The 47,446-nt window shown below is 66.6% G+C and carries 37 protein-coding genes; 24 read left to right on the top strand and 13 right to left on the bottom strand.

All coding sequences use genetic code 11. The annotated features are described in order from the left end of the window. Nucleotides 1-53 precede the first annotated feature (53 nt). The 6 genes from CH339_RS17495 to CH339_RS17520 form a co-directional block, all read right to left on the bottom strand. Complete coding sequence (locus CH339_RS17495; RefSeq protein ID WP_111435670.1) at nt 54-452, bottom strand: sulfur globule protein CV1; 399 nt, start codon at nt 450-452, stop codon at nt 54-56. Nucleotides 453-557: 105 nt separating this feature from the next. Continuing rightward, a complete protein-coding gene (locus tag CH339_RS17500; RefSeq protein WP_146610224.1) occupies nt 558-1,268 on the bottom strand; it encodes a hypothetical protein in 711 nt (236 codons plus the stop codon). Nucleotides 1,269-1,282: 14 nt separating this feature from the next. Beyond that, the gene (locus tag CH339_RS17505) at nt 1,283-2,626 is read right to left on the bottom strand and encodes a hypothetical protein (RefSeq protein ID WP_146610225.1); all 1,344 of its coding nucleotides are present in this window, start codon (nt 2,624-2,626) and stop codon (nt 1,283-1,285) included. Further along, the gene (locus CH339_RS17510) at nt 2,616-6,692 is read right to left on the bottom strand and encodes an efflux RND transporter permease subunit (protein WP_111435673.1); all 4,077 of its coding nucleotides are present in this window, start codon (nt 6,690-6,692) and stop codon (nt 2,616-2,618) included. The genes CH339_RS17505 and CH339_RS17510 overlap by 11 nt, the downstream gene beginning before the upstream one ends. Before the next feature lie 62 nt (nt 6,693-6,754). Then, complete coding sequence (locus tag CH339_RS17515) at nt 6,755-7,924, bottom strand: efflux RND transporter periplasmic adaptor subunit (RefSeq protein WP_111435674.1); 1,170 nt, start codon at nt 7,922-7,924, stop codon at nt 6,755-6,757. After that, a complete protein-coding gene (locus CH339_RS17520; protein WP_111435675.1) occupies nt 7,924-8,319 on the bottom strand; it encodes an SCP-2 sterol transfer family protein in 396 nt (131 codons plus the stop codon). The genes CH339_RS17515 and CH339_RS17520 overlap by 1 nt, the downstream gene beginning before the upstream one ends. Before the next feature lie 349 nt (nt 8,320-8,668). Between CH339_RS17520 and CH339_RS17525 the strand changes: the two genes are divergently transcribed. The 7 genes from CH339_RS17525 to CH339_RS17555 all read left to right on the top strand — a co-directional run bounded on the left by CH339_RS17525 (nt 8,669) and on the right by CH339_RS17555 (nt 17,777). Continuing rightward, nucleotides 8,669-10,057 (top strand): sigma-54 interaction domain-containing protein, encoded by a 1,389-nt coding sequence (locus CH339_RS17525; protein WP_111435676.1) that lies wholly within the window; start codon nt 8,669-8,671, stop codon nt 10,055-10,057. Nucleotides 10,058-10,331: 274 nt separating this feature from the next. After that, on the top strand, nt 10,332-11,051 hold the full coding sequence (locus tag CH339_RS17530) for a tellurite resistance TerB family protein (protein ID WP_111435677.1): 720 nt from the start codon (nt 10,332-10,334) through the stop codon (nt 11,049-11,051). Nucleotides 11,052-11,161: 110 nt separating this feature from the next. After that, complete coding sequence (locus CH339_RS17535) at nt 11,162-12,985, top strand: sensor histidine kinase (RefSeq protein WP_111435678.1); 1,824 nt, start codon at nt 11,162-11,164, stop codon at nt 12,983-12,985. A gap of 24 nt (nt 12,986-13,009) precedes the next feature. Next, nucleotides 13,010-14,365 carry a sigma-54-dependent transcriptional regulator gene (locus CH339_RS17540; RefSeq protein ID WP_111435679.1) on the top strand — a complete coding sequence of 452 codons (1,356 nt, stop codon included), beginning with the start codon at nt 13,010-13,012 and terminating at the stop codon, nt 14,363-14,365. 221 nt (nt 14,366-14,586) lie between these two features. Beyond that, nucleotides 14,587-15,585: a TRAP transporter substrate-binding protein gene (locus CH339_RS17545; protein WP_111435680.1), complete on the top strand. Its 999-nt coding sequence runs from the start codon at nt 14,587-14,589 to the stop codon at nt 15,583-15,585. Between the two features lie 150 nt (nt 15,586-15,735). Then, nucleotides 15,736-16,377 carry a TRAP transporter small permease gene (locus tag CH339_RS17550; protein ID WP_245408164.1) on the top strand — a complete coding sequence of 214 codons (642 nt, stop codon included), beginning with the start codon at nt 15,736-15,738 and terminating at the stop codon, nt 16,375-16,377. Beyond that, nucleotides 16,374-17,777 carry a TRAP transporter large permease gene (locus CH339_RS17555; RefSeq protein ID WP_111435681.1) on the top strand — a complete coding sequence of 468 codons (1,404 nt, stop codon included), beginning with the start codon at nt 16,374-16,376 and terminating at the stop codon, nt 17,775-17,777. The genes CH339_RS17550 and CH339_RS17555 overlap by 4 nt, the downstream gene beginning before the upstream one ends. 345 nt (nt 17,778-18,122) lie before the next feature. Here the strand turns inward: CH339_RS17555 and CH339_RS17560 are convergent, their stop codons facing one another. Then, nucleotides 18,123-18,878, bottom strand: coding sequence for an SDR family oxidoreductase (locus CH339_RS17560; RefSeq protein WP_111435682.1), 756 nt, complete (start codon nt 18,876-18,878; stop codon nt 18,123-18,125). A gap of 286 nt (nt 18,879-19,164) precedes the next feature. Here CH339_RS17560 and CH339_RS17565 point away from each other — a divergent pair, with 286 nt between their 5' ends. Continuing rightward, a complete protein-coding gene (locus CH339_RS17565) occupies nt 19,165-20,340 on the top strand; it encodes a pyridoxal phosphate-dependent aminotransferase (protein WP_111435683.1) in 1,176 nt (391 codons plus the stop codon). A 19-nt stretch (nt 20,341-20,359) separates the two neighbouring features. Here the strand turns inward: CH339_RS17565 and CH339_RS17570 are convergent, their stop codons facing one another. Beyond that, entirely contained in the window at nt 20,360-20,794 is a 435-nt protein-coding gene (locus tag CH339_RS17570) for an AprI/Inh family metalloprotease inhibitor (protein ID WP_111435684.1), read from the bottom strand. Nucleotides 20,795-21,065: 271 nt separating this feature from the next. Here CH339_RS17570 and CH339_RS17575 point away from each other — a divergent pair, with 271 nt between their 5' ends. The 3 genes from CH339_RS17575 to CH339_RS17585 all read left to right on the top strand — a co-directional run bounded on the left by CH339_RS17575 (nt 21,066) and on the right by CH339_RS17585 (nt 24,704). Next, nucleotides 21,066-23,783 carry a bifunctional acetate--CoA ligase family protein/GNAT family N-acetyltransferase gene (locus CH339_RS17575; protein ID WP_111435685.1) on the top strand — a complete coding sequence of 906 codons (2,718 nt, stop codon included), beginning with the start codon at nt 21,066-21,068 and terminating at the stop codon, nt 23,781-23,783. 137 nt (nt 23,784-23,920) lie between these two features. Next, nucleotides 23,921-24,349, top strand: a complete 429-nt coding sequence (locus CH339_RS17580) for a MerR family transcriptional regulator (protein WP_111435686.1) — start codon at nt 23,921-23,923, stop codon at nt 24,347-24,349. After that, on the top strand, nt 24,285-24,704 hold the full coding sequence (locus CH339_RS17585) for a carboxymuconolactone decarboxylase family protein (protein WP_111435687.1): 420 nt from the start codon (nt 24,285-24,287) through the stop codon (nt 24,702-24,704). Before CH339_RS17580 ends, CH339_RS17585 begins: the two co-directional genes overlap by 65 nt. Before the next feature lie 28 nt (nt 24,705-24,732). Here the strand turns inward: CH339_RS17585 and CH339_RS17590 are convergent, their stop codons facing one another. From CH339_RS17590 to CH339_RS17605, 4 genes are all read right to left on the bottom strand, one after another. Further along, a complete protein-coding gene (locus tag CH339_RS17590) occupies nt 24,733-25,647 on the bottom strand; it encodes a DMT family transporter (RefSeq protein ID WP_111435688.1) in 915 nt (304 codons plus the stop codon). Nucleotides 25,648-25,728: 81 nt separating this feature from the next. Beyond that, the gene (locus CH339_RS17595; RefSeq protein WP_111435689.1) at nt 25,729-26,208 is read right to left on the bottom strand and encodes a MarR family winged helix-turn-helix transcriptional regulator; all 480 of its coding nucleotides are present in this window, start codon (nt 26,206-26,208) and stop codon (nt 25,729-25,731) included. Between the two features lie 149 nt (nt 26,209-26,357). Next, complete coding sequence (locus CH339_RS17600) at nt 26,358-27,776, bottom strand: FAD-binding oxidoreductase (RefSeq protein WP_111435690.1); 1,419 nt, start codon at nt 27,774-27,776, stop codon at nt 26,358-26,360. 239 nt (nt 27,777-28,015) lie between these two features. Further along, a complete protein-coding gene (locus tag CH339_RS17605; RefSeq protein WP_111435691.1) occupies nt 28,016-28,819 on the bottom strand; it encodes an ABC transporter ATP-binding protein in 804 nt (267 codons plus the stop codon). Nucleotides 28,820-28,965: 146 nt separating this feature from the next. On the opposite strand from CH339_RS17605, the gene CH339_RS17610 reads away from it, so the two are divergent. From CH339_RS17610 to argE, 9 genes are all read left to right on the top strand, one after another. After that, entirely contained in the window at nt 28,966-29,757 is a 792-nt protein-coding gene (locus CH339_RS17610) for a creatininase family protein (RefSeq protein ID WP_111435692.1), read from the top strand. Between the two features lie 65 nt (nt 29,758-29,822). Continuing rightward, nucleotides 29,823-31,538 (top strand): adenylate/guanylate cyclase domain-containing protein, encoded by a 1,716-nt coding sequence (locus tag CH339_RS17615; protein WP_111435693.1) that lies wholly within the window; start codon nt 29,823-29,825, stop codon nt 31,536-31,538. A gap of 151 nt (nt 31,539-31,689) precedes the next feature. Beyond that, complete coding sequence (locus CH339_RS17620) at nt 31,690-33,285, top strand: ABC transporter substrate-binding protein (RefSeq protein WP_111435694.1); 1,596 nt, start codon at nt 31,690-31,692, stop codon at nt 33,283-33,285. Between the two features lie 170 nt (nt 33,286-33,455). Continuing rightward, a complete protein-coding gene (locus CH339_RS17625; RefSeq protein ID WP_111435695.1) occupies nt 33,456-34,466 on the top strand; it encodes an ABC transporter permease subunit in 1,011 nt (336 codons plus the stop codon). Nucleotides 34,467-34,470: 4 nt separating this feature from the next. Further along, entirely contained in the window at nt 34,471-35,382 is a 912-nt protein-coding gene (locus tag CH339_RS17630) for an ABC transporter permease subunit (protein WP_111435696.1), read from the top strand. Beyond that, a complete protein-coding gene (locus CH339_RS17635; RefSeq protein WP_111435697.1) occupies nt 35,382-36,050 on the top strand; it encodes a hypothetical protein in 669 nt (222 codons plus the stop codon). Before CH339_RS17630 ends, CH339_RS17635 begins: the two co-directional genes overlap by 1 nt. Before the next feature lie 129 nt (nt 36,051-36,179). Further along, nucleotides 36,180-37,154 carry an ABC transporter ATP-binding protein gene (locus tag CH339_RS17640; protein WP_111435698.1) on the top strand — a complete coding sequence of 325 codons (975 nt, stop codon included), beginning with the start codon at nt 36,180-36,182 and terminating at the stop codon, nt 37,152-37,154. After that, nucleotides 37,151-38,122, top strand: coding sequence for a dipeptide ABC transporter ATP-binding protein (locus tag CH339_RS17645; protein WP_111435699.1), 972 nt, complete (start codon nt 37,151-37,153; stop codon nt 38,120-38,122). Before CH339_RS17640 ends, CH339_RS17645 begins: the two co-directional genes overlap by 4 nt. 19 nt (nt 38,123-38,141) lie before the next feature. Next, entirely contained in the window at nt 38,142-39,299 is a 1,158-nt protein-coding gene (gene argE, locus CH339_RS17650) for an acetylornithine deacetylase (RefSeq protein WP_201240934.1), read from the top strand. Nucleotides 39,300-39,309: 10 nt separating this feature from the next. Here the strand turns inward: argE and CH339_RS17655 are convergent, their stop codons facing one another. After that, nucleotides 39,310-39,987, bottom strand: a complete 678-nt coding sequence (locus CH339_RS17655; protein WP_170138569.1) for an AAA family ATPase — start codon at nt 39,985-39,987, stop codon at nt 39,310-39,312. A gap of 281 nt (nt 39,988-40,268) precedes the next feature. On the opposite strand from CH339_RS17655, the gene CH339_RS17660 reads away from it, so the two are divergent. From CH339_RS17660 to CH339_RS17675, 4 genes are all read left to right on the top strand, one after another. After that, complete coding sequence (locus CH339_RS17660; RefSeq protein ID WP_111435701.1) at nt 40,269-41,813, top strand: CYTH and CHAD domain-containing protein; 1,545 nt, start codon at nt 40,269-40,271, stop codon at nt 41,811-41,813. A gap of 144 nt (nt 41,814-41,957) precedes the next feature. Continuing rightward, nucleotides 41,958-44,213 carry a heavy metal translocating P-type ATPase gene (locus tag CH339_RS17665; RefSeq protein ID WP_111435702.1) on the top strand — a complete coding sequence of 752 codons (2,256 nt, stop codon included), beginning with the start codon at nt 41,958-41,960 and terminating at the stop codon, nt 44,211-44,213. Nucleotides 44,214-44,439: 226 nt separating this feature from the next. Further along, nucleotides 44,440-46,344 carry a 2-oxoacid:acceptor oxidoreductase subunit alpha gene (locus CH339_RS17670; RefSeq protein ID WP_111435703.1) on the top strand — a complete coding sequence of 635 codons (1,905 nt, stop codon included), beginning with the start codon at nt 44,440-44,442 and terminating at the stop codon, nt 46,342-46,344. Beyond that, a complete protein-coding gene (locus CH339_RS17675; protein WP_111435704.1) occupies nt 46,341-47,342 on the top strand; it encodes a 2-oxoacid:ferredoxin oxidoreductase subunit beta in 1,002 nt (333 codons plus the stop codon). The genes CH339_RS17670 and CH339_RS17675 overlap by 4 nt, the downstream gene beginning before the upstream one ends. Nucleotides 47,343-47,446 lie beyond the last annotated feature (104 nt).

The following is a 47,446-nucleotide window of genomic DNA, read 5'->3' on the forward strand; positions in this document are numbered from 1 at the left end:
GCCGAGGCGCCGGTTGCCTATACGAGGCCGGGATCCGCTCGCGCCGGACCGCCTTACTGGTTCTGGCCCGACTGCTGCTGCGGCTGCTGCTGCTGCGGCGGCTGCTGCTGCATCTGCGGGGGATAGCCGTACGGGGCGCCATAGGCCGGGGGCGCATAGCCGTAGCCATAGGGGGCACCGTAATAGCCGGGATAGCCGCCGCCGCCCCAGCCGCCGGGATAGCCGCCCCAGCCGCCCGGATAGCCGCCCCAGGGGCCGCCGCCATAGCCGGGATGGCCGTAGCCGTAGCCGTTGCCGCGACCGGAAAAGTTCATGGAGAAATTCCCGTCGCCGGTGCCGTTGCCCCAGCCCGGGCCCCAGCCCCACCAGGCGGCGGCGTCGTTGGTGGTGACGGCGGTGCCGACGAGGCCGAGGAAGCCGGCCAGTGCAGTTGCGGTAAGCAACTTTTTCATATCTACTCTCCTCACGGTTTCTCCCTCCCTTGATCTTTAGCCTCGAGACGAGGGAGTTCTCCCGAGACTTTCGGGCGTCATGCCCGTTTGGGTTATGCGTTCCCGCTACATCCCGAAGGGCCCGAGCCCGCCAAGGCCCGGCAACCCGGTCGCATAGGGTGTGTAGAAGGGCGCCAGAGAGCCGGAATACGGACTTGCGTAGTAGCCGGGGGACTGCCATCCCCCGGGTGCTGCCAAGCCCAATCCCGGCAGATATCCGCCGGTGAGCGGAATGCCGTATCCAAGCCCGGCAAGCGCGCCGGTTCCCGGATAAAGACTGGAATAGGGATTTGCGAACGTGCCCGTCAGGGGCGCGCCCGCGAGACCCGTGCCATAGCCGTAGCCCGAAAGGGCCGGATCGCCGGTGGTTGCCTGCTGGCCGGTGGCGTCCGGCCGGTAGTCCGGAACGGCATAGGGTGTCGGATAGGCCGGTGCGGCGGAATAGGGCGTCGTGCCATAGGCCGGCGCGCCCGCGTAGGGCTGCCCGGAATAGGGCTGGGTCGGATAGGTACCCTGGCCGTAAGCCGCTGTGGTCTGTCCGTTGTCGGCCGGCGGATAGGCCGGGTTCAGGGTGGCGGCCGCCGGGGCTCCATAGTACGGCGCGGCGTATTGCGGGGCGGCATAGGCGCTGCGCCCGGAGAACGGATTGCCACCGGCCGCGGCCGCCGGCGGGACGGGCGCCGCCCAGGGGTTGGTCGCCACCTGGGCGAAGGCGAAGTCCGCCGGCCCGAAAAGGGCCATCGCCGTAATCGCCAGTATGGTGGGGGTGCGCGTCACCGTCTCAAGCCTTTCTACCGGTAGGTCCAGCCGGGCGTGCCGGCGCTTGCCAGATGCGGCCGGTGGATCGGCCAGCGGTCGCGGGTCTCTATCGGCGCGTAGTCGCCAAGGTATGGGTTGGTCGCTGCGGTCTGCGTCGTCGGCGCCGCGCGCCAGGTGGATGCCTGCTGCGTCCTGTTGCCGGTCTCCCAGGCAAAGCCGCCGACCGGCGCGTAATCCGCGTGGCGGGCATTGGCCGCGAACGGGTTGGGGCTGGCGAGGGACGCAAGGCTCGGCGCGCGGTCGGTCGCCCACATGCTGCCGTCGGAGCGCGGGCGCGGTGCGCTCGGCTGCGTGGCCGGCCGCGTCGGCGCATAGGCCGGCGGCGCGCCATAGGGCGCAGCGGGACCTGTGTTCATGCCTTGCGGCCGGTACCCGAACGGATTGCCGCCCTGCGGATAGGGCGCCCATTGGCCGCCCCACTGCGGCGCCGGATAGGCCCCCGGATAGGGCTGTTGCGGCTGCCCGCCCTGCCAGTGCTGCGGATAGGGATTGGGCTGGCCGGGGACGCCGTAGGACGGCGCGCCGTAGCCCGGTGCTGAATAGTTGGGGGCGACATAGCCCGGCGCGGCGGCCTGACCTGCGCCGTAAGCTCCGCCGGTGTTCGGATAGGCGGGGGTGCCGTAGGGTTGCGGCGCCGGATAGGCCGGCTGCGGATAGCCTGCTGCGCCGTAGGTTGGCGTGCCATAGCCGGTCGCGCCGTAGGTCGGGGCGGCATAGGCGGGGGCCGGCGGCGCGGGCGGCTGTTGTCCGTAGGCGGGTTGTTGGCGATAGCCGGGTAGCTGCCGGCCGTATGCGGGCGCCGGTTGCGGATAGGCGGGCGCCGTCGGCTGTGTGGCCGGAGCCGCGCCGGGTTGCCAGGCGCCTGTCCGGTTGCCGGAGGCGACCGGCGGATAGGCTGGGTTGGTGCCGGTCGGCGGATAGGTGGCAAGATTCGGCGCGGCATCCTCGTTCGGCCATGTCGGTTGGCCCTGGCTTGCCGGAGCGGCCGGCGACACGCCCGCATTCCGGCGGCCGAGCTGCTCCGGATCGAAGCCGATCGGCGGATAGTCGGTGTACTGGCCGGCCGTGCCCGATGCCTGGGCGAGGGTCGCGCCGCGCCGCGGGTCGGGCAGGCCATAGCGGGCGCCGAGCCGCGGCGTCATGGACGTCCGCCGGGCCTGCGGTGCCGGCGCGTCATAGCGCGTGGAGGCGACATGTGGCCGGGCCGAGGGGGGGCGGTCGAAGGCCGTTGCCTGCCGGTCGATCAGGGAAAAACCGAGGACGGCGATGGCGGCGGTGCCGAAAAGGAGGGTCGATCTCAAGCGATCAGGATACATCTTCGTCCTCCCTGGCGGTCGACTTGGCGTCAGCCTTCTTCGCCGCCGGCTTTTTCGGCGTCCTGGCGGTCGTCTTTTTCGGCTTGGCGCCTGCCTTCGCTGCGGTGCGGGCCGTGGTGCGCTTGGAGACGGCGCGGCGGGCGGGCCGCTTGGCAGCGGCGGCGGGCCTTGCCGGTACGGGATCGGCGACGACCGTTTCGGTTTCGGCGACGGCGGGCCCGGTCGTGGTTTCGGCGCTCTGCGGTCCGGTTGCCACCGGCGGGTCCGCTGCCGGGGTCTGCATCGGCGGGACGGCGGGCTCGGAAACGCTTTGCTGCGGTGCTGCGGGCGCTGTTGCCTGCGGGGCCGGAGCGACATAGGGCTGGGCGACGGGCTGCGGCGCCGGGGCTGCGGACGCAACAACTGTTGGCGCAGGGGCTGCGGCGGCAGGGGCCGGTGCCTGGGGCGCGGGCGTTGCTGCTGCGGGCGCCGGAGCCGGGTTGGCCGGCGTGAAGGGCGACGCCGGCTTTTCCTTGCGGGCGAACAGTCCCTTGCCGGCTTCCTTGATGGCGAGCCAGGCGAAATAGGGCATGGCGCGAAGGGCATAGAACGCCATGGTCACCGAGAGCTTTGCCGTCTGCACCGCGTTGCTCTCGGCGATGCGGGCAAAGAAGCCCCGGCGTTCCGGCTCGGCGGCGCCCGGACCGGCGTTTGCGCGGGCGTTTTCGGCAGCCTCTTCGGCGTTAAGGGGCACGGCTGCGGCGGAGGCGGCGGCCTCGCCGAAGCCGTTGCCGCTGGAATATTCCACGCTCTGGACGATCGCCTGGCGGGTGCGCACGCAGGCGAGCGGGATCACCACCAGCGTCAACAGCGTCGACACCATGCCGCCGAACATCAGCGAGATCGCCATGCCCTGGAAGATCGGGTCGGTGATGATGACCGAGGAGCCGGCAACGAGCGCGAGCGCGGTGATCATGATCGGCCGCGTCCTGGTGCGGCAGGCCTGCACCACGGCGTCGGTCACCGGCACGTCGTTCTCCACGGCCTGACGCGAGAAGTCGACGAGCAGGATGGAGTTGCGCACGATGATGCCGGCAAGCGCGATGAAGCCGATCATGGAGGTGGCGGTGAATTCCGCGCCGAGCAGCCAGTGTCCGGGGACGATGCCGATGAGGGTCAGCGGGATCGGCGCCATAATGATGCCGGGCAGGCGGAAATTGCCGAACTCCCAGACGACCAGCATGTAGATGAGGACCATGGCGGCGCCGAAGGCGATGCCCATGTCGCGGAACGTTTCGTAGGTGACGGTCCATTCGCCGGTCCACTCGAAGGCCGACCTGAAGCCGTCCGTCGGCGGGCCGACCCAGGCGGCAGCAAGGGTGCCGCCGTCCGGCGGGGTGTAGTCGGCAAGCAGGTCGCCGACAGCGAACATGCCGTAGATCGGCGCGCCGAGGCGGCCGGCGACGTCGCCGGTGACGTATTCCAGCGGCCTCAGATCCTTGTGGTAGACGGTCTTGTCCTGGGGCACGGCGGTGAAGCGGCCGAGCTCCGACAGCGGCACGAAGGCGCCGCCGGCGGTGCGGATCGGCAGTTCGCCAAGGGCAGAGATCTGGCTGCGGACGTTGAGCGGCGCCTGCAGGACGATGTAGCGGGGCTCCAGCTCGTGGCCGAGCTTGGCGTCGCCCAGCTTGTAGCCGCCGAGCGCCATGCCGAGCTGACGGTTGATGTCCTTGATCGAGACGCCTTCGCGCAGGGCCTTCTGGCGGTCGATCTCGAACAGCCAGCGCTCGTGCGGGTCGTCCAGATAGTTGTCGACGTCGACGACGCTTGGCGCCTCTTCGAAGATCCTCGTCAGGTCCTTGGCGACCTTTACGCGGATTTCCTCGGTCTGGCCGTAGACTTCGGCGACGAGGGTCTGGAGGACCGGCGGTCCCGGCGGCATTTCGACGATGGCGATGCGGGCGCCGAGCTTTTCGGCGATCGGCGTCAGGATGTTGCGGGTCTCGGCGGCGATCTGGTGGCTGGAGCGGGCGCGGTCGCCCTTATCGAGGAGCTGCACCTGGATGTCGGCCTGCCAGGGCCGCTGGCGCAGATAGTAGTGGCGCACCAGGCCGTTGAAGTTGAAGGGCGAGGCGGTGCCGGCATAGCTCTGGACGGCGGTGACCTCGTCGATCTTCAGGACCTCGTCGACGAGCCTCTGGGTGACGTTGGCGGTCTCGGCCAGCGCCGTGCCGTCGGGCATGTTCACGACGACGTTGAATTCCGGCTTGTTGTCGAAGGGCAGCATCTTCACCGCCACGTCGGTGGTGTAGAAGAGGACGCAGGAGAGCGCGAAGACGAGCCAGATGCCGATCCGCAGCATGCGGCCCTTGGCCGGGCTCTCGATGAACGGGGTCAGGATGCGGCGGTAGAAGCGGCCGAGCGCCTCGCTCTGGCGGTGCTCGGATTCCTGCGCCTTGTGGAGCCTCGCCAGCGACGGGCGGATGCGGTAGGCGAGCCAGGGCGTGAACAGGAAGGCGGCGATCAGCGAGAACAGCATGGCGACGGAGCCGAGCGCCGGGATCGGCTCCATATAGGGGCCCATCATGCCGGAGACGAAGCCCATGGGCAGCAGCGCGGCGATGACCGTGAAGGTGGCGAGGATGGTCGGGTTGCCGACCTCACGTACCGCGTCGATCGTCGTCGGGGTGTCGACCTCGCCCTTCAGGAGCCAGCGGCGGTAGATGTTCTCCACGACGACGATGGCGTCGTCGACCAGAATGCCGATGGAAAAGATCAGCGCGAACAGCGACACCCGGTCGATGGTGTAGCCGAGGATCCAGGCGGAGAAGACGGTGATCAAAATCACCACCGGGATGACGATGAGGACGACGAGCGCCGCGCGGATGCCGAGGAACAGCCAGATCAAGAGGGTGACCGCGCCGGTCGCCACGAACAGCTTGACGATCAGCTCGTTGACCTTGTCGTTGGCGGTCTCGCCGTAATTGCGGGTAACGGCGATCTCCACATTGCCCGGAATGATCCGGCCCTTGAGCTGCTCGACCTTGTCGAGCACGGCGTCGGCGACGGTGACGCCGTTGCTGCCGGGCTTCTTGGCGATGGCGATGGTCACGGCCGGGGCACCGTCGGGGACGCTGGCGCGGGACGGCTGGCCGCTCTCGGTCCAGGCCGGGCCGGTGAAATACTGGACGCTGTTGGTCGCCTCGCCGGCGCCTTCGGTGACCTTGGCGACATCGCGCAAATACACCGGGCTGCCGTTGTAGGTGCCGACGATGATGTGTTCCAGGTCGGAGGCGTGCTTGAGGAAGGCGCCGGAATAGACGTTGAAGCTGGTGCCGTCGATCTCACTGTAGCCGACGCGCTTCTTCTCGTTGGCCGAGGTGATGGCGCCGGCAACCTGGTCGATGCTGATGCCGAAGCCGGACAGACGTTCGGGCTGGATCTCGACCCGCATCTCTTCGGCCCGGCCGCCGACGATGAAGCTCTGGGAGGTGTTCGGCACTTCCTTCAGGCGTTGCACCAGTTCCAGGGAGACGAGGCGGAGCGCGGCGTCGTCGAGGCTTTCCGACCACAGGGTCAACGCCACCACCGGCACGTCGTCGACGCCCTTCGGCTTGACCAGGGGTTCGGAGACGCCCGGCGGGATCTTGTCGAGATTGGAGAACAGCTTGTCGTAGAGCTTGACCAGCGAGGGTTCCATCTTCTCGCCGACGTCGAACTCGACCGTCACCATGCCCTGGCCGCGCTGGGAGGCGGAATAGACGTGCTTGACGCCGGGGATCTCGCTCATCATCCGCTCCAGCGGATCGATGGCAAGGCTCGTCACCTGGGCCGCCGAGGCGCCTTCATACTGGATGAAGATGTCGACCATCGGCACGGAAATCTGCGGGTCTTCCTGGCGCGGCGTGAAGGTGAGGCCGAGGATGCCGGCGGCCAGGCAGCAGACCAGGAACAGCGGCGACAGCGGCGAATGGATGAAGGTGCGCGCCATCGTGCCGGCAAGGCCGGGAGCGTGGACATGCTCGCCCTTGCCGTTCTTGCCGTTTCGGGCGCTGCATCCGGTCGTGGTGTCGTTCGTGTCAGCCATTGTCGGCGACCCTGTTTCCATCCCGTTTGATCGCGGCGGTTGGCCCGCCTGCGCTTGAGTGATCAGTTGTTCGTCTCGGCGCGGGCATTCGGCCTGCGCCCGGTGCTCGCCGTCGGGTTGACGACCACTTCCTCGCCGCCCTTCAGGCCGGACAGGATGGTCACCCGGTCGTCGCCGGCATCGCCGCCGACGCGCACCATCTTCAGCGTTGGTTCACCGTCGCCGCCGCGCACGAAGACGCCGAACAGGCTGCCCCGTTGGATCAGCGCGGAGCGCGGCACGGTCGGCAGCGAGGTGGCGTTGACGGAGCCGTTCGGCAGCCGCAGTTCGGCATAGACGCCGGGGGCGGCCGGAATGCCGCGCGGCAGGTCGAACTTCACCGTCACGGTGTGGCGCGACTGGTCGGCGACCGGAAAGATCTGGGCGACGCGGGCGTTGACCTCGATGCCGCCGCCGACGTCGAGCCGAGCCGGCACGAACATGTTCTGGTAGAGATTGCCGACCAGCTTGACCGGCACCTCGGCCTGGATCCGCAGGTAATCCACATAGGCGAATTTCAGCAGCGGCTGGCCGGGCTGGACCGTGTCGCCCTCCTCGATCATGCGGGCGACGATGGTGCCGGGGAACGGCGCCACGACGCGGGCGTCGCGGATCTTGGTGTCGATCTCTTCAAGCTGGGCCCGGGCCTGCATGATCTGGCTCTGGGCCTGCTCCATGCCGCTTTGCTGGCTGTGCAGGTCGGCATAGCGCTCCACCCAGGGATTGCTGGCACCAACGCCGCTGGAAAACGGCCGGGCGAAGAAATTATCGAACATCTGCGGCATCGCCATGCCGGTGGAGCGCGACATGCCGCGGTTGATCTGCGGCGAGATCAGTTCGCGGTTGTACTGCACCTGGGCCTGGCGGAGCGCGGCCTCGGCCGCCTGCAGGCTGGCGACGGCGGAGCGCCGGCGAGCCTGCAGGTCGGCGTCGTCGATCTGCACCATCAGGGCATTCTGCTGGAAGGCGTCGCCCTCGCGGCCGGCAAGCAGGCGGACCTGGCCCGGCACCATCGCCGACAGCACCACTTCCTTGTAGGGGATGACCGAGCCGCCGATCAGCGACGTGCTGCCGACCTCGGAGACGTCGGCGGTGACGTAGCGTTCCTGTGCGGCGGCGGGCAAGGCCGCGGGCGCGGCGACAACCGTCGCACACACCGCCAGCACCAGTTTTTGCGGCAGGGTCAGGGTCATCAGACGCGCGCCATCACTGAAAAGCTTTTCATGAACGGACCGGCCATGCGCGGGTCCTTGACCATCGCGGCGTAGTCGCCGACGGCGAATTGCAGCTTCTTGGAGGTGTAGGCCATGCCGAGGCCCATCATCCCCGGCGGCTTGGTCATCCAGCCCTGCCAGGTGGCGGCGTCGGCGCGCAGGTCCCAGTTCAGCGGCTGGCCGGCATAGGCGCCGGCGCCGGTGGCGACGCCGTTTTCCACGACCAGGACGCCGCGCGGGGCGTCCTCGCCCTTGAAGCCGTAGCCGATGTTGGAATTGAACCCGATCTTGGCCAGTTCGCCGGACAGATCCGGCTCCGCGTTCCACGCATTCTGGAAACCCGCCATCCACTCGGCGGAAAACAAGTCAGCCATCTCAATCCTCCCTCTTGAAAGCGGCTTATGGCATGCCCGTTGTTCGTCACATGCTTATTTTAGAAATATCTAAGCAAAGAAGTTAGCTAGTGGCAAGTCATTGAAAATACTAATGCTTTTATGTTGCGTCCGGCAGCGCGCTGCAGCAGATTCTGCAACAGGAGGCGGTTGCGATTAATCAATCGAACTTCTTTGAATTGACACCGGAAATTGCGATGGTGTCTTTTTCGTAGTGTTGCGTTGAATAGAATATGTTGCATATGATGCAACGCGGACGCGCCACAGAAGCGCGCCGATTTGGAGGGACCCGGACCGTCAAAAACGGTCCGAAACAAGGGAAGGGCAGTCCATGAGGGAGATCGACGATCTCGTTCCTCTGCTCGAAGCTATCGTATCCTATATCGACGAGGGGGTTCTGCTCACCGACCGTGACGGGACCGTTCTCTACCAGAACCCTGCGGCAGCCGAACTGCTGGTGGCGCCCGGGGCCGGACCGCTGCAGTCGCTCGCCGACATCCGCGGCGTCGATCTGAAGGATGCGCTGGACAGAGTCCTGGAACGGGCGCCGGCGCAGCCGGAAAACGCCATCACACCCAATCTCATACAGTTCGATATGCGTATCAAAGTGCGCGACGAGATGCGGGATCTGGAGTTCCATTGCTGCCGCGCCTGCGACACCTACGGCAATCTCAGGCTCGTCATCCTGCGCGACAAGACCGATGAGCGGCGCCTGGAGACGCTGCTGTCGCGCTCCAGCGGCGACCTCGTCACCAAGGATCCGACGATGATGGAGATCCTGGAGCGGGTCGAGCGGGTGGCGCCGATGCAGGCGCCGGTGCTGATCCAGGGCGAGACCGGGACCGGCAAGACCCATATTGCGCGGCTGCTGCACCGCCTGTCGAACCGTTCGCGGCGGCCCTTCGTGGAGTTCAACTGCGCCTCGACGCCGGTACCCCTGATCGAGGCGGAACTGTTCGGCCATGCCCGCGGCGCGTTCGGCGAGATCAACGGCGAGCGGGCCGGCAAGCTGAAGGCGGCGGACACCGGTACGCTGTTCCTCGACGAGGTCTCGGCGCTGCCGGCCCATCTCCAGACCAAGCTCCTGAAGGCGCTGCAGGACGGTGCGTTCGAGCCGGTCGGATCCGATACGCCGGTCACAGCCGATGTGCGGATGATCACCGCCTCCAACCGCAACCTGCGCGGCCTTGTGGAGGCCGGCGAGTTCCGCGCCGACCTCTATTACCGGCTGGCGGTGTTTCCGATCACGGTGCCGCCGATCCGCGAGCGGCCGGGCGATATCCCGCTGCTCCTTGCCCATTTCTGCGACAAGCTGGCCGAACGCGGCTATCCGCGCGACTTCAGCTACTCGCCGGAGGCGCGGCGGCTTCTCATCGACTATCCCTGGCCGGGCAACGTCAGGGAAATGGAGACGGCGATCGAGCACGCGCTGATCTGCTGCGTCGACAACGTCATCGTTCCGGAAAGCCTGCCGCACGACATCCGCAACTTCGATCACCTGCCGGTGGTGAGCGTGAAGCCGGCGGTGCGCCCGTCCGAGGCGGACGAAAAGGTGCAGATCCAGACGGCGCTGGCGCGCGCCGGCGGGAACAAGTCGCTGGCCGCGAAATATCTCGGCATCGACCGCACCACGCTGTGGCGCAAGATGCGCCGGCTGCGGATTTCGGAACGTGCGCAGATCGCCGCACCGGAGGATGCGCGGGAGATGCGGACCAATTGACGCCGGAATACTTAGGGGAAAAGAAAACGGCGCCGTTGGGGGGTGAGAGATGGCGCCGCAGTTCGATCTCTGAGTTGTTGTTCTTATCGCAGCATTAGGATGGTTGCATCTTTCCAAGCCGTTAACGCGGTGCGATTCGACCTGCGACAGCTTTCCTGGGCAAGATTCCGGCCGGCCGGGAAACGGTCCGCCGCGTCGGGTCCGGGGTCTTGTTTGCGGGGGACACAACACCCACCTCGCTTGGCGAACGAACGCGCCATGCGAGGGAGAGATAATGTTCGACGCCAAGAAGCTTCTCGATCAATTCATGGGCACCGGGATCCCCGGCGGCGGCACCGTCGGCGACCGGGTCGGCCAGGTGCAGGACTATTCCCGGGAAAATCCGCTGAAGTCCGGCCTGGCGGCCGGCGGGCTTGCCGGGCTTCTGCTCGGCACGGAGACCGGCCGCTCGCTCACCGGCAGCGCGGCGACGGTCGGCGGCCTCGCACTCCTCGGCGGCCTTGCCTACAAGGCCTATCAGAACTGGCAGGGCACCGGCTCGGTGACGGGCGCGGCGCAGCCCCGGGTGACCGGGCCGGCCGAGCCTGGCCCCTTCGATGCGCCGAAGAAGAACCCGTTCGCGGCCTCGGAGGCCGAGCAGCAGGAGGCCGGGCTCGCCATGGTCACGGCGATGATCGCGGCGGCGAAGTCCGACGGCCATATCGACGCCACCGAGCAGCAGCGCATCTTCGACAAGCTCGACAAGCTCGACAAGCTCGATCTCGACGTCGAGGCCAAGGCCTTCGTCATGGACGAGCTGCGTTCGCCGCTCGATATCGACAAGATCGTCGCCAAGGCGCGCACGCCCGAACTCGCCATGCAGATCTACACCGCCTCGCGGGTCGCCATCGACCTCGACCACCCGGCGGAGAAATCCTATCTCGACCAGCTCGTCCAGCGGCTCGGCATCGACCGCGGCTTCGTCAACGAGGTGGAAGCGGCGATCACCGCCTGACGCGTCACGGATGGCGGCGCCCGGCCTCGTCATCCCGCCACATCGCTTCGTCACGCATCCGTCACAGGGCGCATTCCAATCGCTGCGTGTGATCGGCTAAAGTCCCGCCCATGAAGCGTGTGCGTCGCGGACTGCCCTTCGGCTTCGGTGCAACCGGGGCCGTCGTTGCCGCCGGCCTTGTGGCCACTGCCATCGTTGCGACCCTGACCGGCCTCGGCGCGGAGCGGCTGTTCCTGCGCGAGCAGGCGGCGCGGGCGCGCGATGCGCTCGACTTCCACGCCGTCAGCCTGGAAGGCTTCCTCGACAAGTACCGTATCCTGCCGCCGCTGATCGCGCGGCATCCGGATGTGGTCGCCCATTTCGACGCCGGCACCGAGAAGGACGGCCCTGCGGCGCTGCGCATCGCTGTGACGGCGACCGCGATGACCGGCGCCGACGAGGTGCTGTTCATCGACACGGATGGAACGGTGCTGGTCGCCAGCAAGCCGGTGGCCGACAAGAACCTCGCCAATGCGCCCTATTTCCGCGCGGCGATGGAGGGCCGGCTCGGGCGGTTCCTCTCCTTCGACGCGGCGACCGAGCGCGGCTCCTATCTCTTTGCCGCGCCGGTGCGCAAGGACGATGCGGTGATCGGCGTCGTCGTCGCCAAGGTGTCGCTGGAGGACGTGGAGCAGGCCTGGGCGCTTTCCAAGGACCCGGTGGTCGCCACCGATCTTTCCGGCCGGATCGTGCTGTCGAACCGGGAGGACTGGCGCGGCCGGTCGCTGTTCGGCGCGCGCGGGCGCGCCCTTGCCCGCGCGACCGCCGACGCCGCGCCGGTGGTGCGCTCCCCCAAGAGCCATGACGGCGAGTTCGCCTTCGTCAACCTGCCGGACGAGGTCGGTGGCGGCGCGCACCGTTACCTGGAGGAAACGGCGTTCCTGCCGCTCTACGACTGGACGCTCAGGGTCTATTCCGATACAGCGCTCGCCCGCGCCCAGATGAGCAATCTGGTGCTGACCGTGCTGCTTGCCGGCCTGATCGCGACGGCCGGTGCGGGCTATCTGGTCGACCGGCGCGGCCGGCTCTCGCGGCAGATGCGGCGCGAGCGTGCGGCGGCGCTGCGCCTTGAGCGGCGGGTCCGCGACCGCACGCGGGAACTGACGCTGGCGAATGCCCGGCTTGCCAGCGAGGTCCGTGAGCGCGAGGCAACGGAGGAGGAGTTGCGCCGCACCCAGTCGGAGCTGGTGCAGGCGGCAAAGCTCGCCGCGCTCGGCCAGATGTCGGCGGCGCTCAGCCATGAATTCAACCAGCCGCTCGCCGCGATCCGCTCCTATGCCGACAACGCCGCCCTGCTGATCGAGCGCGATCGCAAGCCGGAGGCGGCGGGGAACCTGTCGCGCATCGCCGCCCTCGTCGACAGGATGGCCGGCCTGTCGCGGCACCTCAAGACTTTCGCGCGCAAGCCGGAGGCGACGACACGGCCGATTTCCGTGGCGCCGGCGCTGTCGGAAACGCTGATGCTGCTCGGTCCGCGCATGCGCAAGGCAGGCGTCCAGGTCGACGTGGTGCAGGAGGCCGGCGACGTCGTCGTCGATGCCGGCCAGGTGCGGCTGGAACAGGTGCTGATGAACATCGTCGGCAACGCCCTCGACGCGGTCGCCGGACGCGCGGACCCGATGGTGCGGGTCGACATCTCCAAGGATTCTTGCGACGGCATCATCGCGGTCAGCGATAACGGGCCGGGAATTTCCGAGGCGGATCTGGCGCACATCTTCGATCCGTTCTTCACCACCAAGGACGTCGGCGAGGGGCTGGGGCTCGGCCTTTCCATCGCCTATAAGATCATCCAGGATTTCCGGGGAATGATCGTCGCGGAGGCCCGGCCGGAGGGCGGCTCGGTGTTCACCATCAGGGTGCCGCTCAGCGAGCCGGTCCGCAGCGCCGCCGAATAGATCCGGCACCGAAAAAGGGCATCGATGGAGCACAGTACCGTTCTTCTGGTCGACGACGAGGCGGACCTGCGCGATGCGCTGGCCCAGGGGCTGGAGCTCGGCGGCCACAACGTCCACACCTATGCCGACGGCGACACCGTGCTCGACCACGTCAACCGCACGCTCTACGGCGTGCTGGTCACCGACATCCGCATGCCGCGCAGCGACGGCCTCACACTGATGCGCCGGGCCTTCGACATCGACCCGGCCTTGCCGGTGATCCTGATCACCGGCCATGGCGACGTGCCGCTGGCGGTCGAGGCGATGCGCGCCGGCGCCTACGACTTCATGGAAAAGCCGTTTCCCGCAAGCCGGCTCAACGACACGGTGCTGAGGGCCCTGCAGACACGGCGTCTGGTGCTGGAAAACCGGGCGCTGCGCCAGGCGCTCGACGAGGAGACCGGCTTGATCGCCCGGCTGATCGGCCGCACGCCGGTGATGCAGCGGCTGAGGAGCGAGGTCGAGGCGTTGGCCGAGGCCGATGTGGACGTCTTACTCCTCGGCGAGACCGGCTCCGGCAAGGAGGTGGTGGCGCGGGCGCTGCACGACGAGGGACCACGGCGCGACAAGCCCTTCGTTGCCATCAATTGCGGCGCGCTGCCGAGCGACATCATCGAGTCGGAGCTGTTCGGCCACGAGGCCGGCGCCTTTACCGGCGCCATCCGCCAGCGCATCGGCAAGCTGGAACACGCCGCGGGCGGCACCGTCTTTCTCGATGAGATCGAATCCATGCCGCACGACCTGCAGGTCAAGCTCCTCAGGGTCATCGAGCAGCGCTCCATCGAGCGGCTCGGCTCCAACAGGGCGATCCCGCTCGACGTGCGGTTCGTCGCCGCCACCAAGGTCGACCTGGAAGAGGCTTGCGCCGACGGCCGGTTCCGCAGCGACCTTTATTACCGGCTCAACGTGGTGACGGTCTCCGTGCCGCCGCTGCGCGAGCGCAAGGAGGACCTGCCGATCCTCTTCCATCACCTGGCGCGCGAGGCGCGGGCGCGGTTTCGCCGCGAGGTGCCGGACCTTACCCCCGACATGATGGCGGCGCTGACCGCCCATGACTGGCCGGGCAATGTGCGCGAGTTGCGCAACGTCGCCGACCGTTTCGTGCTGGGCCTCTCCCTCGGCCTAGACGGCGAGGAGCCGGCAAGTGCCGCGGAGGAGGGTTCGCCGCTCGCCCAGCGGGTCGCGGCCTATGAGCGCTCGCTGATCGCCGCGGAAATCAAGCGTCAGGACGGCAGCCTGAAGGCGACCTACGAGTCCCTTGGCCTGTCGCGCAAGGCGCTCTACGAAAAGATGAAGCGCTACGCCCTCGACAAGGACGAGGTGCTGTCGGAGCCGATGTGATCCCGGTGTCGCCGGTCCGATGTGTCGGATTCGACCCATCGGGCCGGCGAAATGTTACCGAAAGGTTGCATTCGGAGCGGCAATGCCGGTTGCCCGCGTGCTCCGTCTCGTTCAATATCCCCGGATAACCGCAAAAATGCGGAGATGGCACGGCAATTGCCACTATCGAACCGGGATGCCGCCTCGATGCGGCACCGATTCAACGTTCTGGGAGGAACACGATGAAACACCTTATGCTCGCCGCCACCGCGGCGGTCGCCCTTTCCGTATCGCCGGCGTTTGCGAACTGCGACGACGGCGAAATCGTCATCAAGTTCAGTCACGTGACGGCTGCCCAGGGGCATCCGAAGGGCGAGGCCGCGGCGCTGCTCGCCGAGCGCGTCAACGACAAGATGAACGGCAAGGCCTGCATGGAGGTCTATCCGAACTCGCAGCTCTTCAACGACAACAAGGTCCTTGAGGCGATGCTGCTCGGCGACGTCCAGATGGCGGCTCCGTCGCTCTCCAAGTTCGAGAAATACACCAAGAAGTTCCGCATCTTCGACCTGCCCTTCCTGTTCGACAACATCGAGGCGGTGAACCGCTTCCAGGGCTCCGAGGGCGGCCAGAAGCTGCTGCACTCGATGGAGAGCAAGGGCCTGCTCGGCCTCGGCTACTGGCACAACGGCATGAAGCAGCTTTCCGCCAACAAGCCGCTCCTGATGCCGGAAGATGCCAAGGGCCTGAAGTTCCGCATCCAGACCTCCGACGTCTTGCAGGCGCAGTTCGAGGCGCTCGGCGCCAACCCGCAGAAGCTCGCCTTCTCCGAGGTCTACGGCGCGCTGCAAACCGGCGTTGTCGACGGCCAGGAGAACACCTGGTCGAACATCTACACGAAGAAGTTCTTCGAGGTGCAGGACGGCGTCACGGAGTCCGACCACGGCGTGCTCGACTATCTGGTCGTCACCTCGGCGGAATGGTGGAACGGCCTGCCGGACGACGTTCGCAGCGAGCTGAAGACGATCTTCGACGAGGTCACCGACGAGCGCAATCAGATGTCGCGTAAGATCAACCTCGCCAACCGGCAGAAGGTGATCGACGCCGGGGGCACGGTGCGTGAGCTCGATGCCGACCAGCGCGCGGCCTGGAAGAAGGCCATGGAGCCGGTCTGGGCCAAGTTCGAAGGCGACATCGGCACGGACCTGCTGGAAGCCGCCAAGGCCTCCAACGCGTCCAACTAGTCCCTTTGCTCTGATGTAAAACGGGGGAGCCGCATCCTTGCGGCTCCCCTTCGGGCGCTTCCCGCCGGGCGGCGCCCACATGCGTTGTGTCGCTCGTCGGAGCGGGCGGCCGGGCCGGTGGCCTGTCACCGGGCAAACGAGGGGGCTCCTGTGTCGCGGATCGTCAACGAAATAGAAGAAACGGCCATCGCCATCCTGTTGGCGCTGATGACCGTCACCACCTTTGCCAACGTCATCGCCCGCTACGTCTTCAACGACAATCTCCTGTGGGCGCTGGAGCTGACCACCTACCTGTTCGCCTGGCTGGTGATCTTCGGGGCATCCTATGCGGTCAAGATGACCGCCCATCTCGGCGTCGATGCCGTGGCGCTGCGCTTTTCGAGGAAAACCCAGCGGATCCTGGCGCTGATCGCCGTCGCGGCCTGCATCGCCTATGCCGGGATGATGCTCTATGGCGCCTGGGAGTACTGGTCGAAGTTCTTCTACAAGCTGGCCTTCCTGGAGGTCGAGGACGTCCCGTTCCCGCATTGGATCCAGACGCTCTTCGGCCTCGTGGAGGACGGTGAGCCGCGCTACGAGCGGCTGCCGCGTTACATCCCCTATTTCATCCTGCCCTTCGGGCTCACCCTCATCCTGTTCCGCTTCCTGCAGATCGCCGTCGGCATCTTCAAGGGCGACCTCACCATGATCATCGCCAGCCACGAGGCGGAGGAACTGGTCGACGAGGCCCGCGCCGCCCATGACGACACCGGCGCCTCCGGCAGCTCCCCGTCGCAAGGAGCCGGGCGATGAGTGCGGTCATCCTCTTTGCGCTGGTCATTGCGCTCCTGACCATCGGCGTTCCGATCGCCGTCTCGCTCGGCCTGTCCAGCCTCGTCATCCTGCTCGTCTTTTCCAACGACTCGCTCGCCTCCATCGCCGGCAAGCTGTTCGAGTCCATGGAGCACTACACGCTCTTGGCGATCCCGTTCTTCATCCTCGCCTCGGCCTTCATGTCGACGGGCGGCGTCGCCAAGCGCATCATCCGCTTTGCCATCGCCGTCGTCGGCCACATGCGCGGCGGCCTCGCCATCGCCGGCGTCTTTGCCTGCATGCTGTTCGCGGCGCTGTCCGGCTCGTCGCCGGCAACGGTCGTCGCCATCGGCTCCATTGTCATCGCCGGCATGCGCCAGGTCGGCTACACCCGCGATTTCGCCGCCGGCGTCATCTGCAATGCCGGCACGCTCGGCATCCTCATTCCGCCGTCCATCGTCATGGTCGTCTATGCGGCGGCAACCGACGTCTCGGTCGGGCGGATGTTCCTGGCCGGCGTCATTCCGGGCCTGATCGCCGGCGGCATGCTGATGGTCGGCATCTACGTTGCCGCCCGCGTCAAGGGCCTGCCGGCGGAGGACTGGAAGGGCTGGCGGGAAATCCTCGTCTCGGCCGCCGATGCGTTCTGGGGGCTGATGCTGATCGTCATCATTCTGGGCGGCATCTATGGCGGCGTCTTCACGCCGACGGAGGCCGCGGCTGTCGCCGCGGTCTACGCCTTCCTGATCGCCAATTTCGTCTATCGCGACATGGGGCCGCTGAAGAACGTCGCCTGGCGCAAGGACGGCGAGGGATTGCTGACCGCGGTCCTGCGCAACATCGCGGCCATCGTCATCGGCTTCGTGCCGGCCTGCGTCCACCCGGAGACCAAGCGCACACTCTTGGAAGCCGGGCGGCTGACCATCATGCTGATGTTCATCATCGCCAACGCGCTGATCCTGAAGCACGTGCTGACCACGGAGCAGGTGCCCCAGGCGATCGCCGGTGCGATGCTCGATTTCGGCTTTTCCTGGTGGACCTTCCTGATCGCCGTCAACCTGCTGCTGTTGGTCGGCGGCCAGTTCATGGAGCCGTCGGGCCTCATCGTCATCGTCGCGCCGCTGGTCTTCCCGATCGCCATCCAGCTCGGCGTCGATCCGATCCATCTCGGCATCATCATGGTGGTGAACATGGAGATCGGCATGATCACGCCGCCGGTCGGACTGAACCTGTTCGTGACCTCCGGCGTTGCCGGCATGCCGGTGATGGCGGTCGTCCGGGCGGCGCTGCCCTGGCTCGGCATCCTCGCCATCTTCCTGGTGCTGGTCACCTACGTGCCGTGGATCTCCACCTACCTGCCGACGTCGCTGATGGGCCCGGAGATGATCACGACGCATTGATGGGAGTACGGGCGGCGGCGCGCGGTTGGGGCGCTCAGTTTCCAACGGCGTCGTGGTGGCGTTCGCTACACTGGATCGCTTCGCTTCGCTCGCGATGACGGCAAAAATGTCATTGCGAGGAGGCCATGAGGCCGACGCGGCAATCCAGGCGGCGTTACGGCTCCCGTGAGCTAAGTGTGTGGAAACAAATGCATCATGGATTGCCGGGTCAAGCCCGGCAATGACGCGGAGAGGGTTGAGCCGACGGACCTAACGGCGTCGTCCCCGCAAGGCAGCGTGCACTGCACTGGATCGCATCGCTGCGCCCGCGATGACGATTGAAGTCGTTCCGCCCGGTGCGTGCTTCTACAGCACCCAGCCGCCGTCGATGACGATTTCCGTGCCGGTGACGAAGGCGGATTCGTCGGAGGCGAGGTAGGTCGCGAGGTCGGCGATCTCCTTGGGGTCGGCGACCCGGCCGCTCGGCTGGCTTTCCAGCACATGGGCCCAGGCATCCTCGATCGAGGCGCCGAGTTCCACGGCAAGTTCCGCCACCCGGCCCTCCAGCGACGGTGTCCTGACGATGCCCGGGCAGATGGCGTTGCAGCGCACGCCCTTCTTGACGAAATCGGCGGCGATCGCCTTGGTCAGGCCGATGACGGCGGCCTTGGTGGCGCCGTAGACGTAACGTGCCGGCGTGCCGCGGATCGAGGAGGTGCCCGACGACATGTTGATGATGGAGCCCTTTTCCTGACCCAGCATCGCCGGCAGGAAGGCGCGGATCGTGCGGTGCATGGACTTGACGTTGAGGTCGAAGCAGTAGTCCCAGGTGATCTCGTCGCAATCGAGCACGGTGCCGCGATGGACGTAGCCGGCGCAGTTGCACAATACGTCGATGGCGCCGAGTTCTTCGGCGACCGCATAGGTCTCGGCGGTGTCGGTGACGTCAAGGGCGATGCATTTGGCGATGCCGAGCGCGGCTAAGTCTTCGAGCTGCTCCGGCGCAACGTCGGTGGCAACAACTTCCGCGCCCTCTTCGGCAAAGCCGATGGCAGTGGCGCGGCCGATACCCTGGCCGGCTGCGGTGACGAGTGCCCGTTTTCCGGCGAGGCGATCCGACATGGTAGTCCCTTCGGTTTTCTTCGTGCCGACGGCGGCCCCGCGGGGCCGGCCCGTGCGCCGGCTGCTGCGGCGCGGGCACGGTCCGGCCGGTGATCTCGAACATGCGCTTTCGGGGCGCTCTGATCATTTGCCCGCGGACCGGTCTGGTCTCGAAACGGGCGGGCGGCCGGAGATGAGATGTTTCTGATGGCGCTAGCGTCTAACACGTCTTTACCGCTATGTCTTGTTCGCGGGCGACAGCGACGGGCGGCAGAGCGACGCTGCCGGGACAGAGGGAGAAAGAGCCATGCTGACGACGATTGCCGGCTTTGATCGCATCGGCGAGGAAAACGCCTTTGCCGTGCTGGCGCGGGCGACCGAGCTCGCAAGCGGCGGCCGCGACATCATCAATCTCGGCATCGGCCAGCCCGACTTCCCGACCCCGCCGCATATCGTGGAGGCTGCCGTTACGGCGCTGCGCGAGGGCCATCACGGTTATACGCCGGCAACCGGCATCCTGCCCTTGCGCGAGGCGGTCGCCGCCGATGTGGAGCGGCGCACCGGCGCTGCCGTCTCGCCCGACCGGGTGCTGATCGTGCCCGGCGGCAAGGTGACGATGTTCGCCGCGATCCTGATGTTCGGCGAGCCCGGCGTCGATATCCTCTATCCCGATCCGGGCTTTCCGATCTATCGCTCGATGATCGAGTTCACCGGCGCGCGGCCGGTGCCGATCCCGATCCGCGAGGACAATGCCTTTGCCTTTTCGGCGGAGGAAACGCTCGGCCTGATCACGCCGCAGACCCGGCTGATGATCCTCAACTCGCCGGCGAACCCGACCGGCGGCGTGACGCCGCAGGCGGAGATTTCGCATCTTGTGGAGGGGCTTGCCGCATTTCCGGACGTCGCCATCCTCTCCGATGAGATTTACGGGCAGATGACCTATGACGGCGCCGTGCACCATTCGCTGATGTCCTATCCGGAGATCCGCGAAAGGGTGATCCTGCTCGACGGCTGGTCGAAGACCTATGCCATGACCGGCTGGCGGCTCGGCTACTCGGTCTGGCCCGAGGGGCTCTACGACAAGGTCCGCAAGCTCGCCGTCAACGCCTGGTCCTGCGTCAACGCCCCGACGCAATGGGCGGGGCTGGCTGCGCTCACCGGGCCGCAGGACTGCGTGACGGAAATGGTCGGCGCGTTCGACGAACGCCGCAAGGTGATCGTCGACGGTCTGAACGCGCTGCCGGGCGTTTCCTGCCTGATGCCGGCCGGCGCCTTCTATGCCTATCCCAACATCACGGAGACCGGCTGGAAGGCGAAGGAGCTGGCCTCCGCGCTCCTGGAAGACGCCGGCATTGCCACCATCGGCGGGCCCGATTTCGGCGTCCTCGGCGAAGGCTATATGCGGCTTTCCTATGCCAATTCGACGGAGAACATCTCCCGCGCCATCGAGCGCATGGACGGGTTCCTGAAAAAGAACACCTAGAGCGTTCGACGCTGTCCGGTCAGTCGGCGGCCTCGCCGATCGCTCCCGTGATCAGCGCGCCGCTGTCCTTGGGTGCCAGGCGCAGGAAAACGTTTTCCGGCTCGACGGACAAAAGCGCGTCGGCCTCGCCGAGCGCATAGGTGACGACCGCATCCCCGGTTTCGTCGACGAGGACGATGCCGCCCATGCCGTCCGGGCGCCAGCCGCGCACCGGGGCGAGCACCGGATAGAGCCGGGCGCAGTCGGCAAGGTGGGCGATGCGCGCGCCCTTCGGGCCGGCCTCGCTGCCAAGCTCGGCCTCGCAACTGGCATTGGAGAAATCGTCGCCGATCGTCCAGGCAGCGGCGATGGCGGGTGCGGACGATTCGGCATGGGCCGGGACCCATGTGACGGCGGAAAGGGCGAGAAACAGCGCGGTGGCGCCGATCGACGCAGAACCAGCGGTACGGAGCATATGCGACACCTCTCAACGCGAATGAATACAGTTGATCGGCAAACCGTTAGCACCGCGTAAACGCCCGCCACCCCGACGTTTTCCGCGGCTTTTGCACAATCTGGCGGTCGGGGTTTTTTCTCGCAAGTGCGAACGCGTGAGGAATGCAACCTGCTATCAATAAGAACATGATTATATTGCAATACCGGCAGGCGTTGGCAGGTGCACCCATATGGTGTATGCTGCGTTGCAATAAAAAGGCCCGGTTCGCCAAAAAACGGAGGCCCCTCCAGTGTCCGTCAAGAACCTCTCCTCCTTCTTCAAGCCGCAGTCCATTGCGCTGATCGGTGCGAGTCCCCGTCCCGGAAGCGTCGGTGCGACTGTGCTCGCCAACCTGATGACCGCCGGCTTCGACGGCCCGGTCTGGCTGGTCAATCCCAAGCACGACCATGTCGGACCGCATCCCTGTCACGCGTCGATCGCCGATCTTCCCGGCGTGCCGGAACTCGGTATCGTCGCGGCGCCCGCCAAATTCGTGCCCGGCACCGTGGAAGAACTCGGCAAGCGCGGCGCCCTGGCCGTGCTGATCATCACCGCCGGCCTCGGCAAGGGGCCCGGCAGCCTCGCCGACGAGGCCGGACGGATCGCCCGCCGCTACGGCATGCGCATCGTCGGGCCGAACTGCCTCGGCCTGCTGGTGCCGCCGGTCGGCCTCAATGCCAGCTTTTCCCATGTCATGCCGGGCGACGGCGACCTCGTCTTCCTGTCGCAGTCGGGGGCGCTGGTCACCGCGGTCGTCGACTGGGCGGCCTCGCGCGGCATCGGCTTTCGCGCCGTGGTCTCGCTCGGCGACATGCTCGACGTGGATGTCGGCGACCTCCTCGACTACTTCGCCTCCGACGTGCGCACGCGGGCGATCCTGCTCTATCTGGAATCCATCAACGAGGCGCGCGGCTTCATGTCGGCGGCGCGGCTCGCCTCGCGGCTGAAGCCGATCGTCGCCATCAAGGCCGGGCGCAACGCCTCGGCGGCCGAGGCCGCGGCCTCCCATACCGGGGCGCTTGCCGCCTCCGACATCGTCTTCGATGCGGCGCTGCGCCGGGCCGGCGTGCTGCGCGTCTTTTCGCTCGACGAGCTCTTCACCGCCGCGGAGACCCTCCACTACGTCAAGCCGTTCCGCGGCGAGCGGCTGGCCATCGTCACCAATGGCGGCGGCGCGGGCGTTCTTGCCGCCGATGCCCTGGAAGACCGCAACGGCAAGCTGGCGACGCTGTCGGCGGGGACGATGGCGACGCTCGATGCGGCGTTGCCGGAGACCTGGTCGCACGGCAACCCCGTCGACGTCATCGGCGATGCGCCGCCGGAGCGCTATGCGGCAGCCGTTGCCGCGGTGCTGCGCGACCCGAATGTCGACGCGGTGATGGCGATGAACTGCCCGACGGCGCTCGCCTCCGTGACCGATGCGGCCGAGGCCTCGCTGAAGGCCTGGAAGGACAGCGGCGTCTTCAAGCCGCTGTTCGGCTGCTGGCTCGGCGACGGCGGCGCCACGGAGGCCCGCAAGGTGCTGGCGGCCGGCGGCGTGCCGAGCTACGCGACGCCGACGAGCGCCATCGAGGGGTTTCGGCACATCGTCGACTACAGCAAGGTCCAGGAGCTCTTGATCCGCACGCCGCCGGTCGGCGACGGGGTGCGCCGGCCGCAGAAGGAACTGGCCCGCAAGATCATCGAGACGGCGCTGTCGGCCGGCCGCACCATGCTGACCTCGGACGAGGCCAAGATGGTGCTTGCGGCCTATCACGTGCCGGTGGCGCTGGCCGAGCCGGCAGCCGACCCGGACGAGGCGGCGGAGATTGCCGCCAAGATCCTCGAACGCGAGGGCGGGGTCGTCCTGAAGATCCGCTCCCAGGACATTTCGCACAAATCCGACGTCGGGGGCGTTCGCCTCGGCCTGCGCAGCGCCGACGAGACGCGGGCGGCGGCCCGGACCATGCTGGAGACGGCGCGCCGGGTGAAGCCGGACGCCCGCATCGACGGCTTCACCGTGGAGCCGATGGTTTCGCGTGTCCACGGCATCGAGCTGATCACCGGCATTGCCACCGATCCGCTGTTCGGGCCGATCATCCTGTTCGGCGCCGGCGGCACGGCGGTGGAGGTGCTCGCCGACCGCACCGTCGGTCTGCCGCCGCTCGACCGGCTGATCGCCCGCGACATGATCGAGGAGACCAACGTCTCCAAGCTGCTTGCCGGCTATCGCGACCGGCCGGCGGCCAACATCGATGCCATTGTCGATGCCCTGATCGCGCTGTCGCGGATCCTCGTCGACATCCCGGAACTCTTCGAACTCGATATCAACCCACTGACAGCCGACGAGCATGGCGTCATTGCGCTCGATGCCCGCATCCGCCTCGACCCAAAGGCGGCCGGCGTCGTGCCCGGGCACAATTTCGCCATCCGGCCCTATCCGGACAACTGGATCTCGCGCGAGACCACCTCGGGCGATCTCGACGTCACGGTCCGGCCGGTGAAGCCGGAGGACGAGCCGCTCTACGGGCGGTTCTTCGACCGTCTCGACCCTGAGGACATCCGGCTCCGCTTCTTCACGCCGATCAAGGAGCTGTCGCACAGGTTCGTCGCCCGTCTGACGCAGATCGACTACGACCGGTCGATGGCGTTCTGCGCGCTGACGCCGGGCGACACCGAACTCCTCGGCATCTCCCACCTGATCCTCGATGCGGACCGGGAGGTCGGCGAATACGCCGTCGCCGTGCGCTCCGACCTCAAGGGGCGCGGCCTCGGCTGGCTGCTGATGCAGAAGCTGATCGGCTTTGCCGCCTCCGAGGGCGTCAAGACGATCTATGGCGACGTCCTCGCCGCCAACACGACGATGCTGCAGATGTGCCGGGAACTGGGCTTTGAGGTGGAGCGCCATCCGCAGGAGGCGGGGGTAATCCGGGTGACGCTGCAGGTCTCGGCCGACCGGCAGCGCGAGCTCGCCGCCGGCATGGCCTGAGCCGCGCCGTTTTCGATATCTCCCGTTGCGATCCGGAAGCCCTTCCGGGCGCGATCGGGGCCTCGCATTTTCGTCCTTGACTTAGAGCGCGCTCGAACCCCTAGCCTTTGCTGCGTCGTGGCGAAGGAAGGACGTCCATGAAGATCGGTAAGCTGGCCAAGCGGTCGGGACTGACGGCCCATACCATCCGTTACTACGAGCGGATCGGGCTGTTGCCCTATGCGGATCGGGATGCATCGGGCCAGCGCGACTACGACGCCTCGGTTCTCGTCTGGATCGCGTTTCTCGGCCGTCTGAAGACGACGGGGATGCCGATCCGGGACATGCTGCGCTATGCGGCATTGCGGGAACAGGGCGCGGAAACGGAAGCGGAGCGGCGCCGGTTGCTGGAAGAGCATCGGGCCCGCGTTCGCGAGTGCATCGCCGAGCTTCAGGATAGCCTTCTCGTCCTCGATACCAAGATCGCCGGATATGCCGGCGCTGAAACGAGGTTGAAGGACTATGACGCAAGACCCCCTGAACGGCGGCGAAAGCCGTCTGGAGCGCGGCCGGCGCGCTCTCGCTGACATCGACGGAGAGGCCGGAGAACGGGTGGTGGTGGCGCTTGCCGACATCGCCCCCGACTTTGCCACCTATCTGTTCGAGTTCCCCTTCGGCGACATCTACTCGCGCCCCGGTCTCGACCTGCGCTCGCGCGAGATCGCGACCGTTGCCGCCCTGACGGCGATGGGCACGGCCGAGGCGCAATTGAAGGTCCATATCGAGGCCGGCCTCAATGTCGGCCTCGGCCGCGAGGAAATCGTCGAGACCATCATGCAGATGGCCGTCTATGCCGGCTTTCCGGCCGCGCTCAACGGCCTCTTCGCGGCAAAGGCGGTGTTCGCCGCACGCGACGCTGACAACCGGGAGGACGCGGCATGAGCGTTCCCTACGACGACCGGTGCCGCGCTCACAGCTCGCCCGGTGCCGTGCCGCGCCGGCGTTCGCGATAGAGCACGTAGAGGCCGGAGCCGACGACGATGGCCATGCCAATGAGCGTGTAGATGCCGGGGACGTCGGAGAACACCAGGTAGCCGAGGATCGTCATCCAGACGATCTGGGTATAGCTGAACGGCGCCAGCGTCGGCGCCGGCGCGACCGCATAGGCCTTGGTCAGGAGGAAGTGGCCGAGGCCGCCGAACACGCCGGTCATCAGCAGGAGCCCCCAGATCGCCGGGCTTTCCGGCGCCTCCCAGACGGCGAAGGCCGGAACGGCGATGACCACGGTCGGAACGACCGCGCTGATCAGGAGCAGGCCCTCGATGGTATCGGTCGCGGTCAGCATCCGGGTCGTCACGGTGTAGAGCGCAAAGCACAGCATCGCCGCGGCCGACAGGAAGGCGGCCCAGTGCATGCCGCCGACGCCGGGCCGGGTCACCACCAGGACGCCGAGAAAACCGATAATGACCGCGGCCCAGCGGTGCCGGCCGGCCCATTCGCCGAGCATCGGCCCGGCGAGGATGACTACCGTCAGCGGCGTTGCGAACATGATCGCGTTGGCTTCGGTGAGCTGCAGGTGGCGCAATGCGAGGAAGTTGAACACCGTCGCGCCGAGCATGAAACAGCCGCGCAGGAGCTGCAGGCCCGGCCGCCGGGTCCGGATCAGGTGCGGGCGTTTCCAGAGCCGGAACAGGATCGCGGCCATCACCACATGGGAGGCGAAGCGGAACCAGACGATCTGCACCACCGGCAGGCTCTCGCCGAGATATTTCGCTGTCGTATCGAGGGCGGAAAACAGGAAGAAGGCCAGGCAGGTCAGCGAAATGCCGAGCGCGATCGACGTGGGGCGTGGCGGCAGGGCGGCCGCATGGCGGGGTTCGCCCATGGCAGAAGGTCCGGTCCCGGAGGGAGAAAACAGGATTTTCGGGCGGCGCCTTGCCGTGTGCCCGCAACGGTTGCCGTTCTATCAGTCGGCGTCCGCGTCGTCCATCTCGGCGTCGGCAGCGTCGACGGTCGGGGCGTTGGAGAGGCTGCGTTCGACGATCCGCAGGAGCTTGCGCAGGCGCTTGCGGTCCTTGTCGTCGAGCTTTGCGACGGCTTCTTTTTCCAGCCGCTTCCAGGTCCGGTCGATGTTCTTGACCAGTTCGCGGCCCTCGTCGGTGAGGCAGACATGGGCGAGGCGGCCGTCCGACTTGGAGGCGGTGCGGCGGACGAGGTTCTGGGCCGACAGTCGGGTCACCATCTTGGTGACGGTCGGCGGCTGCACGCCGAGGGCGCCAGCCAACTGGCTCATGGTCTGGTCGTCATTGTCGAAAAGCGACTTCAGCACGGCTTCCTGGCCCGGATGCAGGCCGATCTTGCTCAAATAGCTGCCGGCCCTCGCACGCTGGGCCTTGGCGGCTTGCGCGAGGCGGAAGGTGACGCTCTTTTTATGATCGAAGGCCATGGCGGGCGTATTACTTCCATTTTTCTATGACGGCGAAATGACGTCCGCAGCCGGCTGAGCGTCGAAGCTGAGCCGGGCACGGCCGCCGCGGCCGGGGACAAGCGGGTCCGACGGTGGCGGTGGCGGAAAACGGCCGGCCTGCCGTCCGCTCAGATAATATCGAAGGTGCGCGGCTCAAGGCCCGGAAACAGGTACATGGAGCCAGAGGAAACGGCGTAGTCCGGGTCTTCCCAGGCGATCATCTTGCCGGGGTTGAGGAGTCCCTTGGGGTCGGTCTCGCGCTTGAAGGCGACCTGGGCCTCGTCGGTCGCCTTCATGCCGCCTTCCTCGATGGTGTAGCGGTGCGGATTGAAGACGCGGCAGCCGAGCTCCTCATAGGCCAGATTGATTTCGTCGAGCCGGTCGTCCGTCGTGTAGCGCACCACCGGCATGGCGTAGCAGGTGACCTCGCCGCCGACGCGGATGAACTCCAGGTGGGTGGTGACCTCGTCGTTCATCTTGCCGAGAAGGTTCTCGATCACTTCCAGCACGTTCTCGGCCGGATAGAGGACCTGGAGATAGGTTACGGTCGGATCCATGCGGATGCCGCGCAGGGTGGTGTGGTTCCAGACCATCTCGTCGACGCTCGGCAGGCCGGAAAGGTCGGTACATTCCAACTCGTCGGTGCGGAAGATGATCTCGCCGTCATGGCGGGCGACCGCCTCCTCGAAGGCGGCGAAGGACGAGGCCGCGACCTTGACCAGACAGACATGCTGGCCGGTGCGGATGTATTTCTGGTGGTGGATGAAGCTGTCATAGGGGAACGGCGCGGCGATCACCGCCACCTCGTTGACGACGATCGCCTCGTCGTTGGCGATGTCGTAGCCGAAGCGGGAGGCGGCCATGAAGCGGTCGAAGCCGGCAAGCACGTCGACCCAGTCATGGGCCTCTGTCAGCCCCAGTTCCAGTTCGGTGTAGACGCCCGTGGTGCCGTAGGTGTGCATGGCCTTGAAGACGTCGGTGCCGGACAGCTCGATGATCCGGGGCTCTTCCTCCAGCGTGGCGATGCGCAGCTTCAGGACGTTGCCGGGATCGCTGAGGGTGCCATAGCGGACCGAGCCGATGCCGCCGATGCCGCCGGCAACGAAGCCGCCCATGGTCGCGGTGCGGTGCGTGGTCGGGCGCACGCGCAACTCCTGGCCGCTCTGGTCGCGGGCGGCCTGGTCGACGGCGATCGGCTTGGCGCCCGGCTGTACGGCGATGGCGCCGGGGCGGATATCGATGATCGCGTCGAACGGCGACAGGTCGAGCACGACGCCGCCCGACAACGGCACCGACTGGCCGAAATTGCCGGTGCCGGCGCCGCGTGCGGTGACCGGCACGTCGTGGCGGTATGCGGCGGCCAGCACCCGCAGAATGTCGGCCTCGTTCTGGGGAATGACGATGAGATCGGCGCACGCCTTGTCGAGCTGGCGGCGCAGGACCGGCGAATACCAGAAGAAATCGCGGCTCTTCTGCTGGACGATGGCCCCCTGGTCGCGGAAATCTATTCCGGCGATATCGGCCTTGAACGCGTCGATGTTCGTCACTTCATGCCTCCAGATGTCGCCGGTCGCGGCGCGATGGCTGCTGCGTTTCCCGCCCGCGCGGACATGCCATTCGGCAGTCCCACCCGGATCCGGCCCCGCATCTCTTCTTCAACGCGTGTTCAATAAGAGACGATGAAACGAACGCCTCCGATATGCAAGGTAGAACCGCCAAAAGCGGTCCGGGATTTCCGCCGGAAAGGGGGTCCGGAGACCTCAACCCCTGTTGGATATGAGGTATTTCAGCCGCCTCCTGCGGTTGCGGCCCTGAGCAGCCGCGACGCCGTGGCGCATGCCGCCAGATAGTCCCCGGAAACCCTGAAATCGCCGTTGCGGGGTCTTTTGCCGGCTACGGTCATTTCTTCGCGGATCTGGCCGGGTCCATTGCCCATGACGGCGATGCGATCCGACAGGTAGACCGACTCATACACCGAGTGCGTGACAAACAGAATGGTGCAGCCGAGATCCGACCACAGCGACAAGAGGTCGTCGTTGAGGCGGAACCTTGTGATCTCGTCGAGTGCGGCGAAGGGCTCGTCCATCAGCAGCAGCGGCGGTGCGGTGACGAGGGCGCGGGCGATCGACACGCGCATCTTCATGCCGCCCGACAGTTCGCCGGGAAAGGCGCCGGCGGCGTCAGTAAGGCCGACGCGCTCCAGCATCGCCTCGATCTCCGGCCGGGCGGCCGCCTTGGACAGGCCGCGCAGGCGCAGCGGCAGCCAGACATTGGAAAAGACGTCGGCCCAGGGCATCAGCGTCGGTTCCTGGAAGACGAAGCCGATATTGCCGCTGCCGGCGCCCGGGCCCTGGGGCAGGTCGAGAAAGACGCCGCCGGCGGTCGGGCGCACGAGCCCCGCGATGATCCTCAGGATCGTCGTCTTGCCGCAGCCGGATGGGCCGATGATGCTGACGAACTCGCCGGGTGCGACGGTCAGCGAGACGTCGCGCAGCGCCTGCTGGCCGCTCGGATAGGTCATCGAGACGTTTTGCAGGCAAACGGCGGGTGCGGGCATTTCCTCGCGGATCGGGCCGGCGGTGGCGGACATCTGCGGTCGCTTTCTTTTTGCGGAATCGCTGGCCATCATTGTCGGGTTTGAGACACCGTGCAAGCCATCCGGTTTCCATCAGCGGCCTTTACGGGCGTTCCGCCAACGCCTAATCATTTCTCCGCACGCAACAAAAGGGAAAAACGATGCTGCCGCGCCGCACATGGCAGGAGATGACGGCAAACGACATCGCGGCGGCCGACACCGGCCGCTGGATCGCCGTGCTGCCGATCGCGGCCGTGGAGCCCCATGGCGGCCACCTGCCGCTTGCCACCGATGCGGAGATCGCCCGCGGCCATGTGGAGCGCGTCGCCGAGCTGATGCCGGACGACCTGCCGGCCACCTTCCTGCCGCTCCTGTCCGTCGGCTGGTCCGAGGAGCACCGGGCCTTTGCCGGCATGCTGACGCTGTCGCCCGAGACCCTTATCCGGGTGCTGACGGAAATCGGCGAGAGCCTTTGCCATTCCGGGCTCAAGAAACTCGTCATCGTCAATTCCCATGGCGGCAACTCGCCCGTTGTCGACATCGTCATCCAGAAGCTGCGGACGGACTTCAAGATGCTGGCGGTCGCCGCATCGTGGAGCCGCTTCGGCCTGCCGGAGGGGCTGTTTCCGGCCGCGGAAAAGGCCTTTGGCATCCATGGTGGGGCCATCGAGACGTCGCTGATGCTGCATCTGCGCCCGGACCTGGTGGCGATGGAAAAGGCCGACCGCTTCCCGTCGGCGCAGGAGACCTTCGCGGAGGATTTCAGGCATCTGCGCGCTTACGGGCCGGCGCGGTTCGGCTGGCGCTCGGACGATCTCAATCCGGCCGGCGTCGTCGGCGATGCGCGCCTTGCGAGTGCCGAAGCGGGGCGGGCGATCCTCGACCATGCCGCCGGGGGCTTTCTGGAGCTTCTCGCCGATGTCGACCGGTTCGATGCGGACCGGTTCGCCTGACATGGCGGGGGCGACCGGCGACACTTTCCCGGCCGGCCATTGCCGCGCGTCCTGGAGCGGCGGCCATGGCTGAACGCGACCAGAAGTTCCGCTGGGCGCCGGGGCAGGGCGACCTGCTGCAGCGCCTGAGGCTTTATTCCGGCCTCGTCCTCTTCACCTTCGCGCTGACGCACTTCCTCAACCACATCCTCGGCGTCTATTCCGTCGGGCTGATGGAGGAGGTGCAGGACTGGCGCGAGGCGGTCTGGCATTCCCTGCCCGGCACGGTGCTGCTTGCCGGTGCCGCACTCACCCATGCGACCCTTGCGGTGATGAAGACGGCGCGCCGGCGCACCCTGAGGCTGCCGCCCTGGGAGGCGATCCAGCTCCTCCTCGGCCTGTCGATCCCCTACTATCTCGTCAAGCATGTGGCGGCGACGCGGGGCATCTACGAGGTCTTCGGCGTCGACGTCACCTATACCCAGGAACTGTCCATCCTGTGGCCGGGCAGCGTTGCCGCACAGTCGGTCCTGTTGCTCATCGTCTGGACCCACGGCTGCATCGGTATCCATTTCTGGCTGCGCATCCGGCCCTGGTACTCCCGCGCCTTTCCCTATCTCCTGTCCCTTGCCGTCGCCATTCCGGCGCTGGCCATGTGGGGCTGGATCGATGCCGCGCGGCGCCTCTGGCTGCTCGGCCAAAACACCGGATATCTGACGCAGGAACAGTTCGACTGGGTCAACCGGACGACGGATATCGGCCATGCCATCCTCATCGTCGTCGTCGCCACCATCGCCGGTGCGCTGATCGCCTACCGGCTGCAGCGCAGCATGGTCAAGGGCATCCAGATCACCTATCCCGGCGACCTCGTCATCCGCACGCCGCCCGGCCCGACGCTCTTGGAAATCAGCCGCATGAGCGGCATCCCCCATGCCTCGGTCTGCGGCGGGCGCGCCCGCTGCTCCACCTGCCGCACCAAGATCCTCAAAGGGCTCGACCACCTGGAACCTCCCGACGCCAACGAGGTTGCCGTCCTTGAGCGGATCGGGGCGGAAAGCGACGTGCGGCTTGCGTGCCAGATCCGGCCGAGCGAGGACATGACGGTGCGCCCACTGTTGCCGGCGCGAAGTTCCGGGCGTGCCGCGGCGCGCGCGGCCGATGCCTATTACTGGGGCGTGGAGCAGACGGTGGCGGTGATGTTCATCGACATCCGCGGCTTCACCACCCTGTCCGAACAGCGGCTCTCCTACGACATCGTCTATGTGCTCAACCGCTATTTCGATGTCATGACCCGGGCCATCGACGGCGCCGGGGGCTATGTCGACAAGTTCATCGGCGACGGCATCATGGCGATCTTCGGCATGTCGAGCGGCGCCAAGACCGGCGCGCGCCAGGCGCTGGAGGCCGCCGTGCGCATCGATGCCGCGCTCGCCGCGCTCAACGAGGAACTGGCTGCCAGCCTCGATGCGCCGCTCGCCATCGGCATCGGCATCCATGCCGGGCCGGCGATCCTCGGGCGCATCGGTGCGGTGGGGGCGGAACACATCTCCGCCCACATCACCGCGCTCGGCGATACCGTCAATACGGCAAGCCGCCTGGAGAGCATGTCGAAGGACTATGGAGCGCGTCTCGTTGTCTCAGAAGCGGTGCTCATCCATGCCGGTTTCGACAGCGCGGATATTGATCACACAGACATTTCCGTGCGCGGACGGCGCAAATCCCTGAAGGCCAGCGTCTTCGTGGACTTGTCTGCTCTTGCGCATCATTTGCAGGAAAAAGGAAACCTTTCCGAAAGGAATTAAAACAGGATTGTTATCTATTCGCTCTTGCCCTACGGCACTCCGGCGAGTCTAAATTGCCGGCACGTCGGACGGCGGTAGCTCCATGCCACCCGGTGTCGGGCCTTCTTTCAAAAGCACACGCAGAATGCCGTCCGAAACAAGGAGGACAAGAATGTCAAAAACCCTGGTACGACTGGCTGCGGGATTGTTTGCCGCGACCATGATTGCCGGCGCCGCGCACGCAAAGACCCTCGTCTATTGCTCCGAAGGGTCCCCGGAAGGGTTCGACCCGGCGCTCTACACCGCCGGCACGACCTTCGACGCGACGTCGAAAAATGTTTTCAACAAGCTTGCCGAGTTCGATCGCGGCACCACCAAGATCATTCCCGGCCTTGCCGAGTCCTGGGACATTTCCGAGGACGGCACGGAATACACCTTCCATCTGCGCAAGGGCGTGACGTTCCACACCACGGACTTCTTCACCCCGACCCGCGACTTCAACGCCGATGACGTCCTGTTCAGCTTCAACCGGCAGCTCAAGGCCGACCATCCGATGCACGAATATGTCGGCGGTGCGTCCTGGGAGTACTTCAACGGCATGTCGATGCCCGATCTCATCAAGGAGATCGTCAAGGTCGACGACTATACCGTCAAGTTCGTGCTGAACCGGCCGGAAGCGCCGATGATCGCGAACCTGGCCATGGATTTCGCCTCGATCCTGTCGAAGGAATTCGCCGATCAGCTCCAGGCTGAGGGCAAGGCGGAGATGCTGAACCAGCAGCCCGTCGGTACCGGCCCGTTCAAGTTCGTGGCCTACCAGAAGGACGCCGTCATCCGCTACAAGGCGCATGAGGACTACTGGGGCGGCAAGGCGGCGATCGACGATCTGGTCTTCGCCATCACCCCGGACGCTTCGGTGCGCTATCAGAAGCTGAAGGCCGGCGAGTGCCACATCATGCCGTATCCGAATCCGGCCGACATCGCCGCGATGAAGACGGACGCCGCCATCAACCTGATGGAACAGGAAGGCCTCAACGTCGGCTATCTCGCCTACAACACCAAGGTGGCGCCGTTCGACAAGGTCGAGGTGCGCAAGGCGCTGAACAAGGCGATCAACAAGCAGGCGATCCTCGACGCCGTGTTCCAGGGCGCCGGCAAGGTCGCGGTAGCGCCGATCCCGCCGACCATCTGGTCCTACAATGCGGACCTGAAGGACGACACCTACGAGCCGGACGTCGCCAAGAAGATGCTGGAGGACGCCGGCGTCACGGACCTGTCCATGAAGCTCTGGGCAATGCCCGTGCAGCGTCCGTACAACCCGAACGCACGGCGCATGGCCGAGCTGATCCAGGCCGACTGGGCCGCGGTCGGCGTCAAGGCCGAGATCGTCTCCTATGAATGGGGCGAGTACCTGAAGCGCTCCAAGGACGAGGACCGCGACGGTGCCGTGCTGCTCGGCTGGACCGGCGACAATGGCGACCCGGACAACTTCCTGGCCGTGCTGCTCGGCTGTGATGCCGTCGGCGGCTCGAACCGCTCCCAGTGGTGCTACAAGCCGTTCGAGGACCTGATCCAGAAGGCCAAGGTCGTCTCCGATACGGCCGAGCGCACCAAGCTCTACGAAGACGCCCAGGTGGTCTTCAAGGAGCAGGCGCCGTGGGCGACGATCGCGCATTCGGTGGTCTTCGAGCCGGTCCGCAAGGAAGTCTCGGACTACAAGATCGATCCGTTCGGCGGTCACATCTTCTACGGTGTCGACCTGAAGTAGAACGGTCCTTTTTCGGGCGCCGGCCTGCCGGCGCCCGATTTTTCTTCCCCTCGGCGGATGGGCCGGGCGGGACGATCCGCGAGCCGACGGCGGAACAATCCGCGCTATCAACCGTTGGCTGTAGCGGCGCTTTTTTCGCGGATCACTGACACGGATTTCCCGGCACCCATATGCTGCGCTTTCTTCTCAACCGCATCGCCGTGCTTCTGCCGACGTTCATCGGCGTTACCATCATCTCGTTCCTGTTCATCCGTTTGCTGCCCGGCGATCCGATCGAGCTGCTTGCCGGCGAGCGCGGCGTGACGCCCGAGCGGCACGCCCAACTGATGCACATGATGGGTTTCGACAAGCCGATCTGGCAGCAATACCTGACCTTCGTCGGCGACGTCCTGCAGGGCGATCTCGGCCAGTCGATCGTCACCAAACGGCCGGTGTTCGACGAGTTCTTCACGCTGTTTCCGGCGACGCTGGAGCTTTCCATCTGCGCCATCATCTTCGCCATCGCCATCGGTCTTCCCGCCGGCATCATCGCCGCGGTCCGGCGCGGCTCGGTGTTTGATCACACGGTGATGGCGACGGCGCTCACCGGCTATTCGATGCCGATCTTCTGGTGGGGGCTGCTGCTCATCATCGTCTTCTCCGGCACGCTCGGATGGACGCCGGTGTCGGGCCGAATATCGTTCATGTTCTTCTTCGATCAGGTCACCGGCTTCATGCTGATCGACTCGCTGCTGTCCGGCCAGAAGGGCGCCTTTGCCAGTGCGGTCGAACATTTGATCCTGCCGACCATCGTGCTCGGCACGATTCCGCTCGCCGTGATCGCCCGCCAGACGCGCTCGGCCATGCTGGAAGTGCTCGGCGAGGACTATGTGAGGACGGCGCGGGCCAAGGGCCTGCCGCCGTCGCGGGTGATCGGGCTGCACGCCCTTCGCAATGCGATGATCCCGGTGATCACCACCATCGGCCTGCAGGTCGGGGTGCTTCTGGCCGGCGCCATCCTGACGGAGACGATCTTTTCCTGGCCAGGGGTCGGCAAGTGGATGATCGACTCGGTGTCCCGGCGCGACTATCCGGCCGTGCAGGGCGGTCTCCTGTTGATCGCCTCGCTGGTGATGCTGGTGAACCTCACCGTCGACATCCTCTACGGCCTCATCAACCCCAGAATCCGGCACAGGAGGTAGCGCCATGAGCGATCGAACCGCCGACGCCACCCCGGCGCCCACGCAAAACGCCACCGTCGCCCTCCTCAAGGAGTTCTGGTTCTATTTCCGCGAGAACCGGGGCGCGGTCGTCGGCCTTTTCGTCTTTGCCGCCCTCGTCGTCGTCGCCCTTCTGGCGCCGCTGCTGGCGCCGCACGATCCGATCCACCAGTACCGCGATGCGCTGCTCCTGCCGCCGTTCTGGCAGGAGGGCGGGCGCATCGACTATGTGCTCGGCACCGACGCCGTCGGCCGAGACATGCTCTCGCGGCTGATCTACGGCACCCAGTTCTCGCTCTTCATCGGCTGCATGGTGGTCGCGATCGCCCTTGCCGGCGGCATCCTGCTGGGCCTCATCTCGGGCTATTTCGGCGGCTGGGTCGATGCCGTGATCATGCGCATCATGGACGTCATCCTGTCGTTCCCGAGCCTGTTGCTCGCCCTTGTTCTGGTCGCCATTCTCGGCCCCGGCCTGATGAACGCGATGATCGCCATCGGCATCATCCTGCAGCCGCATTTCGTCCGCCTGACGCGGGCCTCGGTGATGTCGGAGCGCTCGCGCGATTATGTGGTGGCGGCGCGGGTCGCCGGGGCGGGACCGCTCAGGGTGATGATCCGCACCATCCTGCCGAACTGCCTGGCGCCGCTGATCGTGCAGGCGACACTGGCGTTCTCCTCCGCGATCCTCGATGCGGCCGCGCTCGGCTTTCTTGGCGTCGGCGCCCAGCCGCCGACCCCGGAATGGGGCACCATGCTGGCCGAGGCGCGCGAGTTCATCCTGCGCGCCTGGTGGGTGGTGACCTTCCCGGGCGTTGCCATCCTGACCACGGTGCTCGCCATCAATCTCATCGGCGACGGCCTGCGAGACGCCCTCGATCCGAAGCTGAAGAGGAGCTGATGGAGGCGTTCCTGAAATGGCTGGGGATTTCCGATCCGGCCCTTCAGCGAACGGCGATTACGGCAATCCTCGCCGCTGCGATCGGCGTCATTTGCTGGATGGCGAACCGATGGTGGGAACGGAGAAAGGAGCGTGCACGGCGCGACGCGGAAGATGCCCAGACCCGGCGTCTCAGACAACAGCGTCGCTACGACGTCGCCGTTGCGCTCAAGGCAGAAATCGAAGCGAATATGGAAATGCAAAGCCCGTCGCTCGCCCCAGACCAGTTCCACGAGATCCGCCGGCATTTCGAACAGGACGGCGAGAAATTCGATCCGTTCGTGTTCCCGGGGCTGGAAAACTCGGTCTTTGAGGTTCTCAAGACCGATCTGCCGCTGTTGCGGGCCGATGTCATCGCTGCCGTTGTCCGGTTCTACCGTCTCGACAGCAGTTCGAACGCGGCTCTTTCCCAGATGAATACGCAGACCTTTCGCGATCTTGCGAACGAACGCCAGATCCGGGCCGTCGAAAGCTGGCACCGGCTGGCGTCGATGGTCGACGGTGCCGGCAACCGGGCGCTTGCAACGCTCGACAACTATATCGTTGAACTGGAGGAGAGCGACGGCGTGGACACCGGCGGTCACCGCACAGGCGCCGCCGAGGCAATCTTCAAACCATCGGAAGAATAGGGCCGTAGTTCATGAAACGCTCCATCTTCATTTCCGGAACGATGGGAACCATGCAGAATATATGCAATGAGGGATGACTTTACAATGAACGGACATCCGTCCCACCTCGACGGGCTTACAGGATAGGCGATGCCGGCGCTCCTCGATATCCGCAATCTCTCCGTCACCTTCGAGACCGCGCAGGGGCCGTTCCGGGCGGTCGACCAGGTGGATTTTTCCGTCGATACCGGCGAGCGGCTGGCGATCGTCGGCGAATCCGGCTCCGGCAAGTCGGTCGCCATGCTCGCCGTCATGGGGCTGCTGCCGAAGACGGCGACCGTCACCGCCGACGTGATGGCGTTCAACGGGCATGATCTCAGGCAGCTCGATGCGCGCTCGCGCCGCAAGATCATCGGCCGCGACATGTCGATGATCTTCCAGGAGCCGATCGCCAGCCTCAATCCGTGCTTCACGGTCGGCTTCCAGATCGGCGAAGCCTTGAAGACCCATCTCGGGCTCGACCGGGCGGCGCGGCGCAAGCGCTCCATCGAACTGCTGGAGGCCGTCGGCATCCCGGAGCCGGCGCAGCGGCTTTCCGCCTTCCCGCACCAGCTTTCCGGCGGCATGAGCCAGCGGGTGATGATCGCCATGGCGATCTCCTGCCAGCCCAAGCTCCTGATCGCCGACGAGCCGACGACGGCGCTCGACGTCACCATCCAGGCGCAGATCCTGGAACTCCTGATCAACCTGCAGAAGGACACCGGCATGGCGCTGGTGCTGATCACCCACGACATGGGCGTCGTCGCGGAGACCGCGGAGCGGGTCGTCGTCCAGTATGCCGGCCAGCAGGTCGAGCGGCAGTCGATCCGGGGCCTGTTCGAGGCGCCGCACCATCCCTATACGGCCGCGCTTCTCGCCGCCCTGCCGGAGCGGGCCGGACGCGGGCGGCTGCCGCAGATCCCGGGCGTCGTTCCCGGTCTCGGCGACCAGCCGGACGGGTGCCTGTTCAATCCGCGCTGCGGCTATGCCGACGATCGCTGCCGGCGCGTGGTGCCGCCGCGCACCGGGCCGGAGCTCGGCGAGGCGCTCTGCCATTATCCGATCAACGGGGAGGAAGCGGCGTGACGGCGGTCATCGAAGCAACCGATCTGGCGCGCCACTACCTGGTCTCGCGCGGCCCGTTCTCCAAGCCGGCCGAGCTGAAGGCGCTGGCGCAGGCGAGCTTTGCCGTCGGTGAGGGCGAGACGCTCGCCATCGTCGGCGAATCCGGTTGCGGCAAGTCCACGCTCGCTCGCCTCGTCACCATGATCGAGCCGCCGACGGCGGGGCACCTCACCATCGACGGCATCGACGTGCTCACCGCCTCCGGTTCGGCCCGCAAGAAGCTGCGCCGGGCGGTGCAGATCGTCTTCCAGGATCCGGTCGGCTCGCTCAATCCGCGCCAGAAGATCGGCAAGGCGCTGGAAGAGCCGCTGGTCATCAACACCGACATGTCGGCGGCGGAACGGCGGGAAAAGGCGGAAAAGATGCTGGCCCAGGTCGGGCTCCGGCCGGAGCACTACGGGCGTTATCCGCACATGTTCTCCGGCGGCCAGCGTCAGCGCATCGCGGTCGCCCGCGCGCTGATGCTGGAGCCGAAGATCATCGTGCTGGACGAGCCGGTCTCTGCGCTCGACGTCTCGATCCAGGCGCAGATCCTCAACCTTCTCTACGATCTGCAACAGGAGTTCCGGCTCACCTATCTCTTCATCTCGCACGATCTCTCGGTGGTGAAGCACGTCGCCGACGGCGTCATGGTGATGTATCTCGGCCGGGCGGTGGAGAAGGGCTCGGTCGACGCGATCTTTTCCAATCCGCGGCATCCCTATACGAGGGCGCTCCTCTCGGCGACGCCGATCGCCGATCCGACCCTTGCGCGCGACCGCATCCAGCTTGAGGGCGAACTGCCGTCGCCGATCGATCCGCCGCCCGGCTGCGCCTTCCATCCGCGCTGTCCGTATGCCAACCAGCGCTGCCGCGAGGAGGTGCCCGAGGTGCTTGCGGACGGCGAGACGCTGGTCGCCTGCCACGGCGTTGCGGAAGGCCGGATATGACCCGGCGGGTGTTCACGCGATGATGACGGAAATGACCCCGCGCGAGATGCTGGCAAAGCTTGTCGGCTTTGCGACCGTGTCGCGGGATTCCAACCGGGCACTGATCGACTTCGTCGCCGGCTATCTCGCCCATCTTGGGATCGAAGCCCGAATCGTCCCCAACGCCGACGGCTCCAAGGCCAATCTCTACGCCACCATCGGGCCGAATGTGGCCGGCGGTGTCGTGCTCTCCGGCCATACCGACGTCGTCCCCGTCGACGGCCAGCACTGGTCGAGCGACCCGTTCACGCTGACCGAGCGGGACGAAAAGCTCTTCGGTCGCGGTACCTGCGACATGAAGGGGTTTCTGGCGATCGCGCTTTCTCTGGTGCCGGAGATGAAGCGGGCGGGGCTCTCCCGGCCGATCCATCTGGCGCTTTCCTATGACGAGGAGATCGGCTGCCTCGGCGCGCCGGAGATGATCGCGGAAATGGCGGCCGAACTGCCGCCGTCGGTTGCCGTCATCGTCGGCGAGCCGAGCTCCATGAAGGTGATCACAGGCCACAAGAGCATCCTCGTCTTCACCACCACCGTGACCGGCCATTCGGTTCATTCCAGCCAGATCCCGCGCGGCGTCTCTGCGACCATGGTCGCCGCGCGGCTCGTTGCCTACCTGGAAGACATGATGGAGGAGGGAAAGGGCACCGCGGCGGAGAACCCGGCCTACGATCCGCCCTTTACCACCATCCATGTCGGGCTTCTGAACGGCGGCACGGCGTCGAACATCGTCGCCCGGGAATGTCGCTTCGTCACCGACATCCGCGCGTTGCCTGAGGAAGACCCGGAAGCCTATCTGCAGCGCTTCGAGGCCCATGTGCGCAAGACCGTGGTGCCGGCGATGCGGGCCGTCGCACCGGAGACCGGCATCGACATCGAGGTTCGGTCCGTGGTGCCGGGCCTGAGGCCGGAGCCGGAGAACGAGGCGGAGCGGCTGGCCCGCATGCTGACCGGCGACAACGAGGTCCGGGGCGCTGCCTTCTGCGCCGAGGCCGGCCAGTTCCAGCAAGCCGGGTTCGCCACCGTCATCTGCGGCCCCGGCTCCATCGACCAGGCGCACCAGCCCGACGAGTTCCTCTCGCTGGACCAACTTCAGGCCGGCACGGAATTCGTGCGACGGCTGATCGGGCATTTGACGTAGCGGCTGTGGCTCAGCCCTTTGCGGCCTTCTTCTTCCCGCCGTTTTTCGCCGCTGCGACCGTGTCGATGAACTCCAGCATGGCGTCGTCGACGGCCTTCGCGGCCGCGCGCAGGTAGCGGTTCGGGGCTTCCGCGCCGGTGCGGCCGGTGGCGTAGGCGGTGACGAAGCCGTCCTTCTGTGGCAGGGCTTGCGAGAGTGCCGTGATGCGGTTCATCTCAAGCACCGAGCGTGCCTGCTCTTCCTGGCGTTTGGAGCCGCCCGTGCGGCAAAAGACAATGGCGACGCCCTCGGGCGCAACGCCGGTCTCGCGCAAGCTTGCGACGACCCTCAGCGTCGGGAAGAGGTCGTCGCTGGAAAAGCTTGCCGGCAGGAAGACGGCGTCCGAGGCGGCGGCCAGTTCCAGCGTTGCCTCGTCCTGGTGGCCCCTGGTGTCGATGACGATGTCGTCATAGTCGCCGTCGAGGCCGCGCAGCTTCTTCTTCTTGGAAAAGACCGCCGCATCGAGTGCCGGCTCCAGGCCGCGGGCGCGGCGCTGGGCGTTCCAGCGCATCACTGTCTGCTGGGCTTCGTCGAAATCGGCAAGCAGGACCTTGCGGCCCCTGGCGGCCAGGGCGACGGCGGCGGCGCGGGCGAGCGTCGACTTGCCGACGCCGCCCTTTTGCGAGGTGAAGAGGATGCGGCGGGCCATCTTTTGGGGTTCGTGCCTCCGAATAGGGACCCGCAAGTGCCGGCGGGCCTCGATTGCCGCCACTGTCGGCCAAAACGCCGAGCCTTGTCGAGAGGGCTTGGGGATTTCGCGCGCGCGGCGGAAAGGTCGCGGGGCCTGCCCCTTGGACCGGCGCGCGCGGCGGCCCATTGTCGGTGGGCTCCTTCCTTGGCCGGAACGGTGGGGCGTGACGGGCCGGTTTGAAACGCTTAGAAAGGCAACGGGGTGCCGGGCCGTCGGCGCATAAAAAGACCGAGGAACAAATGACGACGCCGCGCGAGATCGAACTGAAGCTGCGTATCGATCCCAAGGAAATGGCGCGCCTGCGCAAATCCGCCTGGTGGAAGAGGCTCGGCCGGGGCAGGAAGAAAACCCTCCACAACACCTATTTCGACACGGGCGACCTCAGCCTTCGCGCCCTCGGCGTCGACTTGCGCATCCGCCATGACGGCAGCACCTACCGCCAGACCATCAAGCTGCGCGATGCCGGCGAAAGCGGCATTTCGCGCACCGAATGGGAAGCGATCGTGCCGGACGCCGTGCCCGATCCCTCGCTGGTCATCGACGCGGCGCTGCCTGAGGCCGTGCGCTGCCTGACCTCGGCGGATGTCGCCCCGGTCTTTTCGTCCGAAGTGACGCGTGAGACCCGGCAATTTGCCGCGGAGGGGGCCGAGATCGAGCTTGCCTTCGACGACGGCACCATCATGGCCGGCGAGGCGCGCCTCGATTTCTGCGAGCTGGAGCTGGAACTCAAGGATGGCGATCCGGCCGCGCTTTTTGCCGAAGCCGAGGCGATCAATGCGGTCGTGCCGACGCGCTTGCACCTGTTTTCCAAGTCCGATGCCGGGTTCAAGCTAGCGGCGTCCAAGCTGAAGCCCTGGTCGAAGGCCGAAAAGCTCGACCTCGACCCGCGGATGACAGCCGGTGAGGCGCTGTCGGCGATCGTCGGCACCTGCCTGTCGCACCTTACCGCCAATGACGAATGCGCGCGGGTCAACTGCCACATCGAGGGCGTGCACCAGGCGCGGGTGGCGGCGCGGCGGCTGCGTTCCGCCTTCGGCACCTTCAAGCACGTGGTCGACGAGGATGTGCTGTCGCCGCTGAGCGAAGAGGTGCGCTGGCTCGGCTCTTCCATGGGTCCGGCGCGCGATCTCGATGTGTTGAAGGCCGATCTCTTCGACCCGGTGATGGCGACGATGGAGGACACCAGCCTCCTCGATGCGCTGATCGCGCGCGGCAGGATCCTGCACGCGGCCGCCTATGAGGAGGTTGCCGTGGCGCTGTCGTCGAAACGCTACGGCGCGCTTCTCATCGATCTCTGCCGCTTCATGGAAACGCGGCCGGGCCTGACGGAGGCCGGACAGGTGCCGGTGGTGGATTTCGCGCAGGCCTCGCTCGACACGCTGCACGCCAAGCTTCTGAAGCGGGGGAAAAAGTTCGAGAAACTGTCGGCGGAAAAGCGTCATCGGGTGCGGATCGCGGTCAAGAAGATGCGCTATGCGGTGGAGTTCTTCGGCGGGCTGTTCCCGGGCAAGAAGCAGGAGCGCTACAACAAGCGGCTCGCGGCCCTGCAGGACGATCTCGGCCGGCTCAACGACGTCGCCATGGCCGAGACGATGATCGAGAAGCTGACCGCGCCGATCCCCGGCGCGCCGGAGGCAACGCCGGAGGAGGAGCGCCGGCGGGTGCTCGCCGGCGGCCAGGTGCTCGGCTGGCATCAGCGGCGGGCGGCGGAAATCGACCGGCAACTCATCAAGGACTGGTACGCCTTCGCCGAGACCAAGCCGTTCTGGCACGACAAGGATTAGTTTCCCGGGACCGGCGCATTCCTGTGCCGTTCCCTTTTGTCGCGCCTCGCCTTGCGCCTGCGTCTTGACCTTCCAGTGACTGGAAGACCTATCTGAGCGTCAACACCCTTCTTTCTTCAACTGGCGGCAGGGACGCTCCTTTCAATGACCATTGCCGAAGCCCGTACCGACACGGCGGTCCAGCCGGCACCGCCCGCGGACCCCATCACCCTTGAAATCGGCGGCATGACCTGCGCCGCCTGTTCGGCCCGCGTCGAGCGGGTGCTGTCGCGGGTCGAGGGCGTCGGCTCGGCCAGCGTCAACCTGGCGCTGGAACGGGCCGAGGTGGTGCCCGCAGCAAAGGTCGATACGGCGCGCCTGATCGCCGTCGTCGAAAAGGCCGGCTTCACGGCCAAACAAGCCGAGACGGCGGCCTCCAAGCGGCGCGAGGCGGAAGAAGCCTCGGAAGCGGCGCGGCACGCCCAGGAGCGCCGGATGCTGCTTCTTCTGGCGATGTCGGTCGTCCTCACCGCGCCGTTCATCGTTTCCATGGTCGCGATGGCTTTCGGCCTCGAGTGGCACATTCCGGCGCTGGTCCAACTCGCGCTCGCAACGCCTGTGCAGGTGCTGGTCGGCTCACGCTTCTATATGGGCGCCTATAAGTCGCTGCGCGGCGGCTCGGCGAACATGGACGTGCTGGTCTCGCTCGGCACGTCGGCGGCGTTCTTCTATTCGCTGGCGCTCCTCATCGGACGCGGACCGTCCGCGGCCGGCGCGCTCTATTTCGAGTCGGCCGCCGTCATCCTCACATTGATCCTCACCGGCAAGCTGATCGAGGCGCGCGCCAGGCGGTCCACGACGGCTGCAATCCGCGCGCTGATGGCGCTCAGGCCCGAAACCGCGACGGTGCTCAAGGATGGCAAGACCGAGGTCGTGCCGATCGAGCGCGTCGCGCCCGGCGATGTCGTGCTGGTGCGTCCGGGCGAGCGGGTGCCGGTGGACGGCACGATTTCCGCCGGCGCCAGCGAGCTCGACGAGTCGCTCGTCACCGGCGAGAGCCTGCCGGTCGCGCGCGACGTCGGCGACAAGGTGACGGCCGGGACGATCAACGGTTCCGGCGCGCTTGAGGTCTCGACCGGCGCCGTCGGCGAGGACACGACCCTTGCCCGCATCATCCGGCTTGTCGAGACCGCCCAGGTCGGCAAGGCTCCGATCCAGCGGCTGGTCGACCGCATCGCCGCCGTCTTCGTGCCGGTGATCGTCGCCATCGCTGTTCTCACCTTCGCCGGCTGGATGGTCGCCGGCGGGACCTTCGAGACGGCGCTGGTTGCGGCCGTTTCCGTCCTCGTCATCGCCTGCCCCTGCGCATTGGGTCTCGCGACCCCGACGGCGCTGGTTGCTGGCACTGGCGCCGCCGCCCGCGCGGGCGTGCTCATCAAGGACATCGAGGCGCTGGAAGTGGCACACCGGGTCGACACCGTCGTCTTCGACAAGACCGGCACGCTGACCGAAGGCCGGCCGGCGGTCACCGCCGTGGAAGCCGCCGAGGGCACCTCAAAGGACGAGGTGCTGGCGCTTGCCGCCTCGGCCAACCGGTCCAGCGAGCATCCGCTGGCCAAGGCGACGCTCGCCGCCGCCGAGGAGCGGGGCCTTGCGCTGGCGCCGTCCTCCGGCCTCAAGGCGATTGCCGGGCGCGGCGTCTCGGCCTCTGTCGACGGCGCTTCTGTGCTGGTCGGCAACGGCGCGCTGATGACCGAGAACGACATCGACATGTCGGCGGTCGAAGCGCTGCTTACGGCGCGCGAAAGCAGCGCGGAGACCGTCGTCACCGTTGCCCGTGACGGCATTGCCCTTGGCATCGTCGCGCTCGCCGACCCGGTGCGCGAGGAGGCCCGCGAGACCGTTGCGGCGCTCAAGGGCCGCGGCATCGAGACAACGATGATGACGGGCGATGCGGCCGGCGTTGCCGCGTCGGTCGCCGCCGACATCGGCCTCAACGACTGGCAGGGGCCGGTGCGCCCGGAAGACAAAAGCGGCCGGGTCGAGGCGCTCAGAAAAGAGGGCCGGGTGGTCGCCATGGTCGGCGACGGCATCAACGATGCGCCGGCCCTCGCCGCCGCCGACATCGGCATCGCCATGGGCACCGGCACCGACATCGCCATGGAGACGGCGGGCCTGACCCTGATGCGGCCCGACCCGCGGCTCGTTTCCGCCGCGCTCGACGTGTCGCGCGCGACCGGCCGCAAGATCCGCCAGAACCTCTTCTGGGCCTTCGTCTACAACGTCGTCGGCGTGCCGCTCGCGGCCCTCGGCTTCCTGTCGCCGGAACTGGCCGGTGCGGCGATGGCGATGAGCTCGATCTCGGTGGTCAGTAATGCCGCTCTCTTGAAGCGCTGGCGGCCTCGGTTTAAGAGCCGTTAGAAGAATCGGAACGGATTTGTGAGACAACATCTTAAGGCCGCAAAGGGAGCGTAGGCGCTGCTGCTGCGGCAGGTTCGCCACCACCTTGAAGGAGGGGCGCCGCCCCCCTTAAATGCGGCATGTGATTTACATCAATTCGACTGCGCCCTGCCGGTGGTATGCAGGCGACGCGATCACACGCAAGGCCACCTGGGGAGGAGGCCACGCAAGCCATCGAGGGTCCATCATGAATTTCCAAACGTCGGCCGGAACCGCCCCGGACGAAGGGCGCCGCTTACGGCGCGAGGCGGTCGTCATCCGCTTCGCAGGAGACTCAGGCGACGGCATCCAGTCCGCCGGCAACCAGTTCGGTATCGAGGCCGCTCTTGCCGGCAATGACCTGTCGACCTATCCGGACTATCCGTCCGAGATCCGCGCCCCGGCCGGTACCACCTACGGCGTCTCCTCGTTCCAGATCCAGATCGCGTCCCAGGAGATCCATACCCCGGGCGACAAGCTCGACTGTCTCGTCGCCTTCAACCCGGCGGCGCTCAAGGTCCATCTCGTCGACCTGAAGCCGGGCGGCGTCCTCATCGTCGATGCCGGCGCCTTCAAGGCCGCGGGCCTGAAGAAGGCCGGCTACGATCACGACCCCCTGTCCGAGGACCACGCCGACGAACTGGCCGACTACCGGCTCCTCAACGTCGATATCTCGACGCTGACCCGCGAGACGGTCGCCGCCATCCCCGACATCGACGTCTCCTCCAAGAAGGACGCGCTGAAGGCCCGCAACATGTGGGTGCTCGGCCTGGTGCTCTGGCTCTACGGCCGCGACAAGCACGCGACGCTGGAGTGGATCGACAAGAAGTTCGGCACCAAGCCGCTGGTGCGCGCGGTCAACTTCGCGGCCGTGGAAGCCGGCTATGCCTTCGGCGCGACAGCGCTGCTGCCGAGCGGGCTGGAGCCCGTCACCATCGAGCCGGCGAAGGCCGCGCCGGGCCTCTACCGCACCGCGACGGGCGCCGAGACCACCGCCTACGGCCTTGCCGCCGGCGCCCTGAAGCAGGGCCTCTTGCCGGTCTACTGCTCCTATCCGATCACGCCGGCGACGACCATGCTGCACACGCTCGCCCGGCTCGGCGAGGAAGCGGGCATCCGCACGTTCCAGGCCGAGGACGAGATCGCGGCGATCTGTGCCGCGATCGGCGCGTCCTATGCCGGCGGCCTCGGCATGACCGGGACCTCCGGCCCCGGCATGGCGCTGAAGTCGGAAGGCTTCGGCCTTGCGGTCGCGGCCGAACTGCCGCTCGTCATCGTCAACGTCCAGCGCGGCGGCCCGTCCACCGGCCTGCCGACCAAGGTCGAGCAGTCGGACCTTCTTCAGGCCGTCGCCGGCCGGCACGGCGATGCGCCGATGCCGGTGATCGCCATGCGCGCGCCGTCCGAGGGTTTCGATATCGCCGTTGAGGCCGCGCGGATCGCCGTCAAATACATGACGCCGGTGATCGTCCTTTCCGACGGCTATATCGCGAATGCGGCCGAGCCCTGGAAGATCCCGAGCCTCACCGATCTGCCGGACCGGCGCCTGCAGCGGGGCGATGCCCACGGCATCCAGCCCTTCGCGCGCGACCCACAGACCCTGGCGCGGCCGTGGATCGTTCCCGGCATGGCCGGCGGCGTCCATCGCCTCGGCGGCCTGGAGCGCCAGGACGGCAGCGGCGAGGTCTCCTACGATCCCAAGAACCATGAGCGCATGACCGAACTGCGGATGAAGAAGATCGACGGCATCGCCGAGGACATTCCGCTGCAGGAGGTGGACCTCGGCGCGGAGACCGGCGACATCGCCGTCCTCGGCTGGGGCTCGACCTATGGCGCGATCACCGACGCGGTCGAAAAGCTCGTCGCCGAGGGGCTGTCCGTCAGCCACATTCACCTGCGCTACATCCACCCCTTCCCGCGCAACCTTCCCGAGCTCCTCAAGGGCTTCAAGAAGGTCATCGTGCCGGAGCTCAACACCGGCCAGCTCACCATGCTTCTCAGGGCCAAGACCCTGTTGCCGATCGAGGCCGTGACCAAGGTCGCCGGCCGTCCGTTCCAGATCGGTGAAGTTGAGACGGCGATCCGCGCCGCGCTTTCGGAGATGTCGTCATGACCGCAGAAGTCGCCCTGAAGCCGAAGGATTACGCGTCCGCGCAGGACGTGCGCTGGTGCCCCGGTTGCGGCAACTATTCCGTCATCAAGGCGGTGCAGAAGACGCTGGCCGAGGCGGGCAACGACCCGGAGAACACCGTCTTCGTCTCCGGCATCGGCTGCTCGTCGAGGTTCCCCTATTACATGGAGACCTACGGCTTCCACACCATCCACGGCCGCGCCGCGGCGGTCGCCACCGGCGTCAAGATCGCCAAGCCGGAACTCGACGTCTGGGTGGTCTCCGGCGACGGCGACTCGCTCGCCATAGGCGGCAATCACCTGCTGCACCTGTTGCGCCGCAACGTCGACGTCACCTATCTGCTGCTCAACAACGAGATCTACGGCCTCACCAAGGGCCAGGCCTCGCCGACCTCGCGCCGCGGCACCCTGTCTCCGACCTCGCCGCACGGCACGCTCGACCAGCCGGTGAACCCGATCGAGTTCGCCATCGGCGCCCACGGCCGGTTCATCGCCCGCTGCGTCGACTCCCTGCAAGGCCTCCTGTCGGAGACCTTTTCCCGGGCGCATGCCTTCCACGGCACGAGCTTCGTCGAAATCCTGCAGAACTGCCTCGTCTTCAACGACGGCGTCTTCGCCGACCAGGAAGACAAGAAGAAAAACGAAGAGACGCTGCTATGGCTGCGCCACGGCGAACCCATGCTCTACGGCGCAGACAAGTCGAAGGGGATCCGATTCAACCCCAAGACCTATGCGCTGGAGCCGGTGACCATTGGGCTCGATGGCGTCACTCTCGACGACATCGTCGTCCACGATGAGACCAGCCACGGCCTTGCCATGATGCTCTCGGCCTTGGAAGCCCCGCTCCCCGTCGGCGTTATCTACGCCGCCCCGGAAGCCACCTTCATCGGCCGCCAGCCGATCCCCCAAGGCACCATGGCCAAATCCACCGCCCGGCTTGCGGGGGCGATGCACGCTGGGAATACGTGGCGGGTGGAGTAGAGGAGAGCGCTCGAGGTTCAGTTTGAGTGTCCACTTAAGCTTCTTGGCTTACGAATAAGTTGATTGTCTCGATGGGTCTGCGGCCCTGGTTTCGGTAGCCGAGA

This window comes from Rhodobium orientis, from assembly GCF_003258835.1.
GTDB classification, from domain to species: domain Bacteria; phylum Pseudomonadota; class Alphaproteobacteria; order Rhizobiales; family Rhodobiaceae; genus Rhodobium; species Rhodobium orientis.

Excerpts from the sequence above, each read along its gene's own strand:
- CH339_RS17535 (WP_111435678.1), top strand. The coding sequence starts at position 11,162 with ATGAAGCGTGTGCGTCGCGGACTGCCCTTCGGCTTCGGTGCAACCGGG.
- CH339_RS17595 (WP_111435689.1), bottom strand. The coding sequence starts at position 26,208 with ATGGCCTTCGATCATAAAAAGAGCGTCACCTTCCGCCTCGCGCAAGCC.
- CH339_RS17515 (WP_111435674.1), bottom strand. The coding sequence starts at position 7,924 with ATGACCCTGACCCTGCCGCAAAAACTGGTGCTGGCGGTGTGTGCGACG.
- CH339_RS17560 (WP_111435682.1), bottom strand. The coding sequence starts at position 18,878 with ATGTCGGATCGCCTCGCCGGAAAACGGGCACTCGTCACCGCAGCCGGC.
- CH339_RS17580 (WP_111435686.1), top strand. The coding sequence starts at position 23,921 with ATGAAGATCGGTAAGCTGGCCAAGCGGTCGGGACTGACGGCCCATACC.
- CH339_RS17525 (WP_111435676.1), top strand. The coding sequence starts at position 8,669 with ATGAGGGAGATCGACGATCTCGTTCCTCTGCTCGAAGCTATCGTATCC.
- CH339_RS17590 (WP_111435688.1), bottom strand. The coding sequence starts at position 25,647 with ATGGGCGAACCCCGCCATGCGGCCGCCCTGCCGCCACGCCCCACGTCG.
- CH339_RS17610 (WP_111435692.1), top strand. The coding sequence starts at position 28,966 with ATGCTGCCGCGCCGCACATGGCAGGAGATGACGGCAAACGACATCGCG.
- CH339_RS17635 (WP_111435697.1), top strand. The coding sequence starts at position 35,382 with ATGGAGGCGTTCCTGAAATGGCTGGGGATTTCCGATCCGGCCCTTCAG.
- CH339_RS17570 (WP_111435684.1), bottom strand. The coding sequence starts at position 20,794 with ATGCTCCGTACCGCTGGTTCTGCGTCGATCGGCGCCACCGCGCTGTTT.
- CH339_RS17675 (WP_111435704.1), top strand. The coding sequence starts at position 46,341 with ATGACCGCAGAAGTCGCCCTGAAGCCGAAGGATTACGCGTCCGCGCAG.
- CH339_RS17660 (WP_111435701.1), top strand. The coding sequence starts at position 40,269 with ATGACGACGCCGCGCGAGATCGAACTGAAGCTGCGTATCGATCCCAAG.
- CH339_RS17530 (WP_111435677.1), top strand. The coding sequence starts at position 10,332 with ATGTTCGACGCCAAGAAGCTTCTCGATCAATTCATGGGCACCGGGATC.
- CH339_RS17615 (WP_111435693.1), top strand. The coding sequence starts at position 29,823 with ATGGCTGAACGCGACCAGAAGTTCCGCTGGGCGCCGGGGCAGGGCGAC.
- CH339_RS17630 (WP_111435696.1), top strand. The coding sequence starts at position 34,471 with ATGAGCGATCGAACCGCCGACGCCACCCCGGCGCCCACGCAAAACGCC.
- CH339_RS17605 (WP_111435691.1), bottom strand. The coding sequence starts at position 28,819 with ATGTCCGCCACCGCCGGCCCGATCCGCGAGGAAATGCCCGCACCCGCC.
- CH339_RS17520 (WP_111435675.1), bottom strand. The coding sequence starts at position 8,319 with ATGGCTGACTTGTTTTCCGCCGAGTGGATGGCGGGTTTCCAGAATGCG.
- argE (WP_201240934.1), top strand. The coding sequence starts at position 38,142 with ATGATGACGGAAATGACCCCGCGCGAGATGCTGGCAAAGCTTGTCGGC.
- CH339_RS17620 (WP_111435694.1), top strand. The coding sequence starts at position 31,690 with ATGTCAAAAACCCTGGTACGACTGGCTGCGGGATTGTTTGCCGCGACC.
- CH339_RS17545 (WP_111435680.1), top strand. The coding sequence starts at position 14,587 with ATGAAACACCTTATGCTCGCCGCCACCGCGGCGGTCGCCCTTTCCGTA.
- CH339_RS17585 (WP_111435687.1), top strand. The coding sequence starts at position 24,285 with ATGACGCAAGACCCCCTGAACGGCGGCGAAAGCCGTCTGGAGCGCGGC.
- CH339_RS17510 (WP_111435673.1), bottom strand. The coding sequence starts at position 6,692 with ATGGCTGACACGAACGACACCACGACCGGATGCAGCGCCCGAAACGGC.
- CH339_RS17505 (WP_146610225.1), bottom strand. The coding sequence starts at position 2,626 with ATGTATCCTGATCGCTTGAGATCGACCCTCCTTTTCGGCACCGCCGCC.
- CH339_RS17565 (WP_111435683.1), top strand. The coding sequence starts at position 19,165 with ATGCTGACGACGATTGCCGGCTTTGATCGCATCGGCGAGGAAAACGCC.
- CH339_RS17655 (WP_170138569.1), bottom strand. The coding sequence starts at position 39,987 with ATGGCCCGCCGCATCCTCTTCACCTCGCAAAAGGGCGGCGTCGGCAAG.
- CH339_RS17665 (WP_111435702.1), top strand. The coding sequence starts at position 41,958 with ATGACCATTGCCGAAGCCCGTACCGACACGGCGGTCCAGCCGGCACCG.
- CH339_RS17540 (WP_111435679.1), top strand. The coding sequence starts at position 13,010 with ATGGAGCACAGTACCGTTCTTCTGGTCGACGACGAGGCGGACCTGCGC.
- CH339_RS17555 (WP_111435681.1), top strand. The coding sequence starts at position 16,374 with ATGAGTGCGGTCATCCTCTTTGCGCTGGTCATTGCGCTCCTGACCATC.
- CH339_RS17640 (WP_111435698.1), top strand. The coding sequence starts at position 36,180 with ATGCCGGCGCTCCTCGATATCCGCAATCTCTCCGTCACCTTCGAGACC.
- CH339_RS17670 (WP_111435703.1), top strand. The coding sequence starts at position 44,440 with ATGAATTTCCAAACGTCGGCCGGAACCGCCCCGGACGAAGGGCGCCGC.
- CH339_RS17495 (WP_111435670.1), bottom strand. The coding sequence starts at position 452 with ATGAAAAAGTTGCTTACCGCAACTGCACTGGCCGGCTTCCTCGGCCTC.
- CH339_RS17625 (WP_111435695.1), top strand. The coding sequence starts at position 33,456 with ATGCTGCGCTTTCTTCTCAACCGCATCGCCGTGCTTCTGCCGACGTTC.